At 67.4% G+C, this 53,207-nt stretch carries 61 protein-coding genes, 1 tRNA gene and 4 pseudogenes (1 of these 66 running past the window's edge); 38 read left to right on the top strand and 28 right to left on the bottom strand.

Translation table 11 applies throughout. The features are described 5' to 3' along the window. A protein-coding gene (locus tag ASF28_RS19970; protein WP_056096951.1) for a heavy metal translocating P-type ATPase crosses the window boundary here: on the top strand, window positions 1–1,926 show its 3' portion. The gene continues 213 nt to the left of window position 1, outside the view; only the last 1,926 of its 2,139 coding nucleotides appear in the window; its start codon lies beyond the left edge, outside the window; the stop codon is at window positions 1,924–1,926. Window positions 1,927–2,343: 417 nt separating this feature from the next. Here ASF28_RS19970 and ASF28_RS19965 read toward each other — a convergent pair whose 3' ends face one another. Further along, window positions 2,344–2,682, bottom strand: a complete 339-nt coding sequence (locus tag ASF28_RS19965; protein WP_156384035.1) for a hypothetical protein — start codon at window positions 2,680–2,682, stop codon at window positions 2,344–2,346. A 480-nt stretch (window positions 2,683–3,162) separates the two neighbouring features. Between ASF28_RS19965 and ASF28_RS19960 the strand changes: the two genes are divergently transcribed. The 6 genes from ASF28_RS19960 (at window position 3,163) to ASF28_RS19935 (ending at window position 7,385) form a co-directional block, all read left to right on the top strand. Beyond that, a complete protein-coding gene (locus ASF28_RS19960; RefSeq protein WP_157085674.1) occupies window positions 3,163–4,944 on the top strand; it encodes a hypothetical protein in 1,782 nt (593 codons plus the stop codon). A gap of 1 nt (window position 4,945) precedes the next feature. Further along, complete coding sequence (locus tag ASF28_RS19955) at window positions 4,946–5,485, top strand: hypothetical protein (RefSeq protein WP_056096942.1); 540 nt, start codon at window positions 4,946–4,948, stop codon at window positions 5,483–5,485. Between the two features lie 127 nt (window positions 5,486–5,612). After that, a complete protein-coding gene (locus ASF28_RS19950) occupies window positions 5,613–5,990 on the top strand; it encodes a hypothetical protein (RefSeq protein ID WP_056096940.1) in 378 nt (125 codons plus the stop codon). Further along, a complete protein-coding gene (locus ASF28_RS19945; RefSeq protein ID WP_056096937.1) occupies window positions 5,990–6,256 on the top strand; it encodes a hypothetical protein in 267 nt (88 codons plus the stop codon). Before ASF28_RS19950 ends, ASF28_RS19945 begins: the two co-directional genes overlap by 1 nt. Window positions 6,257–6,258: 2 nt before the next feature. Beyond that, window positions 6,259–6,528: a hypothetical protein gene (locus tag ASF28_RS19940; protein ID WP_056096935.1), complete on the top strand. Its 270-nt coding sequence runs from the start codon at window positions 6,259–6,261 to the stop codon at window positions 6,526–6,528. Continuing rightward, window positions 6,483–7,385, top strand: coding sequence for a glycoside hydrolase family 108 protein (locus ASF28_RS19935; protein WP_442919072.1), 903 nt, complete (start codon window positions 6,483–6,485; stop codon window positions 7,383–7,385). Before ASF28_RS19940 ends, ASF28_RS19935 begins: the two co-directional genes overlap by 46 nt. Here ASF28_RS19935 and ASF28_RS23770 read toward each other — a convergent pair. From ASF28_RS23770 to ASF28_RS19910, 6 genes and pseudogenes are all read right to left on the bottom strand, one after another. Beyond that, window positions 7,314–7,478: pseudogene (locus ASF28_RS23770) on the bottom strand (hypothetical protein); the annotation flags it as partial. The gene ASF28_RS19935 and the pseudogene ASF28_RS23770 overlap by 72 nt on opposite strands. Window positions 7,479–7,516: 38 nt before the next feature. Continuing rightward, complete coding sequence (locus tag ASF28_RS19930) at window positions 7,517–7,849, bottom strand: hypothetical protein (protein ID WP_156384033.1); 333 nt, start codon at window positions 7,847–7,849, stop codon at window positions 7,517–7,519. Between the two features lie 13 nt (window positions 7,850–7,862). Continuing rightward, window positions 7,863–9,488 (bottom strand): AAA family ATPase, encoded by a 1,626-nt coding sequence (locus ASF28_RS19925; protein WP_056096926.1) that lies wholly within the window; start codon window positions 9,486–9,488, stop codon window positions 7,863–7,865. A gap of 73 nt (window positions 9,489–9,561) precedes the next feature. Further along, window positions 9,562–10,101, bottom strand: a complete 540-nt coding sequence (locus ASF28_RS19920; protein WP_056096924.1) for a hypothetical protein — start codon at window positions 10,099–10,101, stop codon at window positions 9,562–9,564. A gap of 71 nt (window positions 10,102–10,172) precedes the next feature. Beyond that, complete coding sequence (locus ASF28_RS19915) at window positions 10,173–10,448, bottom strand: hypothetical protein (RefSeq protein ID WP_056096921.1); 276 nt, start codon at window positions 10,446–10,448, stop codon at window positions 10,173–10,175. A gap of 105 nt (window positions 10,449–10,553) precedes the next feature. Further along, a complete protein-coding gene (locus ASF28_RS19910; RefSeq protein ID WP_056096918.1) occupies window positions 10,554–10,898 on the bottom strand; it encodes a hypothetical protein in 345 nt (114 codons plus the stop codon). 963 nt (window positions 10,899–11,861) lie between these two features. Between ASF28_RS19910 and ASF28_RS19900 the strand changes: the two genes are divergently transcribed. From ASF28_RS19900 to ASF28_RS19870, 7 genes are read left to right on the top strand one after another with little or no spacing between them, the layout of a single operon-like run. Next, window positions 11,862–12,092 (top strand): hypothetical protein, encoded by a 231-nt coding sequence (locus ASF28_RS19900; protein WP_056096912.1) that lies wholly within the window; start codon window positions 11,862–11,864, stop codon window positions 12,090–12,092. After that, complete coding sequence (locus ASF28_RS19895; protein WP_056096909.1) at window positions 12,085–12,402, top strand: hypothetical protein; 318 nt, start codon at window positions 12,085–12,087, stop codon at window positions 12,400–12,402. The genes ASF28_RS19900 and ASF28_RS19895 overlap by 8 nt, the downstream gene beginning before the upstream one ends. Next, complete coding sequence (locus ASF28_RS19890; protein ID WP_056096907.1) at window positions 12,399–13,049, top strand: hypothetical protein; 651 nt, start codon at window positions 12,399–12,401, stop codon at window positions 13,047–13,049. The genes ASF28_RS19895 and ASF28_RS19890 overlap by 4 nt, the downstream gene beginning before the upstream one ends. 11 nt (window positions 13,050–13,060) lie before the next feature. Further along, window positions 13,061–13,489, top strand: coding sequence for a hypothetical protein (locus ASF28_RS19885; protein ID WP_056096904.1), 429 nt, complete (start codon window positions 13,061–13,063; stop codon window positions 13,487–13,489). Beyond that, complete coding sequence (locus ASF28_RS19880; RefSeq protein ID WP_056096901.1) at window positions 13,486–13,758, top strand: hypothetical protein; 273 nt, start codon at window positions 13,486–13,488, stop codon at window positions 13,756–13,758. Before ASF28_RS19885 ends, ASF28_RS19880 begins: the two co-directional genes overlap by 4 nt. Further along, the gene (locus ASF28_RS19875) at window positions 13,755–14,165 is read left to right on the top strand and encodes a hypothetical protein (RefSeq protein WP_056096899.1); all 411 of its coding nucleotides are present in this window, start codon (window positions 13,755–13,757) and stop codon (window positions 14,163–14,165) included. The genes ASF28_RS19880 and ASF28_RS19875 overlap by 4 nt, the downstream gene beginning before the upstream one ends. Further along, entirely contained in the window at window positions 14,162–14,425 is a 264-nt protein-coding gene (locus ASF28_RS19870) for a hypothetical protein (protein WP_056096896.1), read from the top strand. Before ASF28_RS19875 ends, ASF28_RS19870 begins: the two co-directional genes overlap by 4 nt. Here ASF28_RS19870 and ASF28_RS19865 read toward each other — a convergent pair. After that, on the bottom strand, window positions 14,420–14,773 hold the full coding sequence (locus ASF28_RS19865) for a hypothetical protein (protein ID WP_056096895.1): 354 nt from the start codon (window positions 14,771–14,773) through the stop codon (window positions 14,420–14,422). The genes ASF28_RS19870 and ASF28_RS19865 overlap by 6 nt on opposite strands. A gap of 81 nt (window positions 14,774–14,854) precedes the next feature. Further along, window positions 14,855–16,375: a tyrosine-type recombinase/integrase gene (locus tag ASF28_RS19860; protein WP_056096892.1), complete on the bottom strand. Its 1,521-nt coding sequence runs from the start codon at window positions 16,373–16,375 to the stop codon at window positions 14,855–14,857. A 118-nt stretch (window positions 16,376–16,493) separates the two neighbouring features. Here ASF28_RS19860 and ASF28_RS22770 point away from each other — a divergent pair. After that, a tRNA-Met gene (locus tag ASF28_RS22770) sits at window positions 16,494–16,589 on the top strand. Window positions 16,590–17,086: 497 nt separating this feature from the next. Here the strand turns inward: ASF28_RS22770 and ASF28_RS19855 are convergent. The 8 genes from ASF28_RS19855 to ASF28_RS19820 all read right to left on the bottom strand — a co-directional run bounded on the left by ASF28_RS19855 (window position 17,087) and on the right by ASF28_RS19820 (window position 26,783). After that, window positions 17,087–17,686 (bottom strand): hypothetical protein, encoded by a 600-nt coding sequence (locus ASF28_RS19855; protein WP_056096890.1) that lies wholly within the window; start codon window positions 17,684–17,686, stop codon window positions 17,087–17,089. Window positions 17,687–17,719: 33 nt separating this feature from the next. Beyond that, window positions 17,720–18,907, bottom strand: coding sequence for an MFS transporter (locus tag ASF28_RS19850; RefSeq protein WP_056096888.1), 1,188 nt, complete (start codon window positions 18,905–18,907; stop codon window positions 17,720–17,722). A gap of 35 nt (window positions 18,908–18,942) precedes the next feature. Further along, on the bottom strand, window positions 18,943–19,992 hold the full coding sequence (locus ASF28_RS19845) for a threonine aldolase family protein (protein WP_056096885.1): 1,050 nt from the start codon (window positions 19,990–19,992) through the stop codon (window positions 18,943–18,945). 130 nt (window positions 19,993–20,122) lie between these two features. Next, on the bottom strand, window positions 20,123–21,733 hold the full coding sequence (locus ASF28_RS19840; protein WP_056096882.1) for an ABC transporter ATP-binding protein: 1,611 nt from the start codon (window positions 21,731–21,733) through the stop codon (window positions 20,123–20,125). A 2-nt stretch (window positions 21,734–21,735) separates the two neighbouring features. After that, window positions 21,736–23,157 (bottom strand): M20 family metallopeptidase, encoded by a 1,422-nt coding sequence (locus ASF28_RS19835; RefSeq protein WP_056096881.1) that lies wholly within the window; start codon window positions 23,155–23,157, stop codon window positions 21,736–21,738. Between the two features lie 59 nt (window positions 23,158–23,216). Beyond that, window positions 23,217–24,185, bottom strand: coding sequence for an ABC transporter permease (locus ASF28_RS19830; RefSeq protein ID WP_443189757.1), 969 nt, complete (start codon window positions 24,183–24,185; stop codon window positions 23,217–23,219). A gap of 80 nt (window positions 24,186–24,265) precedes the next feature. Beyond that, the gene (locus tag ASF28_RS19825) at window positions 24,266–25,180 is read right to left on the bottom strand and encodes an ABC transporter permease (protein WP_056096880.1); all 915 of its coding nucleotides are present in this window, start codon (window positions 25,178–25,180) and stop codon (window positions 24,266–24,268) included. A 76-nt stretch (window positions 25,181–25,256) separates the two neighbouring features. Then, the gene (locus ASF28_RS19820) at window positions 25,257–26,783 is read right to left on the bottom strand and encodes an ABC transporter substrate-binding protein (protein WP_157085673.1); all 1,527 of its coding nucleotides are present in this window, start codon (window positions 26,781–26,783) and stop codon (window positions 25,257–25,259) included. A 156-nt stretch (window positions 26,784–26,939) separates the two neighbouring features. On the opposite strand from ASF28_RS19820, the gene ASF28_RS19815 reads away from it, so the two are divergent. Then, window positions 26,940–27,848 (top strand): LysR family transcriptional regulator, encoded by a 909-nt coding sequence (locus tag ASF28_RS19815; RefSeq protein ID WP_056096875.1) that lies wholly within the window; start codon window positions 26,940–26,942, stop codon window positions 27,846–27,848. Between the two features lie 2 nt (window positions 27,849–27,850). Here ASF28_RS19815 and ASF28_RS19810 read toward each other — a convergent pair whose 3' ends face one another. Beyond that, window positions 27,851–28,861, bottom strand: coding sequence for a 1-aminocyclopropane-1-carboxylate deaminase (locus ASF28_RS19810; RefSeq protein WP_056097124.1), 1,011 nt, complete (start codon window positions 28,859–28,861; stop codon window positions 27,851–27,853). 156 nt (window positions 28,862–29,017) lie between these two features. Between ASF28_RS19810 and ASF28_RS19805 the strand changes: the two genes are divergently transcribed. From ASF28_RS19805 to ASF28_RS19790, 4 genes are all read left to right on the top strand, one after another. Then, window positions 29,018–29,482, top strand: a complete 465-nt coding sequence (locus tag ASF28_RS19805) for an Lrp/AsnC family transcriptional regulator (protein ID WP_056096873.1) — start codon at window positions 29,018–29,020, stop codon at window positions 29,480–29,482. 25 nt (window positions 29,483–29,507) lie between these two features. Beyond that, the gene (locus tag ASF28_RS19800) at window positions 29,508–30,788 is read left to right on the top strand and encodes a D-serine ammonia-lyase (RefSeq protein ID WP_056096870.1); all 1,281 of its coding nucleotides are present in this window, start codon (window positions 29,508–29,510) and stop codon (window positions 30,786–30,788) included. A 50-nt stretch (window positions 30,789–30,838) separates the two neighbouring features. Then, entirely contained in the window at window positions 30,839–31,063 is a 225-nt protein-coding gene (locus tag ASF28_RS19795) for a hypothetical protein (RefSeq protein ID WP_056096867.1), read from the top strand. Between the two features lie 103 nt (window positions 31,064–31,166). Beyond that, complete coding sequence (locus ASF28_RS19790) at window positions 31,167–31,400, top strand: DUF2171 domain-containing protein (RefSeq protein ID WP_056096865.1); 234 nt, start codon at window positions 31,167–31,169, stop codon at window positions 31,398–31,400. Here ASF28_RS19790 and ASF28_RS19785 read toward each other — a convergent pair whose 3' ends face one another. After that, window positions 31,401–33,770 carry a bifunctional diguanylate cyclase/phosphodiesterase gene (locus ASF28_RS19785; protein WP_056096862.1) on the bottom strand — a complete coding sequence of 790 codons (2,370 nt, stop codon included), beginning with the start codon at window positions 33,768–33,770 and terminating at the stop codon, window positions 31,401–31,403. It abuts the gene before it with no gap. A 246-nt stretch (window positions 33,771–34,016) separates the two neighbouring features. After that, window positions 34,017–34,321, bottom strand: a pseudogene (locus tag ASF28_RS22060) (DUF4113 domain-containing protein); the annotation flags it as partial. 126 nt (window positions 34,322–34,447) lie between these two features. On the opposite strand from ASF28_RS22060, the pseudogene ASF28_RS19780 reads away from it, so the two are divergent. The 5 genes and pseudogenes from ASF28_RS19780 (at window position 34,448) to ASF28_RS19765 (ending at window position 36,282) form a co-directional block, all read left to right on the top strand. Beyond that, window positions 34,448–34,703, top strand: a pseudogene (locus ASF28_RS19780) (hypothetical protein). 92 nt (window positions 34,704–34,795) lie between these two features. Then, the gene (locus tag ASF28_RS19775) at window positions 34,796–35,104 is read left to right on the top strand and encodes a hypothetical protein (protein WP_056096859.1); all 309 of its coding nucleotides are present in this window, start codon (window positions 34,796–34,798) and stop codon (window positions 35,102–35,104) included. Between the two features lie 76 nt (window positions 35,105–35,180). Next, window positions 35,181–35,357, top strand: a complete 177-nt coding sequence (gene rmf / locus ASF28_RS23630; protein ID WP_274533143.1) for a ribosome modulation factor — start codon at window positions 35,181–35,183, stop codon at window positions 35,355–35,357. Window positions 35,358–35,603: 246 nt separating this feature from the next. Further along, a complete protein-coding gene (locus ASF28_RS19770; protein WP_056096855.1) occupies window positions 35,604–35,888 on the top strand; it encodes a hypothetical protein in 285 nt (94 codons plus the stop codon). 121 nt (window positions 35,889–36,009) lie between these two features. Continuing rightward, a complete protein-coding gene (locus ASF28_RS19765; protein ID WP_056096852.1) occupies window positions 36,010–36,282 on the top strand; it encodes a hypothetical protein in 273 nt (90 codons plus the stop codon). A 162-nt stretch (window positions 36,283–36,444) separates the two neighbouring features. On the opposite strand, the gene ASF28_RS19760 is transcribed toward ASF28_RS19765, so the two are convergent. Continuing rightward, complete coding sequence (locus ASF28_RS19760) at window positions 36,445–38,037, bottom strand: FAD-binding oxidoreductase (protein WP_244475093.1); 1,593 nt, start codon at window positions 38,035–38,037, stop codon at window positions 36,445–36,447. Window positions 38,038–38,451: 414 nt separating this feature from the next. Here ASF28_RS19760 and ASF28_RS19755 point away from each other — a divergent pair, with 414 nt between their 5' ends. Next, window positions 38,452–40,416 carry an alpha/beta hydrolase domain-containing protein gene (locus ASF28_RS19755; protein WP_056096846.1) on the top strand — a complete coding sequence of 655 codons (1,965 nt, stop codon included), beginning with the start codon at window positions 38,452–38,454 and terminating at the stop codon, window positions 40,414–40,416. Between the two features lie 39 nt (window positions 40,417–40,455). On the opposite strand, the gene ASF28_RS19750 is transcribed toward ASF28_RS19755, so the two are convergent. Next, complete coding sequence (locus ASF28_RS19750; RefSeq protein ID WP_082476694.1) at window positions 40,456–41,187, bottom strand: DUF3750 domain-containing protein; 732 nt, start codon at window positions 41,185–41,187, stop codon at window positions 40,456–40,458. Window positions 41,188–41,656: 469 nt separating this feature from the next. Here ASF28_RS19750 and ASF28_RS19745 point away from each other — a divergent pair, with 469 nt between their 5' ends. From ASF28_RS19745 to ASF28_RS19730, 4 genes are all read left to right on the top strand, one after another. Beyond that, window positions 41,657–42,010: a hypothetical protein gene (locus ASF28_RS19745; RefSeq protein WP_056096843.1), complete on the top strand. Its 354-nt coding sequence runs from the start codon at window positions 41,657–41,659 to the stop codon at window positions 42,008–42,010. Window positions 42,011–42,303: 293 nt separating this feature from the next. Then, window positions 42,304–42,804 carry a hypothetical protein gene (locus tag ASF28_RS19740; protein WP_056096840.1) on the top strand — a complete coding sequence of 167 codons (501 nt, stop codon included), beginning with the start codon at window positions 42,304–42,306 and terminating at the stop codon, window positions 42,802–42,804. 2 nt (window positions 42,805–42,806) lie between these two features. Further along, entirely contained in the window at window positions 42,807–43,043 is a 237-nt protein-coding gene (locus ASF28_RS19735; protein ID WP_157085672.1) for a hypothetical protein, read from the top strand. 93 nt (window positions 43,044–43,136) lie between these two features. Beyond that, window positions 43,137–43,415 carry a hypothetical protein gene (locus tag ASF28_RS19730; RefSeq protein ID WP_056096836.1) on the top strand — a complete coding sequence of 93 codons (279 nt, stop codon included), beginning with the start codon at window positions 43,137–43,139 and terminating at the stop codon, window positions 43,413–43,415. Between the two features lie 321 nt (window positions 43,416–43,736). Here ASF28_RS19730 and ASF28_RS23475 read toward each other — a convergent pair whose 3' ends face one another. Then, entirely contained in the window at window positions 43,737–43,892 is a 156-nt protein-coding gene (locus ASF28_RS23475) for a hypothetical protein (RefSeq protein ID WP_244475092.1), read from the bottom strand. Further along, window positions 43,883–44,395: a thermonuclease family protein gene (locus ASF28_RS22055; RefSeq protein WP_244475097.1), complete on the bottom strand. Its 513-nt coding sequence runs from the start codon at window positions 44,393–44,395 to the stop codon at window positions 43,883–43,885. Before ASF28_RS22055 ends, ASF28_RS23475 begins: the two co-directional genes overlap by 10 nt. Window positions 44,396–44,489: 94 nt before the next feature. Between ASF28_RS22055 and ASF28_RS19720 the strand changes: the two are divergent. After that, window positions 44,490–45,670 (top strand): annotated as a pseudogene (locus tag ASF28_RS19720) (IS3 family transposase). 516 nt (window positions 45,671–46,186) lie between these two features. Here the strand turns inward: ASF28_RS19720 and ASF28_RS22760 are convergent. Further along, window positions 46,187–46,609, bottom strand: a complete 423-nt coding sequence (locus ASF28_RS22760) for a hypothetical protein (RefSeq protein WP_157085671.1) — start codon at window positions 46,607–46,609, stop codon at window positions 46,187–46,189. A gap of 118 nt (window positions 46,610–46,727) precedes the next feature. On the opposite strand from ASF28_RS22760, the gene ASF28_RS19715 reads away from it, so the two are divergent. Beyond that, complete coding sequence (locus ASF28_RS19715) at window positions 46,728–47,231, top strand: hypothetical protein (RefSeq protein ID WP_056096831.1); 504 nt, start codon at window positions 46,728–46,730, stop codon at window positions 47,229–47,231. Window positions 47,232–47,288: 57 nt separating this feature from the next. Here ASF28_RS19715 and ASF28_RS23070 read toward each other — a convergent pair whose 3' ends face one another. Both ASF28_RS23070 and ASF28_RS19705 read right to left on the bottom strand, forming a co-directional pair. Beyond that, the gene (locus ASF28_RS23070) at window positions 47,289–48,173 is read right to left on the bottom strand and encodes a lytic transglycosylase domain-containing protein (protein WP_056096828.1); all 885 of its coding nucleotides are present in this window, start codon (window positions 48,171–48,173) and stop codon (window positions 47,289–47,291) included. 266 nt (window positions 48,174–48,439) lie between these two features. Beyond that, on the bottom strand, window positions 48,440–48,913 hold the full coding sequence (locus ASF28_RS19705) for a hypothetical protein (RefSeq protein ID WP_056096824.1): 474 nt from the start codon (window positions 48,911–48,913) through the stop codon (window positions 48,440–48,442). A gap of 95 nt (window positions 48,914–49,008) precedes the next feature. On the opposite strand from ASF28_RS19705, the gene ASF28_RS22750 reads away from it, so the two are divergent. Beyond that, entirely contained in the window at window positions 49,009–49,311 is a 303-nt protein-coding gene (locus ASF28_RS22750; RefSeq protein WP_157085670.1) for a hypothetical protein, read from the top strand. On the opposite strand, the gene ASF28_RS22745 is transcribed toward ASF28_RS22750, so the two are convergent. Next, a complete protein-coding gene (locus ASF28_RS22745) occupies window positions 49,289–50,536 on the bottom strand; it encodes a hypothetical protein (RefSeq protein WP_157085669.1) in 1,248 nt (415 codons plus the stop codon). The genes ASF28_RS22750 and ASF28_RS22745 overlap by 23 nt on opposite strands. 152 nt (window positions 50,537–50,688) lie before the next feature. Here ASF28_RS22745 and ASF28_RS19700 point away from each other — a divergent pair, with 152 nt between their 5' ends. The 5 genes from ASF28_RS19700 to ASF28_RS22045 form a co-directional block, all read left to right on the top strand. Next, entirely contained in the window at window positions 50,689–51,012 is a 324-nt protein-coding gene (locus ASF28_RS19700) for a hypothetical protein (RefSeq protein WP_056096821.1), read from the top strand. 264 nt (window positions 51,013–51,276) lie between these two features. Further along, entirely contained in the window at window positions 51,277–51,804 is a 528-nt protein-coding gene (locus ASF28_RS19695) for a helix-turn-helix transcriptional regulator (protein WP_157085668.1), read from the top strand. Between the two features lie 11 nt (window positions 51,805–51,815). Continuing rightward, window positions 51,816–52,244: a curli-like amyloid fiber formation chaperone CsgH gene (gene csgH / locus ASF28_RS22740; RefSeq protein ID WP_056096815.1), complete on the top strand. Its 429-nt coding sequence runs from the start codon at window positions 51,816–51,818 to the stop codon at window positions 52,242–52,244. A gap of 11 nt (window positions 52,245–52,255) precedes the next feature. Beyond that, the gene (locus tag ASF28_RS19685) at window positions 52,256–52,957 is read left to right on the top strand and encodes a hypothetical protein (protein WP_056096812.1); all 702 of its coding nucleotides are present in this window, start codon (window positions 52,256–52,258) and stop codon (window positions 52,955–52,957) included. A 54-nt stretch (window positions 52,958–53,011) separates the two neighbouring features. Then, on the top strand, window positions 53,012–53,207 hold a 196-nt coding region (locus ASF28_RS22045), incomplete at its 3' end, for a curli assembly protein CsgF (protein ID WP_274533142.1).

Raw genomic sequence — 53,207 nt, 5'->3', positions numbered from 1 at the left:
AGCCTGGGCTACGGCGCGGACGACACTTCCGCCGACGCGGTGTCGGATGCCGAACGACCTGAGCCGGTCTGGTGGCAGTCTCCGAAGGCGCTGCTGGCGTTCGCCTGCGCGGCGGCCCTGGTGCTGGCTTACGCGGTCGGCCAAGCCGCGCCGGCGATGGAGCGCTGGGCCTTTTTGGCGGCGATGGCGGTCGGACTGGTGCCGATTGCACGACGTGCCGTCGCGGCCGCCCGGCACGGGACGCCGTTCTCCATCGAGACCCTGATGTCCGTAGCCGCCATCGGCGCGACCGCCATCGGGGCGACCGAGGAAGCGGCCACGGTCGTCTTCCTGTTCCTGGTTGGCGAGGTGCTGGAAGGGGTGGCCGCAGGCCGGGCCAGGGCGAGCATCCGCGGCCTCACCGGCCTGGTGCCGGACACGGCCCTGCTGGAGGGCGACGGATCGACGGAGCGGGTGCCCGCGGCGAGCCTGCGGGTCGGGGCGACCGTCCTGGTGAGGCCGGGTGACCGGGTCCCGGCGGACGGGACCGTCCTCGACGGGGAGAGCGCGGTGGACGAGGCGCCGGTCACCGGCGAGAGCGTGCCGCGGCGCAAGGCACCGGGCGATGCGGTGTTCGCCGGGACCGTGAACGGGGACGGCGCGCTTCGGGTGCGGGTGACCGCGGCGGCGCGGGACAACACCATCGCCCGGGTCGTGCGGCTGGTGGAGGATGCCCAGGAGGCGAAGGCCCCGACCGAGCGCCTGATCGACCGATTCTCACGGGTCTACACACCGGCCGTGGTCGCGGTGGCCACGCTCGTCGCGATCCTGCCGCCGCTGCTGTTCGGGTGCTCGTGGAACGAGTGGGTCTACAAGGGGCTCGCCATCCTGCTGATCGGCTGCCCCTGCGCCCTGGTCATCTCGACGCCCGCCGCCATCGCGGCCGGGCTCTCGGCCGGCGCCCGCCGGGGCCTGCTCATCAAGGGCGGCGCCGTCCTGGAGCGGCTGGCCGCCGTTACCATGGTGGCCTTCGACAAGACCGGCACCCTGACCGAGGGCAAGCCCGTGGTCACCGACGTCCTAGCGTTCGGCCGGTCCGAACGGGAGGTCCTCTCCTTGGCTGCCGCGCTTGAGGCAGGCTCCTCGCATCCGCTCGCCAAGGCGGTGCTTGCCAAGGCCGCGGAAGCAGGCGCACCGATGCCTCCGGCATTCGGGTCGAAGGCGCTCGGCGGCAAGGGGATCACCGGCAATGTCGGCGGCCTCGACCTGTTCCTCGGATCGCCGCGGGAGGCGGCAGCGCGCGTGACCCTCGAGGCGGAGCAGGAGGCGCGGATCTCCACCCTGCAGGGCGAGGGTAAAACGGTCGCCGCCCTGCTGGCGAACGGGGCGTTGGCCGGGCTGTTGGGCATGCGCGACGAGCCCCGGTCCGACGCCAAGGCCGGGATCGACCGCCTCGCGGCGGAGGGCATCGGGTCGCTCATGCTGACCGGGGACAACGCCCGCACGGCCCAGGCGGTGGCGGGGATGCTCGGCATCGAGGCACGGGCGGGACTGCTGCCCGAGGACAAGCAGCGGATCGTACTTGAGCTCCAGGCCGCCGGGGCCGTCGTGGCGAAGGTCGGGGACGGCATCAACGACGCCCCGGCGCTCGCAGCCGCAGACGTCGGCATCGCGATGGGTGGCGGCACCGACGTCGCGCTGGAGACAGCCGATGCAGCGGTGCTACACGGGCGCGTCGCCGACGTGGCGCGGATGGTGGAACTGTCCCGCAGGACGCTGGCGAACATCCGCACGAACATCGGTGTGGCACTCGGCCTGAAGGCGGTGTTCCTTGTCACGACCATCGCCGGCATCACCGGCCTATGGCCGGCCATCCTCGCCGATACGGGGGCGACGGTCCTGGTAACGGCCAACGCCCTGAGGCTGCTGGGGGTCAGGCTGCGCTAGGACCGGTTGTCCCTGACCTTGCCGGGTGGCTGATCGGCCACTTGGATGGGGATGGCGCGGCGATGCGGCCCATTCCGAACGTACGCGCCACCCGGAGCCCGTCCGTTCTTGACGCGTCCCTGGTTCCTGGATCGTGCCGGGGCGATGTTACGGGTGGCGGATGACTCCCGCGTCGTGATGCAGGTCCGACTTGGTGCCGGGACGCGACCCGCCGTTCGACCATGATGCGAGGGACCCGTCGGGGGTGCCCTCCCAAGTGCGGGAGGAGTCCCCGGGGCATCCACCTAGGATCCACATCCCGGACGTTAAAGTCGAAGCTCAGTCCGGACACGGGGGCGCTCCTGGGTGGTCGGGCCCTTCGCCGTTTGTGGTGGCGCCCGATCACACCAGCCTAACAGACGCCGTCGATTCGTTCAGTCAGGCGTGGTGCTTGGGGGCAGGTGAGAGCTCCTGCAGCCTGTCGAAGACCCTCTTCTTGGCCTCCTTGAAGCGCTCCCTGCCACCGAGCTCGTAGGCGGCCCGGCCTACGACGAAGGCGATGTCCACCCGCTCGTTCCTGGCCATGAGACGGTGCTCGGGGGTGATGTAGGCGTCGACGTCCGCGAGCATGGCCTTCACGATTGCCGCATCGGTCTCGGCGGTCTCGCGCTGGGTCTCGCGCCAGCGTCGGGCGCGGTCGGCGGCATCGCGACGGACGCGGGCGGACCGGGCGGCGGGGTGCTCCTCGGGGAGCGCGGAGGCGGTTGCGGTGCTCATGACGGTAGAGTGCCAGGCCGTCCAGAAAGCCACCATGGGGGATCGCGCACGGTGTGAAGGACGGTCGATCCGGTCCTTCCGGTGGCGTTCCGATCACGCACGTTCCGTTACGGGGTATGGGGCCTTGGCTACGCCAATGTCGGGAAGCGGAAAAAAGATCTGGACCGTTCCCGCGTCAGTTCTCCTCGTCGGACGGCCACCACCGCCAGGGAAGGCCACCAGGGCATCGTGCCTGGCAGGATGTGTCCTTACCCACGCCACCCCCGACTGACCGCCACAGCCTACCTCCCTGTGCCTCACCGGCGGCCGATACCCCCTCGTCCCCGCGATTTTCCGATCCCCTTCCGCAAGTATTGCCCCGCGTAACGGAAGGTCAGGCCCCCGATTGACCTTATCCTCGGCGTACGTATCCTCGTCATGTTGATCCCGGCCTGAGTTGCGGACGTGCTGCCCCGCGACAGGCCCCAGTAGAGGACCGTCGTGACAACCTCCCTCATCTCCCCGACCGCCACGCGTTGGCCCCAGGCTGCTTCCCTGGTCCGTCCAGCCCCCGCCTACTGCTCCGAGCTCCGCCCCCTCGACTACGCCCGTCTCGTCCACCCCAAAGGCGGTGTCGGGTCCGCGATGTTCGGCGACCGCGTCCCTCCCAGGAAGCCCAGGAAGGACGGCAGCACCGAGCCGCGATGGTCCGACCTGCGGTACTCCTCCCACGCCCTCGCGAGCCGCGACGTCGATCTGCAGGGCCGGCGCTTCATGTCGTTCGCATCGTACCCGTACTCCAAGCCGGGCGAGCCCCGCGTCGCCAAGGACGCGATCAACATCGTGTCCCTCGGCGCCTCGTGGCTCGACCTCGACTACTACAACAAGCCGGACTGGAAGGACGTCCCCCCGCGCAAGGTCCTGGAAGCCGTCCGCAACATCTGCGAGGACCGCGGCTGGCCGTCGCCGTCCTACGCCACGTTCTCGGGGCGCGGGATTTTGGTGGTCTGGCTCTACACCGCCTCCCAGCCGGCCCAGCGTGTCATGGCCCGCCACCGTGCCTTGCAGCAGATCCTCCACGAGGAGTTCCTGCCGTTCGGGTCCGACTACACGGCCAAGGCTGCGACGAAGCAGTTTCGGATGCCGGGCACCTACAACGAAAAGAGCGGCCTCCCGGTGGTGGTGATCTTTCCCGACCTGACCGCCGAGATCGCCCGGATCGACTTCGACGAGCTCTGCCGCGTGGTCCTGCCGTTCCAGCGCCAGACCAAGGCCCAGCGGGAGGCCGCCAAGGCCGAGGCGAAGGCCAAGCGGACCGCCGCCCAACTCGCCAACCGGACCCCGCGGGAAGGCCACCACGGCGCCAAGCTGACCGGCTCGTCGTACTGGGACACCATCGCCGCGGACCTCGACCGGCTGTATGCCCTCCGGCACGGCAAGGCCGGCATCAAGGACACCGCGGCCCGCGAGGACACGGGAGCCGGCCGCAACTCCTGGCTTGTCGCCTTCGTCTACGTGGCCTCGTGGCGCCTCCCGGCCTCCGACCTCGACGCGTACGTCATCGAGACCGCCGACCGCCTCGGGCTCGACCACGCCTCCGCCAAGTCGAAGGCTTGCTCCATCGTCGGCAGGGCGAAGGAATCCGCCCGGGGCGTCCGCCGGACGTACCGCGGATTCACGGTCGACCCCCGCTACAAGCCGTCCCCCGCCCACCTCCGGGACCTGCTGGTCATCACCCCGAGGGAGATGCGCCGGGCCGACCTGCGCATCCTGATCGACCAGGCGCGCCGGTCCGAGAACGCCGTCTCGCGCGTCGTCGCCTCTCGCCGGGCCGCGGGCGTCAGGGACCGCTCGGTCCAACAGCAGCACCGCCTCGAAGTCGGGCAGCAGGCCGTCGAGTTCCTCGCCGAGGGCCTGACCGTGAAGGCGGTGGCCGAGCTCTACGGTGTCTCGCCGCGGTGGCTGGACAACGCCCTCCGGGACGCCCGCGCCGTCGCCGGCATCACCACCGCCAAGGCCGAGCCGGTGGTGGCTCCCGTGGTCACCGTCGACGACGTCGGCGACACCCTCGACCTGCCCGTCGGCACCCCCGCCGTGATCGCGCACGAAGTGTTACGGGATATCAGAGAGACCGCGCGCGAGGCTGTTGTCGCAGGCCGCCGTACGCAGTATGTTCCTCGGGTCACGACGAAGGGCAGCACTCTTCTAGGACAGACGCCCGCTGCGCGCCCCACGGCCCGGCGGGCGTCGACGTGTCCGGCCTCCGAGATGGAGGTGGCGTGACATGAAGTGGCGCCTCACACCCGAAGAGCAGCAACTTCAGGACACCTTGCGGGCCGCCGCGGCGAGGCTGCACGCCGTCTGGTACCGCTACCCGGTCGGCGACAAGGAAGCGGCCCGCCGGGCCGAGCGCGAGCCGGTGGGCCGACGTCGGTACGTGGGTGGCGGGATCTGGCACAGCATTTCGGGAGCGGCCCCGATCCCCGTGCCCCCGCGCCACGACGTCGGCCAAGCCCTGCTTCGCGAGGTGCTTCAGGCGTGGCGGACGCCGGCATGGTCGGACATCTCCGTCTGGGACGACTCGCGCCGTGGGCCGATCCGACGACTCCTCAAGGCCGCCGGCCTCGCCCTGCAGGACCCGGACGAGGATGGGGTCGAGCGCGCCGACCTCCTCGTCCGGGTGGCCATCTCGGCGATCCGCTCCCAGTCAGAAAATCCTGACGGGCGCATCGAGCGGTTGGCGGCCCTGCCCAAGGGCGTCTGGCGCGTCGACCTGTCGGGCCTCATGGGCCTGCGCGAAGACCCGCCCGTCAGAAAAGTCTGACACCTGCAAGAACGGCTTGGCCCATCCTTGTCAGCGCCGGGAAAATGACCGGCTAAGCGACGTCAAAATCGCTTAGCCCCCTGATTACCCTTGTCGAATCCAGGTGCGAGGCATTCCATCCTTTTCGATGGAACCAAACCTCGCCCCGCGCGTTTCGAACGCCCCCAACTCGACGCTGGTCCATGCGTCCGGAGCCAGCCGGCAGTGCCGCGGCTCCTACCGGGTCTCGCCCCAAGGGGCGGCGCTCAACTCCTCCCTGATGAAGGGCCTCGCCGCGGTCATCAAGGACCGCCGGCTGACGGCCCCCCAGCTTCGGGTGTTGCTCGGGCAGCTCGAGAGCCGGGACAGCGACCTCCGCGACGAGCTCGCGGCGATCCGGTCCCACGACGGCGACCGCATCACCTGGAAGCGCCTGCTGGTGTTCTGCGACGCCATGAAGGTCGAGGCCGGCGAGCTCATCGCCTCAGTCTACCTCGCCCGCACCGCCGGCCCGAGGGTCCACTGATGGGCACCCGGCTCGACTTCTCCATGGTCCGCATCCTCGGCGAGGATTGCCGGGCCGTCGACGGCGGGCACGAGCTCGCGCTGACCGCCTACGTGGCCCAGGTCGACGGCGACCGTCTCGTCGAGCACGCCGCGGTCGCCCGGGTCACCGAGACCTTCGCCGGCTGGGACCCCCAGGACTACCAGCGCGCCAACCTGAAGCTCCACCGGGCCCTGGCTGCCCGCGTCGCCGAGCTCGCCCTCGCCGCCCGCCGGGAAGAGGGCTGACCATGTCCCGCAGGCGCAACCCCATCGCCATGGCCGCCGGCCTCGCCGCGGTCGCCGCCGCCATGGCCCTCGTCATCCGCGAGGCTCAGCCCTCGTCGCCGCCGGCACCACCACCGCCCCCCCGGAAGCGCCGGTCGAAGCGCATCCCCCGCGAGGTCGTCATCGAGGGCCTGATCGGGACCTACCCCGGCCTGTCCGTCGAGGACGCCGCGCGGATCGCGACGGCGTGGCCGGGCAACTTCATCGACGCACCCGCAAGGAGAGACCAGTGAGCGCCGACCGCTATCAGGACGCGATCACCCGCGTGCTCGTCCACGAGGGGGGCTACGTCAACGACCCGCGCGATCCGGGCGGCGCCACCATGAAGGGTGTCACCCAGCGCACGTTCGACGGCTACCTCAAGCGGAACGGCAAGCCGTCCCGCCCGGTCCGCTCGATCACCCAGGCCGAGCTCGGGGCCGTCTACCGCCGCCAGTATTGGGATGCCGTGAAGGGCGACGAGCTCCCCGAGGGGATCGACTACGTCCTGTTCGACGGCGCCGTGAACTCGGGCCCGGGCCAGTCCATCAAGTGGCTGCAGCGCGCCCTCGGCGTCCGCGTCGACGGTGTGATCGGCGAGGCGACCGTCCAAGCCGCGGAAGCCTACCCCGACCACGACGCCCTGGTCGCCGCGATCCTGGAGCGGCGCCTCGCGTTCCTCAAGTCGCTCCGGACCTGGAAGGCGTTCGGCAAGGGCTGGGGCCGCCGCGTCGTCGAGGTCCGCCAGATCGGGCAGGCGTGGGCCTCCGGTTCGGTCGGGCCCCAGCCGACCTACTTCGCCGGCATGGAGCGCCGCGGCCTCCTGTCCGACGCCAAGGGCGCGCCGTCCCCGGCCATCGCCGACGCGCTCACCGGTGGTGGAATCGTCGGCACGGTCGTCGACCAGACCGTCTCGGCGCTGACCCCGCTCCAGGATGCCCTGCCGTCCATCGGCAAGGTCGAGCGACGCCTCGCGGATCGGCCAGTCATCGATCATGAAGGACGGCCCGGCGAAGGGGTCGAACGAGACCCTCATCGAGGACGCCTGCAGGGGCGCGTCGATCAAGCGGCCGCGGGCCCACGCCATCACGGCGCGCTGTCCCTTGCGTAGCGCCCGCTGCCGGGCGGCCTCGCTGACGACGAACGTCACGTCGTAGAGGGCGACTGCGTGCACGTGCGCGACGACGATCCCGGATTCCCGCACACTCCAGACCCGGCGAACTCTGTTGCGGTAGACGTCTGTCACTGCTGCCTCCTCTGGACGGCGTCGCGGATTGCCTGGCAGGGCATCAGCCGCCCGGGCGCCGCGAGGACGGCTCTGAGGGCTAGGTCGACGAGGAGCCCCTGCACGGGCCCGGGGCGCCGGCCGGGAACGGGGGCAAACGAGAAGCTCACCGCCTCGGCCTCGGCCGCGAGAGCCGCTGCCCGGTCGAGGGGAAGCTGCCCCGCCTGCCACGCCCGCTCGGCCTCGGAGACCCGGGCGGCGAGACCGCGGGACACGAGGCGGCAAGTCCGGCCGGCCTGCCAGCCGGACTTGATGCGCCTGCGGGAGGCGGCGAAATCAAACGTCGTCATGATCACCCCTCCCTCAGTTCCGCGTCGCCAGGTGCTCGCGCGAGGCGAGTACGGTTTCGATCAGCCGGCGCAGGACGCGGACGGACCCGCCGGGCCAGTTCTCCGCCAGGACGCCGGCTTCCTCCTCGTCGAGGTCCGGGAGCCACGTCGCATCGAGGCCGCGCTCGCGGCGAACGTCGGCAAGGATGCCCTTCGTCAGCGAAGGCAGCGACGCCGCCGTCCGGGGGCCCAGCGTCAGGACGCGGAACCGGGACAGCAGGGCCGGATCGAGGCCGGCGACGCTGTTCGCCGTGGCGAGCCAGCTCACCGCCGAGAGGTCGGTCGGGCACTCCAGGAAGGGATCCTGGTACCGCCTCGACGTCTCCGCCTCCGTGAGGGCCAGGACGCCGTCGACGAGCCTGCCGTTGTCCGCCCTGGTCCCCGCGCGGGAGAGCTCATCGAGGACGACGAGCACGCTCGCCGCGCCGGCCTGCTTGATCGCCTGCAGGGGCACCGTCGCCCGGCCGGTGCTCCACTGGCGGGACGTCCCGATCAGGCTGGAATCCGCGACGCCCCCGCACGAGTAGACCGTCACGGCCAGCCCCAGGATCTCGCCCAACCGCCGCGTCAGGCGCGACTTGCCCGTGCCCGGGGGGCCGAGCAGGAGGGTCGGTGGCAGGTGCACGAAGCTCCGCCCGGCCAGCGGGACGAGGATCGCGTCGATGACCGCGGCGTCGTCCGGGAACTCGGACACGAGCACCCGCCGCGCCTCGGCCAGGTCGGGGACGACGGCCAGCGGCAACGCCTTTCCGGCGAGGGGCGCCCACTCCGTCCGGGCAGTGCTGCCCGTGCTCCTACCGGCGCGCGCGCCGTTCTCGGCGCTGCCGGGCAGGTGCTCGACGGACGCCAAGACGACCAGGCTCGGCCCTGCGGCACGCTCCCGATCCGCCTTCTCGCGGGCCGCCTTCGCCCGGGCCTCGGCGGCCCACGACGGCTCGGGCTCTTCATCCTCGGGCGCGGCCGCCCGGGTTGCATCGTGGATCGTGGCGTCCCCGGATTGCAGGGCGCTCGCCAAGGCGCCAAGGCCGGGATTCCCCGGACGCCAGGCGTACCGCACGTCCGCCGACAGCCCGACCAACGCCGAGGCGTACTTGTGCCCCTCCTGGCCGTGCTCGACCAACCAGGCAGCCCTCTCCCGGCAGTAATCTCGGCCGGCGCGGTCGCCACACTCGGCGAGGCAGCCGGCCGCCGCTCCGGCAAGCTGCTCCAACTCGACGCGAAGGACGACTGCATCGTCGAGGTCCTCGGGGTCGAGGTCGAGCCGCTCGTCGAGCTCCTGCAACCTGCGCTCGCACGTCTCCAGGAGGGCGAGGAGGCGGACGTAGCCCGTGTGGGCGCGCCTGGGATCAGTCCAGCCCTTGTCGCGGACGTCCTCGGCTGTGCTCCACGCGGCCTGCCAAAGCCCCAGCACGCCGTCATCGTCGCCGAAGCGCAGCAAGTCGCGGCGCCGCGGCCGGTCCCGCGGGCAGCGGACGGTCAGGAGGAGTTCCAACAGCCGGAACGGCGAGTCGTGTCGGAAGGGAGGAGGCAGGGTGCCGTTCAGGACGGCGTCGAGCGTCACAGCGGACGCGGCCTCGCGCGAGGTGCGATTGTTCTGCATGTTCGGTTTCCTTCGACCAAGAGCTCGGGTGAAAACCGCAAGCTCACGTGAGTTTGACTATAGGAGGAAGGTGTTACTGATCTCCTTCCTGGGTCTTCAAAAAACGGAAATGTTCACGCTCGGCGCGGGCATGATCTATTTCCGCATAGGCTTTCTCCATCTCGACGCGGGCCATCCCGCCGAGATACGCACGCTCCCGCATGCTGGGGCCCTGGTCGACGCCCTTTCCTTTGGAGTAAGGCCCCCGGTCGCAGAGCTCGGCCGAGGCCAGCAGCATGTACCCAAACGCCCTTGGGCAACTGGACGTCGCGGCCCGACCGAGGAGCGTGTAGACCCACGCCGCCACGCCGAAGCGTTCGATCCTGTCGCGGGTCACCGTGCGCCGGTTTAGGCCCGTCACCCGCCCCAAATCGGTGCTCCACTCGTTGCCGAAAATGACCACGGCGGCCTCCTCGACGGCATCGGACAGGTCGCGTCCGATCTCATCGAACGGAACGGCCTCGCCGTCGATGTGCGGGGTCTTGTCGACGAAGGAGAGGACCTGCCCGTCGATTGTGCCGACGGGGACGCCAACGTCGGCCTTGGCTCCGGGGTGGAGGATGATGCGCGCCATGGGGGGAGGCCCTCGAATCAATAGGGCGGCCCCTTCTGGACCGCCCTTGGACAACGTGGATGGGTGGGGTTTTAGGCGCGGTTCTTGTTGAAATGCGCCACAGCTTCGAACAGGCGCTTCTTCGAGTAAGCCGCGTACTGCTGCGCCTGCTCCAGCGACAGCTGCGAGGTCGCGAGCGCGAGCTCCTCCTTCCCCTTCTCAAGCTTCCACACGACCCGGATCGCATGGGGGAAGAGCTTGCTCGCGGGGACTTGGACGAGGCTCTCGACGTACCGGGCGTACTCCCAGGCAGTCCTGAAGAGGACGGGGCGGTCGTAGCGCTTCTGCTTGTTGGATTCCGTTGTCATTACTTCCCTCCAGGGAGTCTCTAAGCGGCGGAGTAGATCTCACCGCGGGGCGGCCGGTCGGCGCTCCCCGATCCCCCAGCACGCCGGGGGAGAAGGGAGGGCCGCTCAGGCGGCTAGGGGCTGGGTGTGCCGGACCTCTTCCGCCAGGGCGGTGGCGAGGGCGGCCTGGAGGACCTGCTGCTGCTCCTGCAGTTTGAGCCAGATCTGGGCCAAGGCGAACCCGTTCTTGCTGCGCCCGGTGAGGATGATCTCGCGGATGTCGGCGAGGGCCTCATCAGTGCGGGCGAGGTTCGCGCGGATGCCCTCGATGCTCGTGGGGATCGGATCGGGGCGGCGCTGGAGGTACCGATCCTCGAACGTCCACACGAACAGCACGGGCCACACGAGGACGCGCCACGCGAAGCGGAGGATGATGGACAGACGGATTCTGGCAGTGGACTTGAGCTTCATTTCTGGTCGGCCTCTAGAGATGAGGAGTTCGAAAGCTGGGCGGGCATCGGCCACACCGCACTGGGAAGAATACGGACGGCGGGATCGCCGTCAAGCTGCGAGGTGCACTATCCACAACGAGAAAGGGCCCCCGGTGAAGGGAGCCCTGCTCGTAGTCCGCACCCCAGATGGAGTGAACCGTGGTCGAATGACCAGCGGGGGTCTTCGTAGGGTCTGTCCTCCCTAGACTGGGAGGGATCGTGAACCAGAGGCTAAGAAAGTCGCGTTGGTTGGTTTGCCCGACAACGTGCCGGCTGACCTCAAGATAGCCAGCCCGCCGCCCCCGTCAATCGCCTCGTGCCGCCTCGGTTAACGCCGGGCTGGATCATCGCCTGGTCGCTGCGGAGACTTCTCGAAGGATCGATTCGAGGGGACCCCAGTGGGCACAGGTTGGCACGTACCGGAGCAAGGCGGCCCGCCCGGGATCGAGCCCGGCTTCTACGCCGAGGATCAGGCGGCCCTCGACGCGCTGCTGGCCGATCCGACGACCGAGCACGCCTTGGTCGCCCCGGGCGCGCCGTCGCCGCTCGTCCACGGGCAGCGCGCCCGCGTGGCGACGCCCGAGCAGGCTGAGGTCCTCCGGGCGCACGAATCGCGGCCTGCGCCCGCCGGCATCCATCCTGCCCGTACGATCCCGTTCAACGACCTGATCAGGGGTCTGGAGCGCGCTCGGTCCGCCGGCCTCGTCAGTCGGAAGACCTGCCAGGACACGGGGCTGATCCTCTACTGCTACACGCAGCGCTGCGTGTACGACCACGGCTGGGATGCCTTCACGCTGCTGGCCCGCGGGCTGATCATCGACCCATTCCGTGGCGCCGTGGTTGCGACGCCCTTCCCGAAATTCTTCAATCAGGCCGACGAACAACCTGCTCGACGGCTACGGCTCGTCCGCCGCCCTCGGCCGCGTGATGGAGGCCGCCTGATATGGCCGACCTGTCGATCTTCAAGCCGGACCTCAAGGGCCTGCTCTCCCTCGAAAAGCGCGAGCTCGCCCGCCGCGTCCTGGAGCTCCACGACGAGCTCGTCCGGGAGCGCGCCCGGCGGGAGGAGGCGGAAGCTCAGATCCGCGTGCCCTCATGGGAGAGGGGCTTCGTCAAGGACACCGGCCGCGCCCGGGACGCCGACCTGCCGGCCGTGGGGTCCTTCCATGGCTGAGAAGCACACCACAACGTCCGGCATCATCATCGGAAGCGCGACCTGGGAGGCGTTCGTCGTCGGCCCCATGGCGCGCGATGCCCTCGGCGCCATCGGTCATCGGTCCGACGTGGAGGCGATCCGCATCGAGGCGGCGGGCGGCGAGTACACGCTCAATCGGGAGCCAGTCTCCAAGTCCGACGCGGACCTCGTCTTCAACGCCTGGCGCTGCGACCCGAAGCGGTTCTCCGAGGACGCGAGCGAGAAGCTGATCGAGCACATGCGCAGGGCCATCACGGTCAGGCGGTTGCTGGGAGGAACGGCGGCATGACCGAGGCTTGGGCTGGGCGCACCTTCCGCAACGCGGCGCCCCTGACGCTGCGAGGGGACAACCCCGTCGACGGCTACTCCGCGGAGGACCTGCGTGGGCATGGGTGGGCGCCGGGCGGGTACATGGGCACCTGCCAGGACTGTGTGGAAGTCCACGTCGGTGGCGACAAGCGGTGCCGGCGATGCCGGGCGTGCGCGATCAAGGCCCTGGAGGCTTCCCGCAACCGTCCGAGATGGCAGAGCGGGCACAAGGGGATCCCGACCGACCGTCCGGTGTGGGCGTACTTCTACTGGAGCGGCAGCAGCGAAGACGAGGACATCATGCTGCTGCACGGCATCTCGGACGAGGGCGGTGAGGTGTTCACCGTCCAGCACGAGAGGGTCCGCGACTGGGACCGGTACGGCCACGTCATCTGCTGGATCGACGTCGAGGAGCGCCCGGCGCTCTCCGTCGAGGCGGTCGACGCCATCGTGGCTGCCTTGGCCGACCAGCGGAGCATCCACTGGTCCTGCGCCGACCACATCGTCGAAGACTGGCTGCACCAGACGGCCCTGCAGGCGGTCGTCGACGGGCACCGGGACGCCACGCGAATCGCGGCGGCCGCGCTCAAGAGCCGCGAGCTCGACTTCTCCCGGTACTACGGCTGAGGGCGACGACCATGTTCTCATCGAAGCTCGAAACCGCCGCGGTCGCTTGGCGCGAGGCCCGCATGAAGGCATGCGCGGCGCCCGTCGAAGGGTTCGTGAAGGACAAGAAGGGCGACAGCATCGCGGTGCCGAACCTGCAGGTCTGGACCGACCTCGGCGCCGCGGAGACCACCCTGAGCGAGGCGGTGGTGGCCCATTTGGCGAAGGAGGCCGAGTTCGCCCGGCTGGAAGCGCGCCCCAAGCTGTTCGTCATCCATGGCTGGATGCATCACGCCCCGCACGAGGAGGAGGCGTGCACCCTGGAGGAGGCAGTCCAAAGCGCCAAGGCGGCGAACGACTGGGGGTATTGGTTCCCGGAGAAGATCTGCACGGTCGCCGGCGAACTCGTGCTTGCCGAGGCAGAGCTCTACGAGCGCATCTGGGCTGAGGACGCGGCATGACCGAGTGTGGGTTCTGGTGGGCCTCGGTCGAGAGACGCGAGCCGCAGGTCGTCGAGGTCTCGGAGAGCCACGGCATCAAGTTCGTGTTCGCGACCGGGAACGACGTCGACCTCAGCGAGGCTGACGTGCGCCTGATCGAGCGGGTGCTCCCGGCCGGGCGCGCTGCGGCCGCCGTCGATAGGCTGGACGAGATCGCCGGCGAGTTGTGGCCATGGCGCGTGGTGGAGGAGATCTCCGCCATCCTGCTGATCGAGGAGAGTGGGGCATGACGACCGATGCGGCCGCGCTGGCCAAGATCGAGGGATGGACGTCCATCTGTGGCGACAAGCCGGAGGTCCTCGTCCATGAGCTCGCTGAACTCGGGTTCGTGATCATGCGCCGGTCCGAGATCGATGCCCTGGCTGATGCCATGTGGCAGTGCCTCGACGACATGGGCGCACAAGGCCAGGGCGTGTGCCTCGCCTCGAAGGCCAAGGCCCGGGTCGCCTACGAGCCATTCCGGGTCGACGCCGATGGCGAGGAGGCGCCCGTCGACTACCCGCTTGAGGAGGCCGAGCGCACCCTGGAGTGGATACGGGATGGACTTCGGCACGAGCTCATCCGGCCCGTGACGGTCCTGCCGTGGTCGGACGAGGCCGTCTCGCCGCTGATCAAGATCGATGGAGGCAAGGCATGACCAAGTCATCCGACGTCGCCGACTGGATCTCGGAGAACGTGGCGCTGTCCCCGCCGGGCGCCTCGGTGCGCCTGTCCGGCTACCAGCGCGCCATCGTCGAGGCCATAGCGGACCCGGCGGTGAAGGTGCGATTCCCGACGCCGGCGGAGATGTGGCGGGCAGGCCAGCGCACGGAGGCGGCCCACCTTATGCTGTGGGCGGCCCTGCAAGGGCGAGGACGTCTTGCTCTGCGAGCGGACGCCGGTTGCCTCGGCCTATGAGTGGAGGGTTCGGCCTTCGCCGAACACCTGCCATGCCGCATGCGCCTCGGCCTTCTCGCGGAACATGACCGGGACGCTCACGAGATCGATTTCCTCGCCGGGCTCCCTGCGCTTGTCGAGGATCGCCTGACCCTTCAGGACGGCCACGCCGTAGCCGCCGATGTTGTGCTTGGTCGGGTCCGGTTCGGGCCAGTAGCCGTACACGACGTCCCCGTTGGCCATGAGGATGTTCAGCGCGTCGGCCGGGATGGGCTCCTGGGCGATCATGCCGATGTTCGCCTTGGCCGGCTCGATCATCTCGGCGAGGTACGAGATGAGCTCGGGGCTCTCAGGGGTATAGCGCTTCATGATGGTGTCCTCCGGTGATGGGGACACCATGCAGGCCGACCCGTCGCCTTTGATTGAATCCAATCGATCAAATACGACGCATCAGGCCGCTTTTGCCTCGCGTTCGGCGGCGGCCTTGGCCTTCTCCTCGGCTTCCTTCGCAGCCTTCAGCGCAGCCGTTTTGGCCTTGCCGGCGGCCTCGTTCTCGCGGCGCCGGCGCGTGATGTCCGCCCGGAGCGTCGACAGGTCCGGGAGCACCGTCGCCGCGACCTGCTCGTCGACCCAGGCGCACCACTGCTCCATCACGGGCGCCTTCTGGTCGAGGCGGTCGTCAGCCGTGTAGTGCCGCTCCAAGACGTCGTCGCTCCTGATGCCCTCGTTGTGATCGAGCACGAGTTTCACCGTGTCGCGGGACACCCGGAACTCGTGCTGCAGGGTCGTTGACAGGCAACGCCGCAGGTCGTGCGGGGACGCCTTGATCCCCAGGTCGATGAGCCTGTGGTTGATGGCGGCGTCGGACATGTGGCCGAACGCATCGCCGCCCGCCTTCTTCGGGCGGATCTGGGGGAACAGGTACGGCGAGCCGCCGGTCCGGCGTAGCTGCTCCTGGATGCGGGCCCACAGCGCCGGCGGAAGCGGAACGATGTGCCGGTGCTTGTCCTGGCGCTTCGCCGCGGTCTTGCGGTGGCTCGGGCCCATCGACCACACGCCCCAGCCCGGCATCTCGATCCAGTCGACGAAATCGACGGTCAGGGCGCCGGCGACGGGACGACGGCGCTGGCCGGTCGCGATGAGGAGCTCCAGCGACATCGAGACCGAGCGGTCGAGGATGCCGGATCGCGCGACCGCGACCGCGGTCCCGACCTCGGCCGGCGTCGCGATGTAGGTCCCCGGCTCCTTTCCGTTCGAGCGGACCTTGGCCTCGGTCGAGCGCTCGGGCGCCTTCAGGCCCGCCATCGTCGTCGTGACGCCGGAGAGGTGCTGCCGCCGGTCCTCGGCCATGTACCCCCAGAAGGGGCGCAGGACGCTGGCCAGGTGCTCGGCATGCCGCTCCCGACCGCTCGCGTGGATCTTGTCGACGATGACCGCGAGCTCCGACCGGGTGATGCCGCGGACCTGGCGATTGGCGAGGACCGCGAGCTCGGGTTGCCCGAGCATCACCCGGTAGTCGTTCCAGGTGTCGTGGCGGCGGATGCGCTTCACCTCCGCGAGGTACGATTCCCGCGCCTCCTCCCAGCGCCAGTTCAACAGGTGCGGGATCTCGGCCTCGAACGCCGCGACCAGGGCGGGGTCGCGCTGCGGCCGGGCATGCGCCATGCCGAGACCGACGTACTGGTCACGGAGCCACTCCTCACCGAGCTCGGCATGGGGCGAGTTGAGGGCCTTGCGCGCCGCCCCGGCGATGCTCCGGGCCTGCTCCAGATCGAGGATCCCCGGCACGCCGATCTTCAACCGCATCGTCCGGTCGCCCCTCTCGAACTTGAGGCCCCAGCTTGGGCCCCGCGGCTTGATGCGGAGGATGAGGCCGGGCGCCCCCTTGTCGATGACGTCGTAGGGGGTCACGCCCGCCTTCGCCTTCGCCACGTGCTTGTCGACGGATTGCTGGGTGAGGGTGACGGCCACGGGCTACTCCGACGAACAGGGGCGGAACTGGGGCGGGGACTCTGGGGCGGGGTTCGGCCTGGTCGCAAGAGGGGAAACGGTGTCATGGTGAAGACCGGCAGCGCCATCAGGGGGTTATGGCGGGGTCGTCAGGGCCTGAAAACGGGGGCGGAGTGCCTAGACACTTGGAATCATAATCCTTGTGTCGGGAGTTCAAATCTCTCCCTCGCTACCATGAATTTAGCCCGCTAGGTCAGTGACTTAGCGGGCTTTTTCGTGGGCATTTAACCCTGTGAACGTGTTGCAGGCGAGCGCAACACGACCCGTGGTTTTACAACGGGTTACGACCCCACGTAGGCTGGTCCATGCAACACGGATGGAACACGGGCGGGCGTGGGATGGTGGACAGTCCGAGGCCGAAGAAGGCTGCGATAGGCCCCCGAATTACCGGCACGGCCGAGCCGTCCTGCCTCTTCCCTGACGAAAACGAGATCGCCCATTGCGTACTCGGCAAGGGCCGGACCCGCATGTGGCCTGGACTCGCGCACGTGCTTGAGCGCCGTGGACTGCCTCGGATCGATCCACAGTTCGGCGGTCGGTACTGGCCGAGCGTGAAGGCCTTCCTTGACCGCATGCAGCGCTTAGAGGCGTTTGACCCAGACGATTCTCCCGGACCGGCCTCTGCCCCCGGCCTTGGAAGCCGGGGACGCACCGGAGGAGTGAAGCCCCGCGCTACCCCCTGAGCCGAAGTGCGCCGGGAATGGCCTCCGAGATCGACCCACGCCCTTTCGCGGCACGACCAGCCATCCGCGCCTCCATCTGATCGCTGATCATGTCGATGTCGATCCTCGGGCCGTTGGCGCCTTCCGTCTGCGACACGGTCGTCCCGGCAGGCGCGCCATGCAGGTGCACCTCGGTCTTAGTGTTCATGTTCGCCGGCGGCTGCGAGAGGGTGACGGGGATACGCCGCCCGTCCGGCAGAGGGACCGCAGCCTCCGGCCCGGCCTCGCCGAAAATCGACGGCTGATTGGTAACGCCGCCGCCGGCGTATTTCGGGAGAGGACTGCCCCCGCTGAACAGGGTTTCGATTCCGCCCTTGAAGCTGCTGCCGTCGGACGAGTTCCCTGCGGCTCCGCTGAACAGACTCCCCAGGAGACCCGTGCCCGAGGTGCCGGATTTCCCGAACAGCGATTCGCTCAGGCTGGTGGCCGCCAGATCCAGCATGCGATCCCGTACCCGGCCGAGGGCGTTCGTGAGGGTGTCGAGCGCGGTGGTGCCCTTCGACACGTTCGTGAACACATCGCGGCTGATGCTGCGAATTACGCTGTGCACCACGTCTGTCAGGACACGCCAGAAAATTTGGGCTCAGCCAATTGTCGATGATCCGGGCAGCCTCATCAAGAGCCGAGCGGTGACAAGGCCGAGGACGGCGATGGTCACCGCGCAGAGGGCGAGCGAACCGAACTGCCCGAGGGTCTGCAGCGCGCCGCCGAGGATCGCGACGCCGAGCGCCTGGCCGCAGAAGAACGAGAAGGCGTGCAGCGCCACCGCCGATGCGCGCGCCGTCGGCGCGACCTCGGTCACCTGCACCTGAAAGGTGTTGTGCAGCATGTAGAAGCCGAGGCCGAGGCCGATGAGCGCGAGGCAATCGATTTGCCAGCGGCCGGCGAGGCCGATGACGAGGAGCGCTCCGGCACAGATCGCCCCGCCGGCGATCAGCATCCGGGAAAGGCCGAGGAAGCGCAGGAGCAGCCCCACGGAGGCCGAATAGAGCAGGCCTCCCGCCGCGAAGCCCGCGAGGGCGAGACCGGCTTCGCGTGGACCACCCTCGCCGCGGGCCTCGATCAACGGCGCAAGGTGCGGGAAGATTCCAAAGACCGCGATCGCCTCGACGAAGACTGCGGCGAAGAGCACGCGGGCCCGGGGGGTGGCGAGGATCGTCCGGTAGCGAGTGATGGCCGTGCGGATTTCGAGGCGGCGCGGCGCCGGGGCGGCTTCGCGCTGGAAGCCGAAGAGGGCAGCGCCGCAGCCCAGGGTGGCCACTACCGCGGTGGTGCCGAAGACGCCGTGCCAGCCGATCTGTCCTTCTATGAGACCCGCGAAGGTAGAGCCCGACAGCTGGCCGAGAATCACCGCGACGAGAAATCGACCGATGGCGACCTGCCGTCGCTCGAATGGAATCCGGTCGCCCATCAGCGCCAAAGCCAGGGGAACCACGCCGCCGGCGCTGGCGCCTGCGAGGACGCGCAACCAAAAGAGGGTCGTGATTTCCGTCGTGACGGCGCAACCGGCCAAGGCCAACGCCAGGATCCCAAGGCAGATCGCGATGATGCGCTCCTTGCCCAGGGCATCACCGACCGGGCCGAGAATCGGTTGGATCAGCGCGTAGGGCAGCGCGAAGGCGGTGGATAGCAGGGCGACCGTATGTGGATCGCTGCGTAGGTCGCGGGCCAGCACGCCCACGAGCGGCTCAATGGAGCGGCCTGCGAAGGTGCTGGCAAAGCCCGCTCCCGCCAGGATCAGAATGAGACGGGTGATCGAGGACTCAGCCAACGGCTTCGTAATCCTGTTTGCATCTCGTTCGGGGTTCACCGACCGATACCCTGCAAAAGGCGCTGGGCTTCAGCCCGGATCACCGCGGCCGCCCGGAGGATGCTGGCCTCATCGATGTCGAGATGGGTCGTCGCGCGGATCTCATACGCGCCAATCGCCCGCACCCTGACCTGCTGCAGCAGGCAGGCCGCCGCGAAATCCGAACCCGTCACCCCGAGGGGTTCCACGGAGAAGCACAGGATGTTGGACTGGGCCGCTCCCGCGCCGATGGCGAGACCGGGTGCGTCCGCGATCAGGTCGCGCAGGTGTCGCGCATGGGCATTGTCGGCAGCGAGCTGGTCGAGGTGGTGATCGAGGGCGTAGAGCCCGGCCGCCGCCAGGATGCCCGATTGGCGCATGGCGCCACCGAGCCGGTACTTCCAGCGCCACGCCTCGGCGATGAAATCCCGGTCCCCGCACAGCACGGCGCCGACCGGGCAGCCGAGGCCCTTGCTCAGGTCGATCCAGGCGCTGTCGAACCCGTCCGCGTAATCCTTGGCCGGGACGCCCGTGGCGGCGACCGCGTTCAGGAGCCGGGCCCCGTCGATATGCGCCTTCAGTCCGTGCCGATGGGCGATGTCCCGGATGCGGCGCATATCCGCGAGCGCCCACACGGAGCCGCCGGAAAAGCTCGTGGTCTGTTCGATGGAGACCAGGGCAGAGCGCGGCGCCGTTCGGGCCGGGGGACGGATGGCGGCCTCGAACGCCTCCGGCGTGTAGACCCCCGCCGCCGTCTTCAGGGGCGCCACGGACACGCCCGCGATGGCCGCCGAGCCTGCCGCCTCCGTGTTGTAGATGTGGGACTGATCATCGACAACGATCTCGTCCCCGGGCCGCGTATGGACCAGGATCGACACGAGGTTGCACATGGTGCCGGACGGCATGAGGACGCCCGCCTCGCAGCCCAGCAGGTCTGCAACGCGCGCGCACAAGGCGAGCGTCGACGGGTCCGAATCGGACTGCTCGTCCCCCACCTCCGCCGCCGCCATGGCGGCGCGCATGCCCGCCGTCGGCCGCGTCTGGGTATCGCTGAACAAGTCGATCATCGGCCCGCCCGATCTTCATTCCTTGGGACACGGCGGCCCATACCCCGAAGGCCGGATGCGCGCGAGGCGGAGATGGGACCATGGGTCGCCGTCCGCGCCCATCCACGCGAGAGGGCGGGCCGACGCGCGGTCAGGGCCGCAGGGCCTGCACGCCCGGCACCGCCGCGAGGAGCGTACGGGTATAGGCATGATCCGGCTGCCGAAAGAGATCGGCGGTGGGGCGCATCTCCACGATGGCGCCGCGATGCATCACGGCGATCCGATCGCAGATCTTGGCGGCGACCCGCAGGTCGTGGGTGATGAACAGCATCGCGAGGTTCAGACGCTGCTTGAGATCTTCGAGAAGGTCGAGCACCTGCGCCTGGACCGAGACGTCGAGGGCGGACACGGCCTCGTCGGCCACGAGCACGTCGGGCTCCATGGCGAGCGCCCGGGCGATGCCGATGCGCTGGCGCTGTCCGCCGGAGAACGCGTTGGGGTAGCGCTCACCGGCGCTGGCCGAGAGGCCGACGAGGTCGAGGAGTTCACGTGCCCGCTCCCGCGCCACGCGCGCCGGGACCCCGTGTGCAATGGGCCCGGCGGTGAGGATCTGCTCGACGGTCCGGCGCGGGTTCAGCGACGCGAAGGGGTCTTGGAAAATCATCTGGATGCGGTGGCGCTCAGCCCGCAGGTCCCGTGCCCCCAGGGCCGTGTAGTCCAGGACGCCAAGGCGCACCGTGCCCCGGTCCGGCTCGACCAGGCGGATGGCGAGGCGCGCCGTGGTGGACTTGCCGGAGCCGGATTCGCCGACAAGGCCCAGGGTCTCGCCGCGCCGGACGTCGAAGGCGACCTCCTTCACGGCCTGGACCACGCGGGGCCTGCCGAACAGCCCACTGCGCGTGCTGTAGGTCTTGGTCAGGCCGATGGCGGAGAGGGCCACGGGCGCGTCCGCGCGGGATTCGCGAGGCGGCGGCACGAGGCTCGGCACCGCCGCGAGGAGCGCCCGGGTGTAGGGATGCTGCGGGTTTCCGAGGACCGTCTCTGCCGAGCCCTGTTCCACGAGCCGGCCGCGCTGGATCACGGCCACGTGGTCGGCGATGTCGGCCACCACCCCGAAATCGTGGGTGATGAACAGGACGCTCATGCCCCGGCGCTGCTGCAATTCGCGGATCAGCGTCAGGATCTGCGCCTGGGTGGTGACATCCAGGGCCGTGGTCGGTTCGTCGGCGACGAGGATCGAGGGTTCGAGGGCCAGCGCCATAGCGATCATGGCGCGCTGGCGCTGGCCGCCGGAGAGCTGGTGGGGATAGGCGCGCACGATCTGGGCGGGATCGGGGAGGCCGACCTCGGTGGCCAGCGCGATGGCGCGCACCCAGCGCTCGGCCGGGGTGAGGAGGTTGTGCGCCTCGAACATCTCGGCGATCTGGTCGCCGATGCGCATCACCGGATTGAGCGCCGTCATCGGCTCCTGGAACACCATGGCGATGCGGCGGCCCCGCAGGGTCCGCCAGCCCCGCTCGTCCAGGGTGATAAGATCCAGGCCCTCGAACTCGATCCGGCCGGCTGTCGGCGTCAGGGCCCGGGGCAGCAAGCCCGTGAGCGCATAGGCGCTCATGGACTTGCCCGAGCCCGACTCGCCGACGACGCAGAGGATCTTGCCCGGCATCAGGTCGAGGGACAGGTCCTCGACGGCGTTCGGACGGTCGGCGCCCTTGGGGAGGGCCAGCGTGAGGTTCCGGATGCGGATGACGGGCTCGGTCATGGTCAGGTCTCCCGCTGAGCTGTGCGTGTCGCCAGAATGCCGGACCCGGTCTCGCCGAGGTCCCAGAACAGCCCGGCCATCAGGCCCAGGGCCTCGCGGGAGGTCGAGCCGAGGAGGTGCTCGTCCGGCCCGTGCTGGAGGCAGGCCGGGTAGGAATGGGGCACCCAGAGGGTCGGCAGGCCGAGGATCTCCGAGAAGGCGTCGTTGGGAAGCGAGCCGCCGAGATTGGGCAGCAGCGCCGGGCGCTTGCCCGTGCTCTCTGCAATGGAGGCGAGGGCCCAGCCGACCCAAGGGTCGTCGACGGGAAGCCGGGTCGCGCGAAACACCTCTGTGCGGGCAGCCCTCAGCGCGACCATGGGAAAGCCGCGGGCGTCGAGGTGGGCGCGGACCGCCGGCAGGATGCCTTCCCAGTCGGTGCCGACAACGAAGCGCAACTGCAGCGTCGCCTTGGCCTTGGACGGCACGGCGTTCAGGGGGCCGTCGGGATCTCCGGTCTTGAAGGCGAGCACTTCGAGGGTGTTCCAGCCGAAGACGCGCTCGGCGGGCGACAGGCCGGGCTCGCCCCAGTCCGCGTCGATCTCGGGCGCCGTCGGGTCGCTGCCGACGGTGATGTCGGAAAGCGCCGCGCGCACGCCCTCGGGGATCGGCGGCGGGCGCAGGGCATCGAGGAGGATGGTACCCCGCCCGTCGACTAGGGTGGCGATGGCGTTGGCCAGCACCGTTCCGGGATTGCGCAGGAGGCCGCCCCAGTTGCCGGAATGGTGGCTGCCCTCGCGCAGGTCGAGGTCGAGCTCGAAGGTGAAGCCGCCGCGCGAGCCGAGGAAGACGGTCGGGCGCTCGGCGCTCACCCGCGGCCCGTCGGAGGCGATGAGCACGTCGGCGCGGAGCGCCGCGGCCTCGGCCCGGCAGAGTTCGCGCAGGCCCGGCGAGCCGGCTTCCTCGCCCATCTCGATGAGGAGCTTGGTGTTGAAGCCGAGGCGCCCGTCGCGCGCCGCGATCACGGCGTCCAGCGCACCGAGGTTGAGGATGTGCTGGCCCTTGTTGTCGGCGGTGCCGCGGCCGTACCAGCGGTCCCCCTCGATGACGATCCGCCAGGGATCGAGGCCCGCGCGCCACTGCTCGGGGTAGCCGCGCACGGTGTCGCCGTGCCCGTAGATCAGCACGGTCGGCAGCGCGTCGTCCTCGTGCCGGGTGGCGATGAGGAACGGACCGTGGATGCCGTCCGGATTGTCGTGGATGCGGCCGGTGAAGCCGAGGGGCGCGATCGCCGGGACGAGATAGTCGGCGAGGTAGGCGTGCAGCGCCGGCACCTGACCCGTGGTCTGGCTCTCCGTGGGCCGTGCGACGGCGTCCTGCAGGGCGGCGAGGAATCCGCCCTCGTCGTAATGGCGCGTCGCGTGCGCGATGGCATCGTGTCGGGACATGGCATCGTGTCGGGACATGGATCCTCGGGTTCCGGTAGCCTGGAGGGGTGTCGAAGGGCTCAGCGCCGGCCCTCGGGCGCGGTGATGTCGCGCACGCCGTCACCGAGCAGGTTGATGCCGAGCACGAGAACCAGCAGGGCGACCCCCGGGATGGTGATGACCCAGGGCTGGAAGAACATGTACGGCTTGCCCTCCGCGATCATCAGGCCCCACGAGGGCAGCGGCGGCTGGACGCCGAGGCCGAGGAACGACAGGGCGGCCTCCAGCAGGATCGCGTGGGCCATCTCCAGGGTCGCCACCACGATGAGCGCGTTGAGGATGTTGGGCAGCACTTCCTGGAACAGGATGCGGGCATTCGAGAAGCCGGTGGCGCGGGCCGCCGCGATGAAGTCCTGATCGCGGATCTGGCGGGTCGCCGCGCGGGTGACCACGGCGAAGCGGTCCCACAGCAGGAAGCCGAGCACGAGCACCACCACCTTCAGGGAGCCGCCCACCAGGGAGGCCATGGCGAGCGCCACGAGGACCACCGGCATGGCGAGCCGCGTGGTGACGACGTAGCTCACCACCGCGTCGACCCGGCCGCCGAAATAGCCGGCGCAGATCCCGAGCGTCGTTCCGATGACGCCTGAGATGACCGCCGAGGCCAGACCGATCAGGAGGGAGATCTGGCTGCCGTAGATCAGGCGGCTCAGGTAGTCGCGCCCGAGCTTGTCGGTCCCCAGAACGTGGTCCCAGGTCCCCTTCGCGTTCCAGATCGGCGGGATCAGCCGGCGCGAGACGTCCTGCGCGTAGGGATCGTGCGGTGCGATGAGCGGGGCGGCCAGCGCCGCCAGGACGATGACGCCGAGGATGCCCGCGCCGATGAGGAAGCCGCCGTGGCCGAGGCCGCGCCGGAGCGCCAGCGCCGTGGGCGAGCGCGCCGTGGCCAAGGGCTCGGCGAGGGGCTCGGCCGGGGACGGGGCGGGACCGCGCGAGGCCAGGAGCGGCGGCGCCACGAACTCGGGCGTGGCGATCGACGCCGTGGACATCAGCGCATCGGACGTCAGCGCATCGGACATGGGCGTCCCCTGTCTGCCGGGATGGGAGGGAGCGGCGGCGGGCTGGCGGGTCATTGGCGCAGCCGGGGATCGAGGAAGGCGTTGAGGAGATCGGCGGCCAAGGTGAGGGCGATGTAGATCATGGCCAGGACCAGCACGATCGCCTGGACGACGGGGAAGTCGTTGCGGGCGATGGATTCCCAGGCGAGCTGGCCGAGCCCCTGGAGCGAGAACACCGCCTCAATGACGATGGAGCCGCCGAGCATGAAGCCGAACTGGACGGCGGCCAGGGCGATGACCGGAATCACGGCGTTGCGCAGGGCGTGCCGGATCAGGATCTTTCGCGGGGGCAGGCCCTTGGCCCGGGCGGTGCGGACGTAGTCGGAGGCCAGCACCTCCAGCATGCCGTTGCGGGTCAGGCGCATGACGGCCGGCATGGCGTAGTAGCCGAGCGCCACCGCCGGCAGGACGAAGTGCTTCCACGTCGTGTTGCCCGAGACCGGCAGCCAGCGCAGGTTCACCGAGAAGACCATGATCAGGGTCAGGCCGAACCAGAAGCTCGGCATGGCCTGCCCCAGCACGGAGACCGACAGGGCGGCCCGGTCGATCCAGGTGCCGCGCTTGACCGCCGCCAGGACGCCCAGCGGGATCGCCACGAACAGGGCGATGGCCAGCGCCACGACGCCGAGCAGAAGGGTGATCGGCATGCGGGAGGCGAGCAACTCGACTACGCTCTCCCGGAAGTAGAAGGAGTTCCCGAAATCGAGGCGGATCGCGCGGGCCGCCCAGGCGACGAACTGGGCCAGGATCGGCTGGTTCAGCCCGTGCTGGACCCGGATCGCCTCAACCTGCGCGGCGGTGGCCTCAGGTCCGGCGATGGCGGCGGCGAGGTCGCCGGAGAGGTGGAGCAGCATGAAGCTTGCCACCGAGACGGTGATGGCCACCGCGATGGCGACGATGACCCGTTGCAGCATGAACCTGAGCATGGGCCGGCTCCTCCGGTCGGTGGGGGTGTGCTTCCCTGTCCCGCGGCGGCCCGACGCCGCCGCGGAAGCGCGAAGACTACTTCCAGCTGGCGGCGTAGAAGCGCGGCAACTCGTCGGGCTGCGCCGTGAAGGCGAGGTCCTGGGTGAAGGCGTAGTTCGTCGAGTACGAGAACATCGGCAGGATGTACGCCTGGGCCGCGATGCGCTTGAGCGCCTCGGCGTACTTCGCCTTGCGTACGGCCGGATCGACGGCGCCGTCGCCGGCTTGCAGGGCCGCGATGGTCTCGGGGTCCTTGGTCAAGTCCTCGTCGCCGCCCTTGAGGTAGACGCCGGTGAAGGCCGAGACGTCGAGGACCGAGAACGAGCCCCAGGTCTGGAAGGCGATGGAGACCTTGCCGCCCCGGATGAGATCGCGCAGCGCGGCGTAGCGCAGGTAGTTGAGACGGGCGGTGATGCCTACGGCGCGCAAGTAGCCGATCACGGCCTCCGCGTAGTCCCGCTCGCGATAGGCGCCGAGATCGATCTCGAAGCCGTTGGGATAGCCGGCCTCCTTGAGGAGCGCCTTGGCTTTCGCCGGATCGTAGGCATAGCGCGTCACGCCCTCGTCGGTGCAGCCGAACTGGTCGATGAAGCAGGCCGCGTTCATCACCCGGCTTCCGCCGCGCACGAGGTTGTCGACCATCGCCTTGCGGTCGATGGCGTAGGAGATCGCTTGGCGGACGCGGGGGTCCTTCAGGGGCGAGTTCTCCTTGGCCCGGCCGAGCGTGTCGAACTGCAGGAAGCCAACCCGCATGGTCTCGGCGCTGAGGACCGAGACGTTGGGGGCGCCCTTCAGCTGATCGGCTTGGTCGCTCGGCACACGCCAGATCCAGTCGATGCCGCCGGTGACGAGTTCGGCCATGCGGCTGTCGGCATCGGGAATGACGCGGAATTCGAGCTTGCCGATCTTTGGCATTCCGATGGGGCTGCCGGGCCAGTACTTGGCGAAACGCTCCATCTTCACGCCGCGGCCGTTATCGACGGCGGTGATGCGATAGGGACCGGTGCCGACGGGGGCCTTGGCGAAACCATCGAGTCCCACCTTCTTGAAGTAGGCGCCGGGGAAGATTGGTGTTGGGCCGGCGAGGTATTCGAGCGCCGCCGGGAAGGCCGTCTTCAGGTGGATGCGGACGGTCCGAGCGTCTACCACCTCCGTCGACTTCATCCAGTCGACATTCTGCTTAGTCACCGTGCGGGCCTCGGGCGTCAGCACGTAGTTGAAGGTGAAAGCCACGTCCTCAGGGCCGAACGCGTCGCCGTTGTGGAAGGTCACGCCCTCGCGCAGGGTTAGTTCGAGGGTGGTCGGGTCGACCCACTTCCAAGCGGTGGCGAGCATCGGCTGGTACGCGCCCGTCTTCGGGTCGCGGTAGAGCAGGGTGTCCCAAACGTTGCGGGCCAGGATGACACCCTCGCGGGCACTGTTGTGATACGGGCTGACGTTCTCCGGCTCGGTGTCCGACGCATAGACCAGGGTGTCGGTGGACTTGCCGGCGACCGCCGGAAAGGTTGTGGCGCCGAACAGGAGAGCGAGGGCCGCGCCCACCGCTGAGGTGTGTCTCGCCATGTCCCGATGTCCTTCACGCTGCGCGGCCCATCGCCCGAACCCGGCGCGATTCCCGGTGCCACTTATTTCGTCGTGTCATGATGTTGTGCATTTTGCATCGCAACAAGTAGAATTTGGCGATGGATGCCGTGCCGTTTCGGCAAGGGAGATCGTACAATGCAGACGGCAGCCCTGCGCTACTTCCTGGCGGTTGCCCATACAGGATCGATCGCGGCAGCTTCGAGCCAGCTCAACGTCGCCGCGTCCGCGATCAGTCGACAGATCGCCAATCTCGAGGCCGAACTCGGCTGCGTGCTGTTCGAACGGCGCCCGCGCGGCATGGTCCCAAGTCCCGCCGGAGAGTTGCTGGCCGAGCATGCCCGACAGACCGTCCTGCGTGCCGAGCAGGTGGCGGCCGAGATCCAGGAGCTGCAGGGCCTCGCGCGCGGCTTCATCCGCGTAGCGACCTCCGAAGGCTTCGCCCTCGATTTGCTGCCAAACGCCATCGCGGAGTTCCACGCGCTCTACCCCGGCATCCGGTTCGAGTTGCAGATGCTGCCGCCGGCCCAGGTCACGCAGACCGTGGCGGCGGGCGACGCCGATATCGGCCTCACCTTCTGCCTGTCGCCGACCTCCCTCGTCCGCGTTGTCTACGACAACGTCGTCGCGATGATCGCGCTCTGCGTCCCGGATCATCCCCTGGCGGGGCGCGCCGCTATCCAGATCGCCGATCTGCGGACCTATCCCATCGCGGTGCCGACCCTGGACACGACCGCCCGTCAGGTCTTCGACGCGGCCTGCCTCGCCGAGGGCATCGTCATTGAGCCGACGCTGACGGCCAACATCCTCTCCGCGCTTCTCCCGTTCGTGCGCCGCACGAAGGGCCTCGCACTGATGTCGGCGCTCTCGGTCCAGACGCCGATCCGGCTCGGTGAGCTCGTGAGCATCCCCGTGCGGTCGCGGGTGAGCTTGATGCGGGGCATCCAAGTTCAGGTGATGCGGGAGCGCAAGCTCCCGCACGCGGTCCAGGCCTTCCTCCGGCAGCTCATCGCAGCCCTGCCGCCGGCGGCTGCCGACGGCGGATGACATCAGCCGTTGCGGAAGGTGTAGCTGTAGCCGTTGAGCGCCGGGGCGCCGCCGAGATGGGCGTAGAGCACCTTCGAGCCCTTGGGGAAGAAGCCCTTCTTCACAAGGTCGATCATGCCCTGCATGGACTTCCCCTCGTAGACGGGGTCCGTAATCATGGCCTCCAGACGGGCCGACAGGCGGATCGCCTCGATGGTTTCTTTCGAGGGCACGCCGTAGACCGGATAGGCGTAATCCTCATTGAGCACCACGTCGTCGGCGACGATCTCGGGGGCCCCGATGAGGGCCGCCGTCTTTTGGGCGATGTCGAGCACCTGCGCCTTGGTCTGGGCCGGCGTGAAGGACGCGTCGATGCCGATGACGTTGCGGGCGCGCCCGTCTGCAGCAAAGCCCACCACCATGCCGGCATGGGTCGAGCCGGTGACGGTGCAGACGACGATGTAGTCGAAGTGCAGGCCCATTTCGGTCTCCTGCACGCGCACCTCCTCGGCAAAGCCAACGTAGCCGAGGCCGCCGAACTTGTGCACCGAGGCGCCCGCTGGAATCGCGTAGGGCTTGCCGCCCTTGGCCTTCACGTCCTCCAGCGCCGCCGTCCAGCTTTCGCGAATGCCGATGTCGAAGCCGTCGTCCACGAGCTGCGTCTCGGCCCCCATGATCCGCGATAGGAGGATGTTGCCCACGCGGTCGTAGACGGCGTCCTCGTGCGGCACCCAGGCCTCCTGGATCAGCCGGCACTTCATGCCGATCTTGGCCGCCACCGCCGCGACCATGCGGGTGTGGTTCGACTGGACGCCACCGATGGAGACCAGGGTGTCGGCCTCGCTCGCGATGGCATCGGGCACGATGTATTCGAGCTTGCGCAGCTTGTTGCCGCCATAGGCAAGGCCGGAATTGCAATCCTCGCGCTTGGCGTAGATCTCGACATCGCCACCGAGATGGTCGGTGAGGCGCGAAAGCTTCTCGATGGGGCTCGGGCCGAAGGTCAGGGGGTAGCGCTCGAAGTTCGACAGCATGGGTGCGGTGCCCTTCTTGGTCAGCACGGAAAAGCTAGCAAAGGAGCTGCGGAAAGTGCTCTCGAAATGCACGCCTGTTTCTTGCGTTCTGCGAAGCTTGGCACCGGCGATCGCAGGATCGTTGCGTGATCGACCGCTGAAACGGAAGAATCGTTCATGAGCGCTGTGTTGGACCGGATGGACCTGAAGATTCTCCGCCTGCTCCAGGCGGACGGGCGCATGGGCAATGCCGAGATCGCCAAGCGAGTGAACACCAGCGCGGCCACCTGTCATCGGCGCATCCAGCGCCTGTTCGACGAGGGCTACGTCCGGGGGGTCCGGGCGCTGATCTCACCCGAGAAGGTTGGCCGCGGCTCCCTCGTGATGGTTGGCGTGGTGCTGGACCGCTCGACCCCCGAGAGCTTCGCCGCCTTCGAAGCCGCGGCCCGCGCCATGCCAATGGTGCTCGACTGCCACCTCGTCGCCGGTGATTTCGACTACTTCCTCAAGATCCGCGTCTCCGATATGGCGGATTTCAACCGGCTTCACAGCGCGACGCTGATCGCCCTGCCGGGCGTGCGCCAGACCCGGACCTTCTTCGTCATGAAGGAAGTGGTCGACAATGCGCCGATCGATCTCTGATTCCCGGCACAGGACACCCAACCGCATGACCACCGACGGCGCGGCACCGGCCTTCTCCAGCGAAATTCCCGGGGCCGTGCGGGAAGGCCGGCCCACCGTCTGGCGCAATCCGCGCCTCGGCCGCGCGGCCGATATCCTGCCGGGGCTGGCCTATGGTCTCGCCGAGGTGGAGGCGGCGCAAACGCGCTGGCGCCGGTTCGCTCCCCTGCTCGCCCAGCTGTTTCCCGAACTCGCGACCGGGCGGATTGACTCGCCCCTCGTGCCGCTCTCCGCCGACATGGCCGCCCTAGTGTCGGGACGCCCGGGAGCCCCGGTCTTGGTCAAGGCCGACCACGATCTGCCGATCACCGGCTGCATCAAGGCGCGAGGCGGCGTCTACGAGGTTCTGGTCCATGCCGAGCGGCTCGGCCTCGCGGCGGGCTGGCTGCCCCCCGGGCAATCTTACGCGCGCCTCGCCGAGCCGGATGTCCGCGCGGCGCTCGGCGCCCATACGGTGGCGGTGGGAAGCACAGGGAACCTCGGGTTCAGCGTCGGGGTGATCGCGCGGGCCCTCGGCTTCCAGGTCGAGGTGCATATGTCCCACGATGCCAAAGCCTGGAAGAAGCGGCGCCTGCGCGACCTCGGCGCCCGGGTGGTGGAGCATGCGGGCGATTACGGCAGCGCCGTCGCCGCCGCGCGGATGGCTTTCGACGGCCGGGCCGACGCTCACTTCGTCGATGACGAGAGTTCGGTGGACCTGTTCCTGGGCTACGCGGCGGCGGCCTACGACTTGCAGCGTCAGCTCGCCGCGGCCGGCAAGACGGTGGACGAGGCCCATCCGCTGTGCGTCTACCTCCCCTGTGGCGTCGGCGGTGCCCCCGGCGGCGTCACCCTCGGCCTGAAGCTGCTCTTCGGCGACGCCGTGCGCTGCGTCTTCGCCGAGCCTGTCGCCGCGCCCTGCATGCTGGTGCAGCTCGCCGCGGGCCTGGAGCGGCCGGTGAGCGTCTACGAGGTTGGCCTCGACAACCGCACCGCCGCGGACGGATTGGCCGTGGCCACCGCCTCCATGCTCGTGGCTGGCACCGTCGGGGCCCTCGTCGAGGCCGTGGTGACGGTGAGCGACGCCGACCTGTTCGCCTGGCTGCGCGTCCTCTGGGACCGGGCGGCCTTACGCCTCGAACCGTCGGCGGCGGCGGCCTTCGCGGCCGTGGGACCGGCCTGTGCAGTCCTACCGGACATCGCCCACGCGACGCATGTCGTCTGGACCACCGGCGGGGCCCTGTTGCCGGAGGCGGAGTTCCAGGCCGCCCTGGCACGGGCGGCCTGAGACCGGCCGCCGGCCGTCAGTCCGATCGGCGCAGCACGATTCGCGACACCATGTCCTTGGTGTCTCATAACGGGCGTCCACGCGAAGAGGAGCGGTTCGCCGAGCGTCCTGAGGCGGGCCTGATCCGCGCTGACTTCTGTGGCGGCATCGTCACGTCGGGCGACAAGGTCTCAGCGGTGACCGCCGCCCGGATCGCGTTCACGAACACGGCCCATTATCGCGACAAGCCCGGCCGGCCGACGGGTGCCGTGCCGATCTGGCTGTTCGGGCGGTAGGCCCTGTCCGGCCGGACGGCCAACCGAAGGCCTGTGGGGCCCGGTGCGCCCCAGGAACACCGCGCGTCCCCTCCCGTTGTGATCGAAACAGGGAGTGAAATCGATGATCGATGCAGCGCAGATCAAGGAACACGCGAACGTGGTCGGATCGGACGGCGAGCATGTCGGCACCGTGGACCATGTCGACAACGGTGAGATCAAGCTGACGAAGAAGGACTCCGCTGCCGGAGGACTACACCATTTCATCCCGGTGGATTTCGTTCAGTCGATCGAGGGAGATACCGTAAAGCTCGACCGGCCCGCCGAAGAAGTGAAGCGAGAATGGTCCACGTCTTGATCAGGCCGCCTCCGCCAGCCCGCCAACCCGCGGCGAGATTCCGCGGGCTGGCGGGGCGGGCCGGCCGATGAGATAGCCCTGGACGGCATCGCAGCCGATCTCCCGCAGGAGGGCGAGCTGATCTGCGCTTTCTACCCCTTCGGCCAGGGTGGGAATCGCCATATCGCGGCCCATCTGCGTGACCGCTTTGATCACGGCAAGGGACTGCTTGTCGTGCAGGGCTGCGGCGACGAAACTTCGATCGATCTTGATGCGGTCGAGGGGGAGATCGCGCAGGTGGGCGAGTGACGAGTAGCCGGTCCCGAAATCGTCCATCGCGATCCGGATCCCGAGTTGCCGGAGCGCAGCCAGGGTATGGGCGATCTGGCGCCCGTCCTCGACCAGAGCCGTCTCGGTGAGTTCGAGTTCGAGGCGTTTGGGCGAAAGGCCGCTTTGCGCGAGCGCGCCCACCACATGGGAAATCAGCGAGGGTGAACGAAGCTGCACCGCCGACACGTTGACCGCGAGGTGCTGCTCCGCAGGCCAGCCAGCGGCCTCCCGGCAGGCTTCCTCCAGCACCCATTTGCCGATCTGAACGATCAGTCCGTTTTCCTCCGCCAGCGGAATGAAGTCGACCGGTGAGATCGCCCCACGCTCCGGATGCGTCCACCGAATCAAGGCTTCGAAGGATACCACCCGGTCGCTCGCAAGGGCGAGGATCGGCTGATAGACCAGGTGAAACTGGCGCGCCGCGAGGGCGTGGCGCAGGTCGTTTTCGAGATGACCGCGGGCAGCGATCGCTTCGATCATTCCGACCTCGTAACTGACCGCCTGTCCACGCCCCCGCCGCTTGGCCTCGTATAGGGCGATATCCGCACGCTGCATGAGATCGTCGGGGCCGGTGCTGTCATAGCTGCAGCATACGCCGACGCTGCAGCCAATGACCGTCGTCACCTCGCCGAGCATGTAGGGAGCTTCGATCTCCGCTACGATCCTCTCGGCGAGCGCCTTCCCCGCCGCCGCGTCGCCCAGCATGAGGATCGCGAGTTCGTCACCGCCATGCCGTGCGATCAGCCCATGGTCGCCGAGACCGCGCAGGCGCGCCGCTACCGCCACAAGGAGCTTGTCTCCCACCGCATGCCCGAACGTGTCATTGACGGATTTGAACCTGTCGAGGTCGATGAGAAGCAAGGTCGATAACCTGGCGCCAAGATGATCGGCCAGCATCCGCTCGCTCAGCGAACGCCGATTGGCCAGTCCGGTCAGGGGATCGTGATATGCGAGATGGGAGATTTCCTCCTGCGCCTCCCTATCCCGGGTCACGTCGTCGTAGGTGAGGACAGCCCCATCCTCCACGGGCTGGCAGGCAATCGACAGAATGCGTCCGTTGTCGAACTGATGCTCGATGCGCGTCTCGGTGCTCTTTCCCATCCAGAGCCAGTGATTATGCACCACCCGGGCGACGCGGGCGCCATCCCACCCGTTGGCTCGGCCGGTCGCTGCCAGGAAATCGTCGAGGCGCATGCCGACAAAGAGGCTGTCCGGCGTGAGCCCGAGCATGGCGCAGAGGCGGGTGTTGTACAACTGCACCGTTCCGCCCGACGAGATCTTCAGGATGCCGTTCGACATGTTCTGCAGCGCCGTGGCCAGGACGCGCAGGTGAGCCGTTTCCTGAGCCTCGAACCGTCGCGTCGCGGCGAGGGCAACGACGGCGCCGAACATGAGGATCGCCGCGCCTCCTGCGGTCAGGATGCTGAGGGCTACCTGGATGTTCGATCCGTGCTCGCCTGCGGGCTGTCCCTCAATCAACGTCCCAGCCAGGGACGTGAAATGCGCGCCGCACACGGCCACCACGATGAGCGGACAGGCGACAAGATAATCGTACGGGTTGCGCAGGCGGGGCAGGCCGCGCATCAGGCCCATGAAGGCAGCGCCCACGAGGCAGGCCAGGGCATTGGGGACGAGCGACTGGAGCTGGGTGCAGCCCTCTATGGCCGCCATACCGGTGATGTGCATCAGCCCGATGCCGGCCCCCGAGGCTGCCCCGAGGAGCGTCCGGGCCCAGGCATGCGCAGGCAGAGCCGAAAGCGCGAACGGGACACCAACAGCTAGGATGGCGATCAGCGCCGAGGCGAGAGTGACACCGTGATTGTAGCTGAGGATGATGTCGGTGCGGTACCCTAGCATCGCCAGGAAGTGGGTCGTCCAAACCCCAAGGCCGGCTGCGAGGGCCGCGCCACCGAGCCGCCACCAATGGCCACGACCGTTCTTGTCCTCTGCCCGGCGAAGGAGGTGCACCATCAGCACTGCGCTGAGGCCACAGATGGTAGCGGCAGCCAGAACGAAGCCGACCGCTTGGCTTTCCAGAAGGGTGATGATCGTTAGCAGCATGCTGCTTCATGATACCGGAAACGTATGCTTTTCCTCAAAAATCAAAGTTAAGTAATAGATACCATCATGCAATTAGCGAGGCGATCATAGATTTCACGCCTTAGATACGTCGACTTATTGCCGCACGAAACGGTGGACACGGCAAGCGTTGCATTATTCGGGCGGATGCGAATGCATCTTAGATGCGAATTATTCTACCTGCGACGTATACCTGCGGCCAAATCGCCGATGCCTCTTCGCTCGCGTTCACGCATGCGCCGTTGGCAACTCGGACATCTGCCTCGTGTAGCGTGGCGAGCGCATCTCGAACTTCGTCGACCACGTCCGCCTCTCGGTGAGCCCGGCGCGGGCCGGCACAACGGTCCCCGACCGAACCGGCTGTTGCACACGTCCATCGCCGCCATGAGTGGGCCGCTGCGCTCGCGGTCGAGCCGCCTGATCAGCGCGCGCGGCAAGGCCACCAGGGGCATCAGGTCCGTGGTGATGATGCCAGCCTTGTTGTAGCGCCACAGCCGATCGCCTAGTGCCTCGCGCCACGTCCTGGCGACGCCGAGCGGATCGATTGGTCGGCCTGGCACGTCGAGGTCTACGACGAGAAAGGCCGCGCCGTGCTGGCGAAGGCCTTCACCGACGTTCGGTATGACCGCCGGGCCGGCCGTGACTGAATGGCAGCGATCATGGCGATGATGACCACGTTCCTCGTGCAGACATTCGTGATCGAGTGGAATCGGCTGGTGCCCGGCGACCGAGAGGTTTTCCCCCACCGAAAACAGCCCCTTGAAGAAAGCCCAGGCTATGGCCGGCCGAATGCCGGGGACGGCCGCGATCAAGGTCGTAGCAGACGACGAAACTGGCGAATTGGAGGCCGCGACGATCCTGGGGCAGTTCGGCGAGGTGCCGGAAGATTTCGCGGAGAGCCTGCAGGGCGGTTGATGCGAACCGCTGGGGCGACGGATTTAGTGCTATGAAAGACGCAGAAGGCTCCTTGAGAAGTGCTGGGCACCAACGGGTGGAGACGGGATACAATGACTGACGAGCTGCCGCCGCCGGCGACAGCCCTGTCTGCGCCCCCGGAGCGTCTCGTCGAGGTGTCGCGCCTGGCGACGCTCCTCGCCGAACAGGTGCTGGATGCTCAGATCATGAAGCTGCCGGTTCCTGATGACCACATCCGTGTCCTCCTCGACGCCGGCCTACTGCTGAGGGAGTACGGCATCGAGCTGCCGTCCCTGCTTGGACAGATCATGCTGGCGGCCGAGGGACCCAAGATGGAAGTCGCGGCCGAGCCATGGAGGCTGGCTCAGGTGCTCCGGCCGTTCCAAAGAACGAACGGGTGAGAATGCTTCTTATGCCGCGGGATCGTGTTTCATTTCAGGGCAGTTGACCTGCGCATTTGAAAGCGGAGTCACCGTCATGGCCCAGACCCGTCATTCCCACCCAGATCCCATTGAAGAGGGCGCACAGGCCCATATCCACGGTCGGCCGAAAGACGCCTGCCCCTACCCGCGCGATAGTGAGGAACGCGCGTCCTGGATGGAGGGCTACGACGGTACACCTCGGGATGATGGCCCAGACCCCCGTTTGGGATGAGCAATACCCTAAACCGGGAGAGAACCCTGATAACCAGGATCACGGAAGCCCAGGCCGCCCGGCACCCTGATGCAGTCGCAGGCAAAGCCGCCCTTGAAGCTCGATTGGAACGGCTATCTCCCGCTAATAGAACAGCGTTCTATAGGGCAATAAAGCTCTATTTTGCCTCAGGCTGCTCTTCAGGGTTTGGCGAGCATCGCCTCGAGTGATGAGAGTGAGCTACGTTGGGGGATAGAGGAAGCACCCATGCCAGACACCCCAGAAGCAGACCAGATCGCCCGCGACATCGCTGAGAACGTTTATGCCGCCTACGCACATCAAGCGACCTCGGCGATCCACCCCAGCAACGAGCAGGTGATCCTGACCCGCCTTGCAGAAGCAATTCGGCCGGCGATTGGTGGATCAACCGAGGACATCGTGGCGGCATCAAATACCGTTCTCGACGATTGGGAGACCAACAACCCCGACGTGCGCGGCCCGCGCGTAGTCACAGTGATGCCGGCTGACCGCTCCGTCTCCATGGGGTTTTGATCGCTGTTACCCAACTGACACACCGCAGATCGAACGATCGATGACACGGACAAGCTGCCACACTCTGCCCTAAGGCGTCCCACAGGCTCTCTTCCATCGAGTCGGAAGGGCGGATCCCAAGATGAGCGTTAATGAGCAGGCTGGGCGGGTCGTAGCGTTTCCTGCCCGAGTTTCGGCGGCTGTCGCCAATGAGGACACCGCCTCGATCATCGCGGTGCTTCAGGAGCAACTCACCCTGGCACGCGAAAGCAAGCTGCGCTCCGTGGCTATCGTGTCCGTTTCGGCTGACGGCGAAGCGATCGGCACGCAATGGTCATGCAAGGGCGCCGACATCACCGGCTTGATCGGGAAGCTAACGGTACTGACGCATGACATGATGGCGGCTCGGAAGTAGCCCTATCGTCGGCAGCGCTCACTACTATCGTTGACCAGGTCGACGACGCCAGCCGCTAGGTTGAGGTCGAAACGACCGGCCTTACTTGGCTGTTAAGTCTGCCCCAGGAGGCTGAAGTGCGAGCAGCTTTCCCTCGGGATCGACCAGACCCTGTTCCGTCTCTCAAGTGAGGGCGCCGGCATTCATTAGTCCGTCCGGATCAAGGCTGTGCTTCAAGGCAGCGATAAGGTCTAGGCGGGTCGGATCGGAGTAGCGGCGCAGCAGATCGCGCTTAAATCGGCCAATTCCGTATTCGGCGCTGAAGCTGCCGCCAAGGTCGATCGCTACGGCGTAGAGGTCGTGGGCAATGCCGGCCTCGACCTCGCGGGTGAAGGTGAGCCGGTCTTGCCCCTCGGGCACCACCAGATTGTAGTGAATGTTGCCGTCGCCGACGTGGCCGTAGAACGACAGCCGCACGCCGGGCAGCTGCTGGCTAACGATTGCGCCACCGCGCGTGAGGAATTTGTCCAGCGACGAGATCGGCACGGAGATGTCGTGCTTGACCGATCCGCCGGCGTGCTTCTCGCCCTCCGGAATGGTCTCGCGCACGGCCCACATCGCCCGGCGCTGACCCTCGGATTGGGCGAGCGCCGCATCTGTAATCCAGCCGCGCTCCATTAGCGCTTCGAGGGAGGCCATTAAGACGTCGTCGAGGGGAATATGCGCTGAGGAGGCCGAGAGCTCGAGCAACACCGCGCCACCAGGACCTGTGGCAAGGCCGATCTCGGCCCCTCGCATCGCGGAAACGAGGCCGAGCGACGTAGCCGAGATGAGTTCGAAGGTGGAGATCAGGTCGGAGGTCTCCCGGCGCATCAAGGCGGCGATCTCCGGAAGCGGCGCGTCGGCGGCAAGTTGCAGCCAAGCAGTGGCTCGATGGCTCTGAGCCGGCCACAGCTTGAGCACCACACCGGTGACGATGCCCAGGGTGCCTTCGGCGCCAATGAACATCTGCTTTAGGTCGTAGCCGATGTTGTTCTTGCGCAGGGCGCACATATCGGAGAACAGCCTGCCGTCGGGCAAAACCACCTCAATCCCAAGTACGAGGTCGCGGGTCATACCGTAGCGCAGCACCTGCAAGCCGCCGGCGTTGGTGCCGAGGTTACCGCCCAGGCGACAGCTGCCTTCGGAGCCTAGGCTGAGGGGCAGAAGCAGGTCGTGCCGGGACGCCGCCGCCTGGGCGTCGGCCAGAACGATTCCTGCGTCGCAAGCCAGGGAGAAATTCAGCGGGTCAACTGCGCGGACCTTGGTCATCCGCTCCAAGCTGACTACCAGCTGTCGACAGCCGGCCTCCGGGGTCGCGCCTCCGACATAGCCGGTGTTGCCGCCCTGGGGCACAATGCCGAACCCTTGGTTCCGGGCAAGGCGAACCAGCTCCTGAACCTCATCCACTGAGCGCGGGCGCAGGACGGCTGGGGTCTCACCCTGCATCAGCTCGCGGTGATCCAAGGTGTAGCGCGCGGTCATGTCAGGGGCGGTGAGCACGCCACCATCGCCGAGGAGGGCCGTGAACGGCGTGAGGGAATCAGAGATCGCCATTGATGGGACGCTCGTACGAAACGGGCCGGAGGGAATCCGAACAATGTCGCGCCATACTGTCGATGGAAAGATGCAAACGGCCTTTCCGCCAAGGCCTACCAACGAGAAGGCGACGATATTGGGCTTGAACTGAACCTGCGGATCAACAGCCTGTGCCTTGATTGCCTCGAAGGCAAACATCACACGTTCGAATCGTGTCGGAGGCGAGGCAGCTCAGAGAGAGTTTCTGTCCGGCGTGCCCGGGTCCGTCGCTCGCTGCTTCCCCTTGGCGGTTACGGACGGGCTTGGCGGCGCCGTGGCGGGCCGTCCGCTGCGTCTGCGGGTGACGAACCGGCCGAAACAGCGCGGCGCCTAACGCTTGTCGGCACCATGCACCGGGGCGTTTTCCAAACCCCGCGCTGGTTGGCTACCGCCGGTCAGTTGGTCGAATGGTCACCATGCGGTTCGCACCCTATCGGTCTGCGGCCGCCCAGGGCACGTTGATGGCAGAATGACCGCCATACACGCATCCCACTGGACATGCCCCTCGACGACGCTGTGCCAGTGTGATTCCTGGAAGGACCGGCCGTTACAGAGCTGGACTCAGGAGGGGACATGCTGATTGGCCGCGCCATCGCCGCCACGCTTGGCTGCGCACTTTGCATTGCGCCGGCGCAAGCACGCATCGTCGGTATCGACATCGCCACGGTCGAACCGTTCGCCGACGGAGCGGAATTTGGAGCCGCCGGCGCCTATGAGCGCCTCATCGGGACTGCCAAAGGCGAGCTTGACCCGGCAGATCCGTCGAACGTCGGCATCGTCGATATCGCCCTTGCACCGCGAAACGCCAAGGGCTTGGTCGAATACAAGACTGACATCTTCATCCTGCGCCCCAAGGATCCCGCCCTCGGCAGCGGAACGCTGCTGTTCGAGGTGCTGAACCGCGGCCGCAAGTTCCTGTTCAACTGGGTCCTGGATGCCCCCGCCCAGGCGGTACAGGCCGTGAACGACCCGCGCACCGCCGCCGATACGGGGACCGGTTTGGTCCTCCGTCGGGGCGACACCATCGTCTGGTCGGGCTGGGAGGCGCACGCGCTTCGGCAGCAGGGCGGCATGGCCATCGACGTTCCCGTCGCCACGCGCAACGGCAAGCCCATCGTCGAGACGGTCCGCGACGAACTCGTCAGCGCGACGCGCGGGCCGGCCGAGGCTCCGTTCTACCTCACGTTCAAGACGGCCAGCGCAGACAAGGCGCACGCGCAGCTTACCGTCCGCCGCCGGGAGAGCGATCCGCCACGCCCCGTGCCGGCCGAGGCTTGGCACTACGCCACGCCGCGCCAGCTCGAGCTTCTGCCGAAGGGCACCAAGCCGTTGCCGGGATCGATCTACCAGTTCACCTACGCGGCCACGGAACCGAAGGTGCTCGGCATCGGCTTCGCCGCCACCCGCGACGTGGTGGCCTACCTCCGCGGCGACGCCGACGGCGGAGCCAACCCGGCCGCCGGCGTGATCCGACATGCCGTCGCCCTCGGCGTGTCGCAGAGCGGGCGTTACCTGCGCGACTTCATCCATCAGGGTTTCAATCGCGACGAGGCCGGCCGCCGGGTCTTCGACGGCGTGCTGTCGCATATTGCGGGCGTCGGCGGCATCTTTCTGAATGCCCGCTTCGGTCAGCCCTCGCGCACCAACACGCAGCACGAGGACCACCTCTACCCGGAGAACGCCTTTCCGTTCTCCGCCGCCCAGCAGCACGACCCCGTCACGGGACGGACGGGCGCGCTCCCGCGTGGCGACGGCTTCGACCCCCTCCTGATCGAGGTGAACACGGGCACCGAGTACTGGCAGAAGGGCGCCTCGTTGCTCACGACCGATCCCCTCGGCCGCACCGATCTGCCGCTACCGGACACGGCGCGCGCCTTCCTGGTCTCCAGCGGCTTCCACTACGGGCGTGCTGGTCTGACCTCGACCAAGGGGGCATGCGCCAACATGCGGAGCACCCTGAACCCGGCGCCGGCCGTGCGGGCACTGCTGGTCGCCCTGGAAGATTGGGTCGCGTCGGGCAAAGCCCCGCCGGACAGTCGTATCCCCCGCCTCTCGGACGGCACGTTGGTCGAAGCTGCTGCAATCGGCTTCCCATTCCTGGTCGGGGTACCAGTCCCAACCGCACCGAACGCCATCGCGCGCTTCGACACCTATGTGGATCCGCGGCCCGAGAGCGGGCCGCAGTACCGGCCGCTGGTCCCGCGGGTCGATGCGGACGGAAACGATGTGGCGGGCATCCGCCTTCCCGCAGTGGCGGCACCACGCGCGACCTTCACGGGCTGGAACCTGTATGCCGATCCGTTTCCAGCTGGTGCCCTGTGCGACCGGGAGGGCAGCCAGCTTCCCTTCGCGCGCACCCGAGCCGAACGGGTAACGGCCGGGGATCCACGCCCCTCGACCGAAGAGCGCTACGCCGATCCGGACGCCTACGTCGCGGCCGTCGTGAAATCCGTTGACACCCTCGTCTCGGATCGCCTCCTGCTTCGGGAAGACGGCGATCGCCTGATCGACGCGGCCCGGTTGGAAGCCAGGCACTAATTGTGATGCGCCGAGCCCGCCCCCCCCAAGAACGGTCGGTCAGATCCCAACACGGCCGAGGCCGGGCAGCTTCAGGCCGGGACGGCGGACATCCAACCCCGCCACCGCACCGAGAAGATTGACCTCCAGGCCTTCGATCCACCCCACCGTCAGCCCGAGGTAGCCGCCAAGATTGATCCGCAAGCCGGTGCCAGACGGTGTCGCGCCGATCCAGCGACCGTCATAGGGAAAGTCCTTGCCGATAGCCGTGGCCGGCAGGCTCGCCCGCATTTCCGGCACCGAGCTCATCACGGCGGCGACGAAGGTGTTGGAGTTTGGCCCAGGCCAGATCTTATAGTCGCCGATCCTGGCGTAGCGGTAGTCGGCGATCGTCGCGCGGATGCGCGGCAGCATCCACTCCGCGACGGGACCGTCGGCGGCGAAGACCACCTCCGGGGCGCTGCCGAACCAGCGTCCGTCGGGCACAAATCGGTCGATCCAGATCGGCATGCCCCAGGCCGTGTAGTCGAACCGCTGATAGGCGCGGTCGCCCACTCCCTTCACAACGATCCAGCTGTGACTGGCGACGATGCCGCGCCAGCTCACGGTCCGGGCCGAGAACACGCGCACGACGGCTTCGGGATGCTGGGCAGCGGGCGCGAGCAGGCCTGCACTCGACCGGTCGGCTGACCGCCAGTCGGCGATGTCGTTGCTGAGATAGTAGCGGGCTGCCGAGATGGCGATCGGTGCCAGGAATACGACGAAGAAGACGAGAAGGGCGATGCGGAGCACGGGGGTCTCATACGGACAAGGCGGAGTGACGCCGATCTAGGATCGTCGGCAGGCACTTGTCAGGGCCATGCGGCCTCATCGCGCCTTCGCTGGCCTGGGGCCGATGAAGCCATCTCTTGCAGGCAGTCGGAATTGTTTGACGTCCGCGCCGAGGCGCTCCGCGATCACCACCCTAACCTGATACCGCGGGTCAACACGGTGTTCACGGATGTGCCTGTGGGCGATTACAGCATCGGGGTCCTGGCCGATTCGTCCCGGTCCGACCTCGTCACAACCAATCGCGCCCTCGACCCCTTGTGATACCACACTGTCACCCTCGGGGGCATCGCTGAGGCGCTGGCAATCACTATCGTTGCGGCACTTGTCGGGATGTTGCGGAACCGGCGGGCTGGCGCGGGGACCATGGGCTGACGCGATCGCGATTTCGACGGGACGGATCGGTTCACACACCAAGCAAGAGGGGCGCTGCATGATCGTATTCTGGAACGGGCGGGGATGCTGGGTCGCCTTCCTTGCGGCAGCGGCGATGCTCCTGCCCCTGATCGTCCTGCGGCAGGTCGACGGGCCAGAGGTAGATCGCGCCGTCTGCCTTACGATGAGCCTTGCGGCGCTGGCCGTCCTCGTCCTCGGATTGCGCTGGAACCATGGCACGACCTTCGGGCCCGCCGGGCGCGACCACGCCTTCTGGGGGCTTCCGATGCAGGTCTGGGCCGTGCCGATGCTCGTGTTCGCGGTCCTGCTCGGGACCGGCACCATCACTACAGCCGAGGCCCCGCGCGCACGCCCTTCCATTCAGGACTTCGGCGAACGCGTGAGCCGTTGAGCGGGCCTCAACCCCGCATAACGTAGAACCTCTTCGGCGCGAGGCGACGGTCGCCCTCCAGCCCAGATGCGGATGGGATCGCGTAGTCCGCTCAGTAAACGAAGGACACTCCCAGCATCGTCTCGTTTCCCGTGCGACTGCCTTGGACCAGCCAGCCCATCGTCGAGGCCGGCGCCCCTGTGCACTGCGCCCCGCCCCTGTGAAGGCGATATCCCCCGGAAGGGTTGCCCGCCCCGTCATCGAACCGTCACGCCAAGCCCGCATCCGGATCCGCCGATCCGAGGAACCAACGCATGATCTCACGCCGTTACGCCCTCGCCGCCGCCCTGGCGTTGCTGTCCGTGCCCGCTGCGCGGGCCGAGCCGACGATCGGCCTCGCCGAGCGCCGGGCGATCGCGGCCTACCGCCAAGACCGTTATCCCACGCAGGAAAAAGCGATTCAGGAGGCGGCGGGGTTTGCCGTGCCAGTGGAGGTGGCTTGGGACGACCTCACAATCCCGGGCGACGCCAAGTACTATTCCGAGCCGGACTATTTCGAGAAGACGATCTTCGAGCCCCTCGCCGACGGGCTGAAGGAGGTGGCTAAGGACAAGATGGGCCGGGAGGCCCTGTCCGCGAAGCTCAAGACCATCCGCATCCGCTTCGACGAGAACACCGCGCCTACCTCGAACTACTCCAAGCGCCTCACGTTCAACGGCGGGGTCCTCGATGTGAACTGGCGGCCGTTCACCAACGTCGCCGACTCCAAGGATCGGGTCGAGGCCGTGGTGAAGCTGTTGGAGAAGAACCTTTGACGGTGCGGGGGACGTCCCTGGGCCTCGCCGCCCTGCTCGGCGCCTGCGGCGCGGTGGCGGCTGAGCCGGCCGCGCGGTCCGGCACCTACGGCAGCCTGACCCTGGCGGTCTCCGGCGACGCGGTGGCGGGAGTCTTCGCCGAGCAGCGGGGGGCGGCCGATGTCGGCGCTCCGCAGTTCAGCTGCCTCTTCCTTCTGCGCGGAACCCTCGCGAGTAGCCGGGCTAAGGTCGAGACGTAGTTTCCGGCCGAGCCGGAGCGCATCCCAGGAGAGCTCGCCTTCACCCCGGACGGCGCCACCCTGACCCTTTCAGAGGATCACGGCGGCTGTTTGATGACCACCGGAACCATGGTGGGCACCCCCTACGCGTTATCCCGGAGCGAGGGGGCGGCCCCGACCGACTGGATCGGCGTCGGACTCGTAACGGCCAAGCGTACGGCCTTCCGGCCGGAACCCGGCCCGGCTCCGGCGCGGGCGCCCTACCTCATCCAGTTCGATCACGTCGCGGTGCTGGAGCGGAGGGACGCTTGGGTGCGCGTGCGCTACCGGGGCGAGAAGGCCCCGGTCATCGGCTGGCTGCCGGCGGCCGACCTCGCGGTTGTGACGCCCTGACCCTCTGACGACGGATGGACCAGAGGCCCACCCCGGTTACAGGATGCCCAATGCGCCGATCCCTACCCCTCGCCTGTCTCGGCGCCGGCGTGAGCCTCATGGTCGCCCTGTGACGGGCAGAAGACTGGTCGCGTCCCGCTCTTGGCTTCGCCGCCACCCTCGCGAGCGCAGCGGCGAGCCTCGCGATCCATCGCTTCAGTCTGGTCGCCCGGGAGGAACCGGCACGCTGAGCGCCACGGTCCCGTCAGCGCCGGCGGATCGGCCGCAGCGGGCCGTGAAAGAAACCGGACTCCATCCCAATCTCGGCGGCGCGTTCCCCTATCACGCCGAGACCGCCCAGCAGCCCAGCGATGGGGCGTCGAGCAGGCCCGCATGGTTCGAGGCTTTGCCGGTCGGGCGGCCCTCCCACCAGAATTCCTCGAAGAGCAGGGCTAGGTTGAGTTCCTCGACGGAGGATTGGTCGAGCCTCAGGGACATCCGGGTTCGGTTGTAATCTCGCGAGCCAGGGACGTGATAGATCTTCTCGCCCGCGCGGGAGATGTTGCCCCTGATGGCGTAACTGCCGGGGTCGGGCGTTTCAGCTCGCTCTGCCGGGGCCGGGATCGGACCATCCGGGCCGCCGGGCGCCGCGAACCCCATCCCCCTGGCGCGCTCGCCTCGGCGCCAGTCAGACGGCGTCGTGAACGCGCCGGCCCAGATGCCGCGCTTGGTCGCCTTCGCGGTGTTCTCAGCCTCCACGTAGTCCGTGGAATAGCGCGGCAGGCGATGGAGTGTCCCTGCGCGACCATCCAGGCGTTGAGGTCCTCGCTACCCTTGCGGCACACCGCGACCGTCCGGCCATAACGGTCTGTGTCGCGCGGCTCGCACGCGATCGGCGCCTCGCCAATGCGGTCGGACAGTGCCAGAGCCGCGGCTTGCCCGCAGCGGTAGTCCTTCCCGGCAGCATCCTGGCAGGTCTGGGCGCTTTCCGGCGCATCGATGCCGTGCAGGCGGATGCGCGTGTCCCGGATTGGTCAGCCCCCATTGAAGTGGTCCGCTCTTTGGTATGGCTTTTGAGCCTGGAGGACGGACAAGATGGCAAAGCACCCGACGCCCGAGGAAATTGTTGCCAAGCTACGGCAGGCGGATGTGCTGATCTCACAGGGCCAGAGCGTGGCCGATGCGATCCGCGCGCTCGGCGTAAGTTCAGTGACATACTACCGGTGGCGGCGTGAGTTTGGCGGGCTGAAGTCAGATCAGGTTCGACGGATGAAGAGCCTTGAGACTGAGAATGCTCGACTTCGAAAGGCAATCGCCGATTTGACGCTGGACAAGTTGATCCTGCAGGAGGCGTCCCGGGGAAACTTCTGAGCCCCGCGCGCCGACGCGCTTGTGTCGAGCACATCCTGCTGACGATGAACATCTCCGAGCGCCGCGCCTGCCGGGCGCTCGGTCAGCATCGCTCGACACAGCGCAAGGTGCCGCGGGGCCGCGACGACGAGGAGGCGCTGACAGCCGATCTCGTGGCATTGGCCGAGAAGTATGGACGCTATGGCTACCGCAAGATCAGCGCGTTGCTGAAGGCGGCCGGATGGTACGTCAACGACAAGCGCGTCGAGCGGATCTGGCGGCGTGAGGGTCTGAAGGTCCCAGCCAAGCAGCCCAAGCGAGGGCGGATCTGGGACAACGACGGCTCCTGCGTCCGTCTTCGCCCGGAACACCGCAATCACGTGTGATCGTATGACTTCGTCGAGGCACGCACGCATGACGGGCGCAAGATCCGGATGCTCAACGTCGTTGACGAGTTCACCCATGAATGCCTGGCGATCCGGGTCGCTCGTAAGCTCAAGGCGATCGACGTCATCGACGTACTCTCGGATCTGTTCATCCTACGTGGCGTACCTGGCCATATTCGTTCGGACAACGGGCCGGAGTTCGTTGCGAAGGCCGTCCAAGCTTGGATTACCGGCGTCGGAGCAAAGACGGCCTACATCACGCCAGGCTCACCATGGGAAAATGGCTACGTCGAAAGCTTTAATGCACGGCTTCGCGACGAACTGCTCAACGGCGAGATCTTCTACACACTCAGGGAAGCGCAGGTCGTCATCGAAAGCTGGCGACGTCACTACAACACCGTGCGCCCGCATGCCTCTCTGGGATACCTGCCGCCGGCACCGGAGGTGTTCATGCCAGCCTTCTTCGCTTGGCCGGCTGCGCTCGCCCGACCAGCTCCGCCGGCCAAGCTACCCGTGGCGGAGCGGCCAACCGTGCACTAACTTTATCCTTGGACCACCTCGTGGGGGCCGATCAGAATTGCGATGATGGAACACGGGCGCAACACGGCACCGCTAAACCATTGGCAATTCGAACGATTTATTAGAATCATAATCCTTGTGTCGGGAGTTCAAATCTCTCCCTCGCTACCAAGTTTTCCAAGTCAATCGCTTGACTTATTCGAGAAGCCCTGGATCGCTGATCCGGGGCTTCTTCGTTCTGGGGCTGCAAATTCGGGTCTTCATCCCGCAGGGTTCGTCCCGACTCCGGAACATCGAGCCGCCGCAGATCGGCGATCATGACCATCCTGCCATGGCCGGCGTCATGCCTTTGAGGGTATACTTGTTGCAGTTGCATCCGACCGGAGCGGGCGAGTTCATATAGCCATGGTGGTTTCATAGAAGCGCCGCCTCCACCGCATCCGGATTTCCCTGTCGAAGGTCCGCACAAAGCCGGTGCGCGCCCGCTGGCGTAACGCTGGGGATCCTGCACTCCCACGCTCTCGCGCCCTCCAGCGGCTAACGGACCTTGGGAAGCTGGATCTGCTCGACCCAGACGCTATCGGTACTCGATGGGCGCCTCGAATCGCCCCTGCTCGGCGGCACGCCAGGGTCGGAAGACCTTGGTTTCATCGGTGGCGACGCGAGCTTGAGGGGGCGTCGCTTCTCGACTTTGGTCAGGGGTGGGGGCGATGCGACGGTGGCCGGCGCGGTGCCGTCGCCGGCGGGAATGGGCTGACCATTCGCCTCCGTCCCGCTTTCCAGGGTGGTCGGCAACGGCGTGCGCTGCCCTTCGAAGCGCAGGATGCAGTTGCGCAGCTCCGTCGGGTCCTGGATCAGCGTGCACTCGTTGACGTTTCCGGCGCCCTGCCCCCAGGCGTGTGGGTAGGGCAGCACCAGGGCAGCGGCCGCGAGCCAGAGGGAGCGGGATGTGAAAGTCATCGCGTCAGGACATGCGCCGAATGCGGGATGGGGACAAATCGCGAGCCGAACTTAATCCGCCGGAAAGGGAGCGACGTCTTTACTCGCCGGAGTCTAGGCGCTGTCCGGATCGGAGACAATGCAAACCTTTTCGCGCTCTGCCCGCCCTATCGTCGTCGGCGTCACCCTTCTACTCGGGAGTGCCGTCCCGGCCGGGGCGGGCGACGTCTGGGTCGGCCAGATCGCCGCGGTCCCGTCGGCGCGTCGTGCGCTGCCCACCGGCAATGCGTCCATGGTTCCGGCGCCGGCCCTGCAGTCCGGCGCAGCGGAGGCGTCCGTCACCGGTCTGGCGGTTCCGCTGAACCCGTTGCAGGGCGTCGACCCCCATCGGCTCGACGTGCGGCAGACCGGCTCCCTGAACCGTCTGACCCTCCTGCAGGAGGGGAGCGGCCACAGTGCCACGGTCCTCCAGGACGGCGACAACAACAGCATCGCGGTCACGATGCAGGGGGTTCAGAACAGCCTGGCCCTGCAGCAGGTCGGATCCGGCCAGTCCATCGTGGCGCTGCAAGCGGGGTTCGGCAATCAGATGTCCGCCGTCCAGGTCGGGCAGGGCAACGTCCTGCGGGCGGTCCAGCGCTAGGGCCGTCTCCAACCCCTTGTCGTGACGCGACCTGACTTCGCCGAACCGGTCGCCGCTTCAGTACACCGCCGCGACGATGCAGCCCGTGCTGCGCATGCTCTCGCAGAGGCTGCTCTCGCCGGAGGGCGGACGCGCGCCGCGCCGCTCCGCGCGCATCGACGCCTGGGCGGCCGCGGGCCTCCGGGCGGGGGCGGCCGCGGCGAGGGACGCCGGCCCGCTCGCGCGCGGAAGGATCGTCAGGGCGAAGGCCCATTCCGGGGACATGCGGGCCGACAGGCCGGTGAAGGCGGGGGCGCGGCTCGGCGCGAGCGGGCCGGGCATCAGGGCCGCGGCGAGGCCCGCCGGCGCCCATTCGTGGGCGTCCCGGCCGGTGATCGCCCGGACGTAGTTCCGGGTCTCGAGGGGCAGCCCGCCCTGGCCCGACAGCCAGGCCCGCACCCGGCCCTCACCGGCATTGTAGGCCGCCGCCGCCAGGCCCTGATTGCCGAGGCGCCGGTGCAGCAGGGCCAGAAGCTCGGCGGATTTCGGCAGGGCCTTGGCCGGATCGAACGGATCGTCGAGCCCCATCATCGCCGCCGTGCCGGGCATGAACTGGGCAATGCCCTGTGCGCCGGCAAAACTCACGGCGTACCGGTTGTAGCCGCTCTCCTGTCGGATCAGGCGTTTAAAGAAGTCGATCGCGACGCCGTGCTGCTGCGCGGCGGCCTCGGCCAGCGGCTCGAGCGCCTGACGCTCCTGCGCGGTCGGCTGCGGCCGGCTGGGACTCGGCCAGTTGAAGAACGCCGGGCGTCGGGTAACCGCCATAACCTCGCGCGCGCCCTGCGTCCCCGACAGCTGCGCCAGCAGCGACGCCTCGCCATCCCCCGTCGGCGAGGCCCAGGCCGCCGACACCGACAGGGTGCAGCTCGCGGCGAGCACCGCTGCGCCCAGCCAACGTGGCATACGACCGCTGCTGGTCATTCGAACGCGCCCCCCGGCGGTGACAGGTTTCATTCTTGTCTTGACCGGTCCCATGAACGGTACCGACTGGCAATCGGATTCTGTGAACCCAGCGGCTCTTCTGTGCCGGGGAGCGAATTTACTGCGTGAGTGTTGCAGGGATGCTGGTCGATACGCACATCCGGGTTACGAGGCCTTGTCCGGGATCGATCCTGCCGCCGGCCGTTCCGTTCCCGGTTCGGACGCCAGAGTTTCGGGACGCCCCGCTCCTATCGTGCGCCGGGCGGCGATTTGATCTGAAGCACGGACACGTCGTTCGGCTCGCCGACCCGGCGCCGGTCGACCGTCGGGGCGGTTGCGGGGGCGGGCGGCTGGGCCTGCCCCGGGGCCGCCGGACCGGGGGCCGCCGGACCGGGGGGCGGTTGGGGCGCCCGCGCCTGCGGTTTCGGTGCCGGCAGCACCGGTACGGGGTTCACCTTGCCAATCACGCCGAGGCGCACACGCAGGGACACCACCTGCTGCTTCGCGGTGTCGTAGCCGCATTCGTAGATCGCGCGGACCCATTCCTTCTGCGGGTTGAGGAAGCGGATCGAGTCGCCGCGATAGCGCACGACGGCCGATGACGGCTGTTCGGGCGAATCGGCCTCCTGAAAGATGCTGCCGTAGGGGCGGATCAGCCAATCGTAGTCACCGGGCGCTTCGGCTTCGACGCGAGGGGCGCAGGCCTGGACGGCGCGATCCATGTTCCCGCGGATGCAGGCGCTGTCGCACGCCACAGCCTGGGCGAGTTGGGTCGATTTAACAGGTACAGGGAGGGGTTGAATTGGCGAGGCGGGTATTGCCTGTGCTGCAACATTACCAGCATTTATTATTAGAAGAACAGCGGAACATCCTACTGTTTTCATTGCTGGATTCCTACAATATCGCTGTGACAAGCTGGTATGATAAAAGTTTTTATCACGATGATCGCCGCAATAACTTAAAAATTCAATGCACGCTTGAAACAGCGATCGGCTCGCCCGTAGGCGAGCCGATACTCAAGAACTCAGCTTCACTGCTGTTCAAGAAGCGTTTTATGGAAAGACGCGAAGTCGATCAAGACGCCCTCGCGAATCCAATTAACGGGTGCGATTTTGCGTAATAAGAGCAGAGTTGCTCGTACCGGCCTGCGTGACCACTGCAATGTTATTGTTCGATCCCTGCAGAACGCTCGCGTAGTTCATCATACCTGACTGGACGCCGACGTAGGTATTATTAAATCCATTTTGGTCGATCATTGCGATCTGGCCGGTATCACTCTGGGTAGAAGTGACCTGATGGCCGTATCCGACTTGTTTTACATCGAGAATATGATCAATCCCAGCTTGAAATGCAGCAACACTGTTATTTCCGCCGCCGGTATTGTTCTGGATTACGCGAATCTGACTATTGTCAGCGTTTTGAATGGAGTCGACAGTATTGTTGTTGCCAGTCTGCTGGACAAATAGATCGAGTCCAGATCCGGTCTGCGAGCCGGTGACCCGCACGTTAGAGCCATTCTGACGAATGTCGGTCAGATTATAGAAACCACCGTTATTGGCCTGAGTAATGTCGGCGATGACATTCGTGCCGCTCGTACGCTGATCAAGATAAGCGAGGTTGTCCGCGCCAGCCGAAGAGCTCGACGTCGTGGTCTGCTTCAAACGAATATACTGGGCGCCGCTCGATCCGCTCTGAAATGCAATGACACCGTTGGAGCTCGAAGAGCCCCTGCTCTCCTGATCGAGTCTGACATTGCCGCCATTTCCAGCTTGACCGACATAATTCCAGAGACCTGTCGCATTTCCGGACGATTTGCCGTAGTTATCCTGTTCCTGAAACTTCCGGTTACCTACCGGCGCCCCCTCGGCGGATCGAGTGCCATTGTTGTTGCCAAACTGACGATAAGCAATATTGTTGCTGTTGCCAGATTGGTCCAGCCGGAGGGTGTTGCTGGAACCAGTCTGGTTAGCGTCGACGACCGATCCATAGACATCTGCCTGTCCGATAATATTATTAGCGCCGGACTGCTTGATCACGAGGCTGTTACCAGTGCTCATGGAATCGTTGCTCTGGTAGATGACCTGATCAGCGCTCAGACCAGCGCGGTTGCCGTTGCCAGACTGATCGACATCGACAGTGTTTCTCAACCCTTGCTGGCTAGTGTATGAACTATTGGACTGCGCGAAGGCACCGGTCGAGAAGGCAATCACGGCGACGCCCATGGAAAGGGCGAGAAGATGCTTGTGCATGATGGCTGAACCCCTATGCGGAGTAGAGGCTCGCGCCCCCTCCCAAGTGACGATGAGCGGACTTGCGCCGCCGTTGGTGTCGAAGGATTGGCGCATCCGTCTCGCGGGGCGCTCGATCCTTAACGATTTGGTAGCTACACAGTGCTCGGCAGCATCACATCATCCAATTGGATGATGATTCAGAATTTGTTTAGATTCGATCGTTTCCGTGCGGCGCCTGTGCAGATTAGGGTTAATCATCCGAATGGATGATGCGCGCCGCAGGCCTTGGGCGCTACGAGTGGATTCTTGATTGGGCGCTCGTGCCCGCCCTCCTCGATTGGCGCCTCGCTGTCATGCTGCACGTGACGTCTCAAGTGATCAGCGCCGCCTCCGGCCGTCATCATGAGAGCGCCTATCTCATGTGGGTGCGCGATCGCCTGGCGGCGCTCCTGGTCGAGGCGGAGGGCGGCTGGTTCCTGCAGTTCGGGCTCGGCCCGTTCGAAGCAGAGGGCCTGATCTTCGCGTCCGTCGGCGAGGCGGAAGACTGGATTCGCGACTGCATCCCGGCCGGTTGGGCAGATGCCCCATGATGGGCAAGGTTCCGACCCGCAATCTAACATTCGCTAGATTCGTGGATGGCAAGATGATTTCTCTTGTCGGATCGCTCCTACCCGCTCTGCAGCGTCTCCGTAATTTTCACCGGGAACGGCGCAGCGATTTCGGAGCGGGGACAGTTGTAAAAATTAATCGATACTGCCTAGGAATGCTTAGCATTCCGCAAGCGCAGTGGTGTCATCGTGAGCTCAAGCCATCCCCTGCTGCAGCTGCTCGACAGGATGAGCTGCGGTGCCGTCATGATCGACGCAAGCGGGGTGCCGTTCGATTTGAATACCACGGCTTCCGGCATTCTCGGCCGGCAGGACGGCGAGCACCAGGGCTTTGGAATCCACGGGATGCCGCCGCAGATCGAGAGCTGGCGCGCCCTGCGCCGGCTGCTGGCCCAGGCGGGCCAGGGCCTGCGGATCGGCGGCGAATCCTGGGTGACCGTCCCGCGCGCGTGCGGCGCGCCCCTGGTCCTGCATACCATCCCCCTCGGAGAGCCGGGGGCGTCCGCGCCGAACACGGTCATCATCCTGGTCGACCTGCGGTACAGCCCGCGCCCGACGCCGAGCGTCCTGCAGAAGCTGTTCGACCTGACGCCGGCCGAGGCACGCCTGGCCATCGAGATCGCCGGGGGCCGGACGTTGTCGGAAACGTCCGTCAAGATGGGCCTCAGCAACGCGACGCTCCGCACCCAGTTGTCGGCGGTGTTCACCAAGACGCAGACCCGGCGGCAGGCCGAGCTCGTCGCCCTGCTGACCCGGGTCGCCATCCTGCCCTGAGCCCCGGCGTCATGAGCCGTCTCGCCATGGGTCGTCTCGCCATGGGCCGCGTCGGAGGGCTTGCCTGCCTCGTCCTTCCCCTCCTCGCCACCGGAGCGATCAGCATGGAGCCGGATCCCGAAGTCTCCACCGAAGCCGTCCTGCGCTGCCGCATCGAGCGGGAGACCGCCGGCCCGATGACGACCCTCCGGGGCATCGCCCTGGCGCGGGCGGACGCGGCGGGGACTTACTCCCTGCTGGTGATCAAGACCGGCCCCGGCGGGACGTCGCGCCTCCAGCAGGGCGGACGCTTCCAGGCCGTGGCCGGCGCCCGCACCGGACTTGGCGAAATCCGTCTCAGCCTCGAGCCGCAGGCCGGCTTCGAGGCCACCCTGACGCTGGAGGTCGATGGCCGCCGGATCGGCTGCAAGGCCAGCGTCGCCCCCTCGACCCCCTTGTGAGGATCCGAGCCATGATCGTTCTCCGTTCCACACACTTCCGGATCCTGCCGATCCTGACCCTCGCGCTCGGCCTGGCGGCCCCCGCCGCCGCCCAGCAGAGCGTCTATATCGGGCAAGTCGACCCGACGGCCGCGGCGCCGCCGCGGCGCGGCACCAACCAGAACTCCGTCGAGCCCCTCCTCGTCACCACGAACCCGGCCGTGACGGGGTTGCCCGTCGCCGGGCCCGCCGCCAACAGCCTGTCCGCCATCGTCACCGCCTCCGGCCAGTCCGGCACGCTGACGCCGGGGCAGACCCAGAACATCGCGGTGATCAATCAGCTCGGATCCTCCAACGAAAGCAAGATCGTCCAAACGGGGGGCGGCAACGACGCACGCACCACCATCGCAGGCACCGGCAACGTCACGGCTCAGACGCAGGACGGATCGTCCAATCGATCGGCCCTCGGAATCCTGGGCGACGGCAATTCGCTCACCAACGCGCAAACCGGCAGCAGCAACAACGCAAGCATTTCCGTGATCGGGTCGGGATACGTCATCACGAACACACAGACGGGATCGAATCTCTCTTACGGCCTGACCGTTTCGTCCACGAATGCTGGTGATAAAAATATCACTGTTAATCAGATAGGTAATGGATCAGTCCAGGGACAGGCTGTGAACGGGTTGTCGCCTTCGATCAGCAGTGTAAGCTCAGGACGGTCCGCTCGATAACGCTGGCATTTCTGCTGTCGGTGTCATCGTTGCGGGTCGTCCGAGGGGGTTACGATGCCTTTGCGTCCGTCTTCACTTGCTTTGCTTGGCTTGAGCGCTCTGGCGATGCCCGTCTCGGCGAGCCCGCTCAACTACCAGCCGGTGAACCCGTCGTTCGGGGGCTCTCCGCTCAACGGGAACTGGCTCCAGTCGCAGGCGACGGCGCAGAACATCTTCGTGCGCAAGCGCCAGCTCGCGGACACGGTGGCCC

It is taken from the genome of Methylobacterium sp. Leaf99 (assembly GCF_001422375.1).
GTDB lineage: Bacteria > Pseudomonadota > Alphaproteobacteria > Rhizobiales > Beijerinckiaceae > Methylobacterium.
Note: the sequence above shows the minus strand (reverse complement) of the source record. Positions and strands in the feature narration are given on the sequence as shown.

Bases quoted from the DNA above. Each gene is read 5' to 3' on its own strand.
- ASF28_RS19925 (WP_056096926.1), bottom strand. From the start codon at position 9,488: ATGCAGAACAATCGCACCTCGCGCGAGGCCGCGTCCGCTGTGACGCTC.
- ASF28_RS22745 (WP_157085669.1), bottom strand. From the start codon at position 50,536: ATGCGCCAATCCTTCGACACCAACGGCGGCGCAAGTCCGCTCATCGTC.
- ASF28_RS19700 (WP_056096821.1), top strand. From the start codon at position 50,689: ATGATGCGCGCCGCAGGCCTTGGGCGCTACGAGTGGATTCTTGATTGG.
- ASF28_RS23475 (WP_244475092.1), bottom strand. From the start codon at position 43,892: ATGTCCCTGAGGCTCGACCAATCCTCCGTCGAGGAACTCAACCTAGCC.
- ASF28_RS19715 (WP_056096831.1), top strand. From the start codon at position 46,728: ATGCAAACCTTTTCGCGCTCTGCCCGCCCTATCGTCGTCGGCGTCACC.
- ASF28_RS19910 (WP_056096918.1), bottom strand. From the start codon at position 10,898: ATGAAGCTCAAGTCCACTGCCAGAATCCGTCTGTCCATCATCCTCCGC.
- ASF28_RS19965 (WP_156384035.1), bottom strand. From the start codon at position 2,682: ATGAGCACCGCAACCGCCTCCGCGCTCCCCGAGGAGCACCCCGCCGCC.
- ASF28_RS19695 (WP_157085668.1), top strand. From the start codon at position 51,277: ATGATCGACGCAAGCGGGGTGCCGTTCGATTTGAATACCACGGCTTCC.
- ASF28_RS19800 (WP_056096870.1), top strand. From the start codon at position 29,508: ATGACCACCGACGGCGCGGCACCGGCCTTCTCCAGCGAAATTCCCGGG.
- ASF28_RS19760 (WP_244475093.1), bottom strand. From the start codon at position 38,037: ATGTTTGCCTTCGAGGCAATCAAGGCACAGGCTGTTGATCCGCAGGTT.
- ASF28_RS19730 (WP_056096836.1), top strand. From the start codon at position 43,137: ATGACCACCGGAACCATGGTGGGCACCCCCTACGCGTTATCCCGGAGC.
- rmf (WP_274533143.1), top strand. From the start codon at position 35,181: ATGGCCCAGACCCGTCATTCCCACCCAGATCCCATTGAAGAGGGCGCA.
- ASF28_RS19810 (WP_056097124.1), bottom strand. From the start codon at position 28,861: ATGCTGTCGAACTTCGAGCGCTACCCCCTGACCTTCGGCCCGAGCCCC.
- ASF28_RS19955 (WP_056096942.1), top strand. From the start codon at position 4,946: ATGAAGTGGCGCCTCACACCCGAAGAGCAGCAACTTCAGGACACCTTG.
- ASF28_RS19825 (WP_056096880.1), bottom strand. From the start codon at position 25,180: ATGCTCAGGTTCATGCTGCAACGGGTCATCGTCGCCATCGCGGTGGCC.
- ASF28_RS19785 (WP_056096862.1), bottom strand. From the start codon at position 33,770: ATGCTGCTAACGATCATCACCCTTCTGGAAAGCCAAGCGGTCGGCTTC.
- ASF28_RS19835 (WP_056096881.1), bottom strand. From the start codon at position 23,157: ATGTCCCGACACGATGCCATCGCGCACGCGACGCGCCATTACGACGAG.
- ASF28_RS19755 (WP_056096846.1), top strand. From the start codon at position 38,452: ATGCTGATTGGCCGCGCCATCGCCGCCACGCTTGGCTGCGCACTTTGC.
- ASF28_RS19875 (WP_056096899.1), top strand. From the start codon at position 13,755: ATGACGACCGATGCGGCCGCGCTGGCCAAGATCGAGGGATGGACGTCC.
- ASF28_RS19840 (WP_056096882.1), bottom strand. From the start codon at position 21,733: ATGACCGAGCCCGTCATCCGCATCCGGAACCTCACGCTGGCCCTCCCC.
- ASF28_RS19745 (WP_056096843.1), top strand. From the start codon at position 41,657: ATGATCGTATTCTGGAACGGGCGGGGATGCTGGGTCGCCTTCCTTGCG.
- ASF28_RS19945 (WP_056096937.1), top strand. From the start codon at position 5,990: ATGGGCACCCGGCTCGACTTCTCCATGGTCCGCATCCTCGGCGAGGAT.
- ASF28_RS19830 (WP_443189757.1), bottom strand. From the start codon at position 24,185: ATGTCCACGGCGTCGATCGCCACGCCCGAGTTCGTGGCGCCGCCGCTC.
- ASF28_RS19685 (WP_056096812.1), top strand. From the start codon at position 52,256: ATGATCGTTCTCCGTTCCACACACTTCCGGATCCTGCCGATCCTGACC.
- ASF28_RS19790 (WP_056096865.1), top strand. From the start codon at position 31,167: ATGATCGATGCAGCGCAGATCAAGGAACACGCGAACGTGGTCGGATCG.
- ASF28_RS19765 (WP_056096852.1), top strand. From the start codon at position 36,010: ATGAGCGTTAATGAGCAGGCTGGGCGGGTCGTAGCGTTTCCTGCCCGA.
- ASF28_RS19915 (WP_056096921.1), bottom strand. From the start codon at position 10,448: ATGACAACGGAATCCAACAAGCAGAAGCGCTACGACCGCCCCGTCCTC.
- ASF28_RS19770 (WP_056096855.1), top strand. From the start codon at position 35,604: ATGCCAGACACCCCAGAAGCAGACCAGATCGCCCGCGACATCGCTGAG.
- ASF28_RS19805 (WP_056096873.1), top strand. From the start codon at position 29,018: ATGAGCGCTGTGTTGGACCGGATGGACCTGAAGATTCTCCGCCTGCTC.
- ASF28_RS19870 (WP_056096896.1), top strand. From the start codon at position 14,162: ATGACCAAGTCATCCGACGTCGCCGACTGGATCTCGGAGAACGTGGCG.
- ASF28_RS19950 (WP_056096940.1), top strand. From the start codon at position 5,613: ATGGAACCAAACCTCGCCCCGCGCGTTTCGAACGCCCCCAACTCGACG.
- ASF28_RS23070 (WP_056096828.1), bottom strand. From the start codon at position 48,173: ATGCCACGTTGGCTGGGCGCAGCGGTGCTCGCCGCGAGCTGCACCCTG.
- csgH (WP_056096815.1), top strand. From the start codon at position 51,816: ATGAGCCGTCTCGCCATGGGTCGTCTCGCCATGGGCCGCGTCGGAGGG.
- ASF28_RS19885 (WP_056096904.1), top strand. From the start codon at position 13,061: ATGTTCTCATCGAAGCTCGAAACCGCCGCGGTCGCTTGGCGCGAGGCC.
- ASF28_RS19815 (WP_056096875.1), top strand. From the start codon at position 26,940: ATGCAGACGGCAGCCCTGCGCTACTTCCTGGCGGTTGCCCATACAGGA.
- ASF28_RS19740 (WP_056096840.1), top strand. From the start codon at position 42,304: ATGATCTCACGCCGTTACGCCCTCGCCGCCGCCCTGGCGTTGCTGTCC.
- ASF28_RS19890 (WP_056096907.1), top strand. From the start codon at position 12,399: ATGACCGAGGCTTGGGCTGGGCGCACCTTCCGCAACGCGGCGCCCCTG.
- ASF28_RS19880 (WP_056096901.1), top strand. From the start codon at position 13,486: ATGACCGAGTGTGGGTTCTGGTGGGCCTCGGTCGAGAGACGCGAGCCG.
- ASF28_RS19930 (WP_156384033.1), bottom strand. From the start codon at position 7,849: ATGACGACGTTTGATTTCGCCGCCTCCCGCAGGCGCATCAAGTCCGGC.
- ASF28_RS19940 (WP_056096935.1), top strand. From the start codon at position 6,259: ATGTCCCGCAGGCGCAACCCCATCGCCATGGCCGCCGGCCTCGCCGCG.
- ASF28_RS19705 (WP_056096824.1), bottom strand. From the start codon at position 48,913: ATGGATCGCGCCGTCCAGGCCTGCGCCCCTCGCGTCGAAGCCGAAGCG.
- ASF28_RS19895 (WP_056096909.1), top strand. From the start codon at position 12,085: ATGGCTGAGAAGCACACCACAACGTCCGGCATCATCATCGGAAGCGCG.
- ASF28_RS22760 (WP_157085671.1), bottom strand. From the start codon at position 46,609: ATGACTTTCACATCCCGCTCCCTCTGGCTCGCGGCCGCTGCCCTGGTG.
- ASF28_RS19865 (WP_056096895.1), bottom strand. From the start codon at position 14,773: ATGAAGCGCTATACCCCTGAGAGCCCCGAGCTCATCTCGTACCTCGCC.
- ASF28_RS19900 (WP_056096912.1), top strand. From the start codon at position 11,862: ATGGCCGACCTGTCGATCTTCAAGCCGGACCTCAAGGGCCTGCTCTCC.
- ASF28_RS19820 (WP_157085673.1), bottom strand. From the start codon at position 26,783: ATGGCGAGACACACCTCAGCGGTGGGCGCGGCCCTCGCTCTCCTGTTC.
- ASF28_RS19795 (WP_056096867.1), top strand. From the start codon at position 30,839: ATGTCCTTGGTGTCTCATAACGGGCGTCCACGCGAAGAGGAGCGGTTC.
- ASF28_RS19920 (WP_056096924.1), bottom strand. From the start codon at position 10,101: ATGGCGCGCATCATCCTCCACCCCGGAGCCAAGGCCGACGTTGGCGTC.
- ASF28_RS19845 (WP_056096885.1), bottom strand. From the start codon at position 19,992: ATGATCGACTTGTTCAGCGATACCCAGACGCGGCCGACGGCGGGCATG.
- ASF28_RS19775 (WP_056096859.1), top strand. From the start codon at position 34,796: ATGACTGACGAGCTGCCGCCGCCGGCGACAGCCCTGTCTGCGCCCCCG.